Consider the following 57,671-nt stretch of genomic DNA (forward strand, 5'->3'; position numbering starts at 1 on the left):
TTATTGATACGCAAGTTAGGCACATCCTTTTCATAAAAAATTTCAAGCTCACACTGCTTCTACCGTACAATACAAAAGGGTAAGCCTCCTATTATAACTTAAATATATTAACATGAAAGGGTATATGACGTCTTCACTTAATTACATGTTTACACGAAAATAATTGGTCCTCTTTTCCTTTTCACCTCAAACTGTTTAGCAGTCAATAGATTAACCCTTGAATATAACATCATTTATTTACTTTTTTCATAGATAATATACCGATATAAGTTTGATTAATCATGCCTAAATAACTCACAATATGTGAAAAATAAAAAAGAACCCTTTTGAAAATAATCAAAATGGATCCTTCTTCAACTAAACGAATACTAGTTTTTATACAAAAGTGTTCAATAATTATAATCTTTGATAGAAAACATCATTCAACAAACAAAATAATCTCGAACTCCCCTAATTTTTTACGCTTCACTATTTTCTTCACATACTCCAAAAAGAAGCCCTTGATTATCTATACAATAAGCAAAGTAACCCATATTAGGAATAGCAGTTTTAGGTACAACTACTTGTCCACCATTTTCAATAACTTTATTTATGTACTCATCAACTGAAGGTACTTCAATCGAATTAGTTGTCCTAGTAGCACCATCAGGTGATTTCATTAATCCACCATCGATACCAGGTCTATCACTCTCACCTGTAATTATGAACCAATAGTCATGTGGCCCAGGCATTTTTTCAAACTTCCATCGAAAACTATTTGTATAAAATTGAATAGCTTCTTCAGGGTTTGGGACTTGCAATTCAAATCTTAAAACTCTACTCATTTAAATATCTCCCCTCTTATTCTTGTACAAAGTAATTGCACAAGGACTAATGTTCTGTATTGAATTTTTCGAAACTAGCTACTTTAATAAGTTCTAACTTTATTTAGAAGCGGCAACAGACCATTCTTCCTTCCGAATAACTCTCTTCCCATTTATATTTTCAACATACTCATTTACATTTGCTAACTGATATAACTCTGGGAAAATTTCTTTCATATAGAGTTCGTGTGCTATTTCATCTTGCCAATACGTTAATACTATGTAACGATTTTCAGTCTTTAAAGACTTCCCAACAACTCCACCTAACATTCCTTTTGCATTTTCCATTCCTTTATTCCAAATTGTTTCTTGCGTATGTAAAAAATACTTTTCTTTTCCTTCTTTCACATCGCAAATTGCAACTCTTACAAATGACCCTTGTGCAGTTACGTCTTTCAAAGGAGTTTCTGTTATATCATACAACGTTTGAAACATTTCAATATTACAGGAAATATATGTGCCTTCTTGATTACTATTTAAAAAAATTGTATCATGAGCATCATTCATGAATGATTGATATGCATTTCTATCTTCCCATAAAGTATATACACACGCTTCCCCTTCATTCCACCCACCAAATTGTCCATAGAATCCGTCTAAATACTGTAAATCACGCCATTTTTCTTGCGCATCAGAAAACAATTCCCTTTTCTCTTCTTCCACCTTGCAAAATATTGTTTTTAATAGCATTTCTAATCCCCCTTATGATACGGTTCATTTCCCACTTGCAATACTTTCTATTTTTCCACCAACGCAAACATTAATTTTACTCTCAATCACCTCTGCTTCTATATGTATTAGAGAATGGCGATTTATCTCATCCCCTTGTCCAACATGCATATTTATCTTTTCCGTTCCAAGATAACGATATTTTATAAGGTACGCCGCTAAACATCCATTTGAGCTTCCTGTTGCCACATCCTCTGTGATTCCATAATAATCTGCAAAATCACGGACATTAAGATCATTGATTTACTAACTAGAAAATTCCTAATTTTCCATAAATAACACAAGTTGATTACCTGAATACTTGCCTTGCAATAATACATCCACAATGTAAAAATCCCAATATCTCTCCTCTCTTCTATTCTTCAATACAATCTGTTTACATAATGAAATTATAGTTTATTAAATTTGTATATTTTTCAAAGAATCCTCTGCTTTTTCTATCAACCAATCACCAAACGTATCTAAAAATGATAAGATTTCTTCTATATCTTTTATCGGTTCAATTACATATTGTAGTGCTTTCCTCATATTTTTTTCTTGTTCGGGAAAATGCTTACTAAATAACTCATATGCTGGATATAAGTCCCTGGAATACAGCCCTTCTCTATCAATTGTTAATGCTAGACCTGCCCTGACTACAATCTTCATGATCCAACGACAACAATCCTCTATATCATCTACGTCCTTATTATGAATTAACTCTTCGTGTGTTTGTTCAATTTGTTTCCGCAAATGAATGAGATGTTCATACACTATCTCCTGACTTACTTTATATTTAGGTAAATATAATTTTACGTCTTCACCTAATATACATACACTATGTGTCTGAATCATAAATCCTATAAAAGAAAAATCCTCTGAGTTTATTACTTCTTTTTCACTATAAAAACTTAACTCCACTCCTGATATACAATTAAACTGCTGTGTAATTTGGACTTCTAGCTCCTTTCTCCAGCTTAAGTCAATTACTTGAGGACTCTTTCGAACTAATATAATCATATCTACATCTGCAACCCCTTCTATCCCAATCCCTCTTGGAATAGAACCTCTTATATAAACACTGTGCAAATCATCCCGCAAAAATTGACAACAAGTATCCTTTATTTCTTGTATTACCTCCAAAAACACAGGCTGAATTTTATTAAAATGTGCATCGTTTATAATAAATCCTTCATCATCCACAGGACAAAAACGCCCTATTTTTTTTATTCTTGGCAATTTATCAACTCATTTCCCTATAAAATATTGGTTTATTCCACACATACAACAATTATAATTCAAATAATTCAGAATTGAAAATTTGAAAGTAAGACATAAAGAATCCTACATTGTTACGTCCTATCTCTTTTATCACCATTCATTTTTCGAATATATAATAAGTAATCTCTCCTGAGATCATAAAATAGAAGATAAATTAGGAATATCAAAAAAATAAGTTTATTTACTATTTCAAAATAAAAAATGATTGCATTTCACTAATTGTATATCTATAATGTTTTTATTGATTCTATACAGAATCAATGCGTTTAAGTTTTTAATTTTATAATTCGGATGAACCATTCAGGAGAAGGTCTATTGATCTACCGACGGGGCAAAAAGTTGCTGAACCAACTTTGAAACTCTCAGGTCTTGTTTACAAGTAGAACTGCATGGGGACGAATCTCTGGAGAGACTCCCTCTCGCTTAATATAGCGCGGAGGAAAACGAGCACCGAAGGAGCAAATCCGCTAATCTAGCGGATAATCTCTCAGGTAAAAGGACAGAGACAAGCGAAAGAAAATGCCGATTTGTATCGGTTTATTTTTCTATCCCTTGTTTCTCCAGAGACCATTTCATTTCCTTGAAGTGGTTTTTATTTTTTCTAAAAAAGGAGAATACAGATGGAGACAGTAAGTAAAGTATTAGAACAAATTAATCAGTATGTGTGGGGGTTACCAACTTTGTTGCTACTCGTTGGAACTGGTATCATTCTCACAGTGCGCTTAAAAGGTTTACAATTTAGTAAACTAATATACGCTCACAAACTAGCTTTTAAAAAATCAGAGGATACATCATCTTCTGGAGATATTAGTCACTTCCAAGCACTGATGACAGCTATGGCTGCAACGATTGGTATGGGAAATATAGCAGGTGTCGCAACTGCTGTGACAATCGGTGGACCCGGCGCAATCTTTTGGATGTGGATTACTGCTTTATTTGGAATGGCAACAAAGTATGCCGAAGCAATCCTTGCGGTGAAATACCGTGTTAGTAATGAAAATGGTGAATACTCCGGTGGACCAATGTATTATTTAGAACGTGGTTTAGGGAAAAAATGGCTGGCTGTTTTATTCGCTATATTCGGCACAGCTGCTTCTTTCGGTATCGGTAATATGGTTCAATCTAATTCAGTTGCAGAGGCAATGCGAATCAATTTTTCTTTCCCTCCTGCATTAACTGGTATACTCATGTCATTCTTAATCGCTATCGTTATTTTGGGCGGTGTAAAAAAGATTGGTAGAGTTACTGGATATATCGTTCCTATTAAAGCATTCTTTTATATAATCGCTGGCCTTATTATTATTTTCTATCACTTTGATCAAATTCCAGAAGCATTTTCACTTATTTTTTCTGGTGCATTTCAAGGTACTGCAGCTGCTGGTGGTTTTATCGGAGCAACAGTTGCATCTGCAATTCAAATAGGAATGGCACGTGGTGTATTTGCGAACGAGGCTGGTTTAGGAAGTGCTCCTATTGCTGCGGCTGCTGCCAAAACAGATTCACCTGCAAAACAAGCTTTAGTTTCTATGACTGGTACTTTTCTAGATACATTTATTGTATGTACAATTACGGGGCTAGTATTAATTTCTACAGGCGCATGGAAATCAGGTAAAACTGGTGTTGAAGCTACAACATTAGCATTCCAATCCGTATTCGGTACTGCTGGTAGTATGATTCTCGGTATCGCCATTATATTATTCGCCTACTCTACTATTTTAGGTTGGTCGTATTACGGAGAGAAGTGTGTAGCTTATTTATTCGGACAAGGTGCTGTACGATATTATAAAGCAATCTTTATCGTTATGATTGCAATAGGTGCTAATTTAAAGCTAGGTGTCGTATGGACATTTGCCGATATTGCAAATGGACTTATGGCGATTCCAAACTTAATTGGTCTAATCGGATTAAGTGGTATTGTTGTCGCTGAAACGAATCGCTTTTTACAAGCAGAGAAATTGAAAGAAAGTCATAAAAAACAGGCAAGTTAATCACTAAAAAAAGGAATGGCTCATTTATAATAAGCCATTCCTTTTTTCTCTATTTCAATTCCTTTCCCTCCTGAACCATATGTAAATAAAGTACAAAATCCATCATTGTAGATGAATAACCAAGTTGACGGATCATTGCTGTTATATTCCCTCTATGATATGTACCATGATTTACGACGTGTTGCACTAACTCTAAAATGGAAGTGTCTAATGCACCTGCATATTGGTTCTCAATAACAAATACAGTATTTACGTCTTGTATTCTACTTAAAAATTCTTTATATTGATTTGCCATGTTTTCAAACATTTTTTCTAATTCATGTAACGATTTAGTTTCGATTTGTTTTCGTAATTTTTCTCGGTCTTGTATTACTTCACTCATACTTTTACCATGCAATATGTGTAACCACACTTGATCTGTAATATAAATATGTACAAAAGTATCCTTAATTGATGGGAATACACTCTGTATCTGTTCATTAAAAATTGTCTCATAGTTTGGTAACTCTTTTAGTCGGTTGAATAATCGTGTATTAGCCCAAGCATGGTAATCAAACTGTTTTAACATGTAATCTTTCAATCTAAATCTCCTCCTTATTGTATGAAACGAATGTTTTGCTTCTTCATTTCCGATTCTCTATCAGCTTTTACAATCCCTTTTTCTTTAACTTCATGTTTATTTATAGTTTTATATTTTACATATGTATAAAATTCCGTTTTAAATGGAAACGATGTAATTTGAATTGTTTCTTCATCCACCCATTCAGCTTGAATAGGCTTCTCCCCCTTACTATTAAACATTTCTGTTCCTTCAAAACCCTCTTTAAATAAATCAATCTCATCTTTCTTTTTTACACCAGGTTTATTCATACATACATATAAAGAAAGTTCATCACAAAACTTTAATAATCTATAATGTTTATCAAACATCGCATATTGTTCTTTTGTTAACGTTTTCAAAATTCTTTTTTGTCGTTCCAATTCATTTTTATAAAAAGACATCATCTCTTCATCTTCCTCATTTAATGAAAATGATAAAAAGTGCTTACTACAAAGTAGCGCCCCGTATGGATTTGACTCTTCAATTGCATTCAAACCAATCGTATAAAAAACAAAGCGTAATGAACTTGGACAATCCATAAATGTATATGGAATATTTTTAGTATCATTCAAAATTGGTACTTTATCAAGCTCTATCCATCCTCTATCATGCTCATATATAGCATCAATTGTCTCTTTTAAGTATATTTTTTCTTCAAAAAAATCTTCTATTATATGTCTTGCAATTTCACCAGCTAAAAAACCATGATCATGTTGACGAATTAATATACTTTCTTTCTCATTCTTTTCACGAAAAATCATCCGTATATTCCCCCTCATCCTCATATTACAGCTTGTTGTATGCATCAATTCTTAATTAATCCCTAAATATTAGCAGGGATTCAGTTTCTTTCAACGAAATTAACATAAATATACAGCATTCTTTCTAATCACAAAGTTAGCTTTATCTTTACTAACCATTATACTAAAACATTCATTCTAAAAAATTTTTTATGAGGTGAAAACATGAACAAAACAGAATTAGTTAAAAATGTAGCACAATCAGCTGATATTTCTCAAAAGGATGCTTCTGCAGCTGTACAATCCGTATTTGACACAATTGCTAATGCATTACAATCTGGCGATAAAGTGCAACTAATCGGCTTTGGAACTTTTGAAGTGCGTGAAAGATCTGCTCGTACAGGGCGTAATCCGCAAACTGGAGAAGAAATTCAGATTGCTGCTGGTAAAGTTCCAGCATTTAAAGCAGGAAAAGAATTAAAAGAAGCTGTTAAATAAACAAGAAACCAGCCATTTTATAGGCTGGTTTCTTGTTTATTGTTTATTGTTTATTGTTTATTTAAGCAGTTCCTTTATATTCTCTGCATGATACACTTCACAAATATAAAATACACATTTGCAGTTACTTACAATTTGATATTTTCTAGTTGGATAAACATTCGCCGCAACAGAACATCCATCAAACAATTCGATAATATTTCCAGATGGCTGATATCCTTCATATAATACGTTTCTTCTTACTTCCATCTTTTCTATAAGGTTTTCAACAGGAATATTTCCACTCTCTAATTCACTCTTTATTGTATCCGGTAAAAACGAAGTGTCTGCAAAAATTAGATTTTCAGATAACACCTTACCTTTATAACTAACATTAGATACGCGATAAAGAAATGTTCCGTTTTTATCAAAGAAATTCTTTGCTTCTTTCGGAATGTATTGTCTATCGAGCGCTTCCTGTTCAAGTACATCAAACTGAACTGTATCTTTTACAAGTTTTTCTAAAGCTAGAATAGATGACGTATTTCTAGAAAACAACATATCTTTAATTGCCTGTACATTATAAGTTAATTCAGTTTTTCTATTTTCCGCTACTAACATGAGGAACACCTCTTCTATAAGAAATTTTATTAAAAATTAACGATGATTTAATAGCAATCCCGCGTCTAACTGCGTAATTTCAGTTACTTCTTTACTAAATATTGCAATGGAAGCCATATAATCTAAACTAGGTCTTACATCTTCCATCATTGTATTTTCTGCTAACTCTTGTCTATCTTTAAAAATCAACAATTTTGGAGGGTCATTTGGAGCTGATACTGTAATTTCTACTGGTGGAATCAATAGTCCTTCACCTGTCGCTTTCAGCACTGCTTCTTTTCGAGTCCAATATGTTAAAAATCCTTCTAGTCGCTGCTCATCAGGTAATTTCATAACTTGTGCTATTTCAATGTCTGTTAATACGCCCTCTGCCATTTTCATAACATCTATATTTGGATTCATTTGCTCAACATCAACACCCACAGGTGCAGATTTAGTAAATGCAACAACAACCCACTCACCCGAATGTGAGACTGATATTTGCGGCATCCCTTCTGGTAACTGTGGTCTGCCATGTTGTAATTTACATACTGGGCACATTCGATCAATTGGCACTTGAACTGGCGACATAGAAAGTACCTTTCCAAGTACTAATCTACTAATTACACAACCTATTATAAAACGCGCACGGTCTGCCGAATGATGATATGAATTTGCTTTCTCTCGCTCTACATTATTTAGTAAATTGTAATGCCATGATTGTAAATCTGAAATTCTTGCCCACCATATTTGACAACTATTCTCATTAAGAGTTGGTACAGAATCTACAACTTTACTCTCTATCATGTAAACTCTCTCCTTTTAAATGCCAATATTACTTTATTTTAAAAGAGTATTAGCATGCTGCAACTCATTCATTTACAACTTCTTTCTCTTTTTGTAATACAGATAACGGCTTTTTATTCTTCTTTGACATTACCTCTTTATCGGAAATACGTAAAGAAAATAGTAATGCTATGAGTAAAAATATTGCTGATCCAATTAATGCTGCTTGATATGGTAAGAAATCTGACTGTACATTATTCTGTACGTTATTACTTCCAAAACCAGATAGTATACTAGCTAAAACAGCAACTCCTATTGCAGATCCTAGTCGGTTTTGTACATTGAATATAGTAGTTGCTCTACCCATAGAAGGTGGCGTGATATTGTTAAAAGCAGAAAATTGAACTGCACCGACAGACTGCCCTAAGAAAATACCTATACCAAACAATAACGCTCGTATTTGCCATGGATTCGTATCATGATTTACAAAACTTAATAAAATAAATATAACCGCGGTACTTATTAATCCAATAGAGATTACTTTTCGAGCCCCAAATTTCTTATACGTCCATGGTACAATTTGCGAAGAAATCATTAATCCAATCGCCTCTGGGAATGTCGTAAGACCTGATTCCAGCGCAGAAACTCCGATTACATTTTGATACATAAGCGGAAAAACAAATAGCATTCCAAGTAAACCAGCAGATGAAAACAAGGATATGAGACTCATTTTTCTAAAAACGGGTTCTTTTAATAAGCGTAAATCTAACATCGGTTGCTTTACTTTAAGTTCTACAATTATAAACAGTGAAATGAATACAATCCCAGCTATCCCAGTACTTATTATTTCTGGAGAAACCCAACCTTTTGACGGCCCTTGACTGAGTGCATAGATGAGCATCGCAAAACCTGGTGCTGAAAGAACAAAACCGAGAGAATCAAAACGACCAGCCGATTTTTCAATATGCTCTGCTAAAAATAGAAGTCCAAATAGCAACGCAATGATACCAAACGGCAGATTAATATAAAATGCCCAGCGCCAAGACATTTGATCTACAAAGAAACCACCAATAATTGGTCCGATCGCTGGTGCTACAGCAATTGGAAGTACAATAAATCGAGAAATTTTTGGTCTTTCCTCTGGTGAAAATGTTCGGAATAACATCGCCATCCCGACTGGTGTTAAAAGCCCGCCACCAGCACCTTGAATGATACGAAAAATGTTTAATGAAGTAATATCATTCGCAATTCCACATAATGCAGATGCAATTGTAAAAACGAAAAGGGCAGTTAAAAATACTTTTTTCGTACCAAAACGATCGCCTAACCAACCAGAAATCGGAAGAAAAACAGCTAAGCTAACTAAATACCCAACATTTACTGTCCCCATTGCAGATGGGGGTACTTGCAGTTCTTTGCTTATCGTTTGCAGTGCTACATTCACAATCGTTGCATCCATCGCAGCCATAAACATCGCTGTTATATAAACGATGCTTACAACTACTTTTGGATTTATTTTTACTTTCATTATTGTTTTCCTACTAATATTTTTTCGCTAATTTGATTTTTTTTCGGCTCTAAATCATTCCAGTTAACTTCAACGTATTCTAAGCAAACTTGTCTGCTAGCTTCTTCATGTACGACATTCCATCCAATTGGTACATCGAGAAAGGCAGGCCAGAGAGAATACTGGCCCTCCTCATTCATTAATACTTTATATGTGTAATTATCATTTTCAAATGGATTCGTCATACTTTACTTACCCCTTTCTTATTCTGCAAATATTTCGCTAGCACTTGTCCAATTTCTGTAAGTGGACCTGGCTGACATAAATCTTTATGTCTACAATCAATGTCATGCTGCACGATTTCCCCGTCTAAATAATTTAGCCACGTATTTGGAGAAATAGGATCAAACCAGTCTGGTATAACAGTAGATCTAAAGAATAAAATATCCCCGTTATAAACTTTTGGCACGTATTTCCCTAACAACCCTACTGAATTTACATATGTTTCTTTCAAGTTTAAAATAGTCTCTTCCTCAAGACTTGCTAATGCACTTCCATCTTTGCGAAGTATTGCAACCGCACTTTCCATAGTAAGTGGTTTACCATCCATGTTATCTGGATCATATCCACCTAAAGCAAGTAATGCGATTAACGCTTCTTCTTCAGTAGGTGCTTCCGTATTCGGTAAGAAGTGACCAGGATACGAATCCAGCATAACGAGTAATTCTACTTCTTCCCCTTCATTTTGAAGTTGCGCCGCCATAGCATGAACAACATTTCCTCCAAGCGACCATCCGAGTAAACGATATGGTCCGTGAGGCTGTATTTCACGAACGTGTTTTAAATAATCCGCCGCCATCTCCTCTAAGCTTTTTGGAAGTTCTTCATTTTCAGCGATACCACGTGCTTGTACACCATAGATTGGATAATCTGTTCCTAAAGATTTCATAAGTCCTGCATAGCACCAACTTAATCCACCTGCTGGATGTACACAAAATAGTGGTAATTGATCTCCGCTTGCTCGTAATGGAAGCAACACATCAAGTGCACTTTGACCATTCCCCATTTCAAGTCTTTCAGCAAGCCCTGCAACAGTAGGTGCTGCAAATAAAGTTCCGATATTTAGTTCAACTCCAAGTGCCTCTTTAATGCGACTCATCAGCTGCACTGCAAGAAGTGAATGACCACCAAGATCAAAGAATCCATCATCAATTCCAATTTGAGACACACTTAAAACTTCTGTAAACAAGTCACATAACATTTCTTCTTGCGGTGTTCTCGGTCCGCGGCTAGAAGATGATGCAATAAATTCTGGAGCTGGCAATGCCTTTCTATCTAATTTACCGTTTGGAGTTAAAGGTAACTCATTTACTACTACAAAAGCGTATGGAACCATATAATCTGGCAAACTACCTCCCACATACTGACGCATTTCATTCGTATCGATCGTTTCATTATTTGATGCGACGATATAAGAAACTAATCGTTTATCCCCTGGTTGATCTTCCCGTACAATAACAGCTACTTGTTCAACTTTAGGATGTTTCATTATTACCGCTTCTATTTCCCCTAATTCAATTCGGAATCCACGAATTTTAATTTGATGATCTGCACGTCCTATATAATCTAACGTCCCATCTTGACGCCAGCGCGCTAGGTCTCCTGTACGATACATTCTTGTACCTGGCTTACCAAATGGATCTGCGATAAAACGTTCAGCAGTTAATCCTGCTCTTCCTAAATATCCACGAGCGAGCCCTGCACCTGCAACATATATTTCTCCAACTACTCCAGGTGGCATCGGTTGTAAATAGTTATCTAATACGTATACTTTAAGATCCGGTATACTGCACCCGATTAAACTATTTGCTCGTAAAGATACGATACTTTCATCTAATTCAATATAACTAACATGTACTGTCGTCTCCGTTATTCCGTACATATTAATAAGCTTCGGTGCGTTATAAGGATGACGACTATACCAATCTTCTAATCGACTTAGTTCAAGTGCTTCTCCGCCAAAAACAACATATCGTAAAGATAATTTTTGACCAACCTCTTCATTTTCACGATCTGCTTGCATCAATTGATAGAACGCTGATGGAGTTTGGTTTAAAACAGTAACCTTTTCCTTAACAAGAAGCTGTAAAAATTCTTTCGGCGAGCGACTTACAGTATGTGGTACTACAACTAAACGCCCTCCATATAATAAAGGTCCCCAAATTTCCCAAACCGAGAAATCAAAAGCGTATGAATGGAACATCGTCCACACATCGTCTGCGTCAAATTGGAACCAATGATCAGTTGCTCCTAAAAGTCTTACTACATTTTGATGAGGTATCATAACCCCTTTCGGTCTACCTGTTGAGCCTGACGTATAAATAACGTAAGCAATATGTGAAGGAGATAATGGCTTCATGCGCTCCATTTCATCTATATTGTCTTCACTATACTTCTCAATTTCTTCTATTACGTTCACATCATCAACTAAAATCTTTAGTGCCTCATCACATTCAATTTCCACATCTGAATTTGTTAAAACACATGATGGTTTCGCATCGTGTAGCATAAATGAGATACGATCTGACGGATAATCCGGATCTAACGGAAGGTATCCCGCACCAGCTTTAAGAACAGCAAGTAAGCTTACAACCATATTTAAAGATCTCGGCATCGCTAAAGCAACAAGTTGATCAGGACCGATTCCTTTCGCTATTAACAAACGAGCTATTTTATTCGCTTTTCTATTTAACTCTTCATAAGTTAGCTTTTCATCTTCAAAGACGACAGCAATAGAATTTTGATTTACATGAGCCTGCTTTTCAAATAATTGTGGCAATGTCATTTCAGGTACAATTTGAAAACCACCATTCCACTTTTCTAAAACTGTATTTCGCTCTGCTAAAGTTAATATTTCTAATCTACCAATTGATTGATCCGGATGTTTCTCTGCATCATCTAATAATAGAATGAATCGTTCTATTAGTTTTTGAACCGTTTCACGTTTATATAAATCGGTACTAAACTCTAACAATCCGTGTAAGCCGTTTGGAGTACCATCAACTCTGTTACTCTCGCTAATTTCAAATGTTAAATCGAATTTTGCAGAACCAACACTTTGAATTTCAAGGCTCGCTTCTAAATCCGGTACATTAAACGTTGCTTCTGGCGTATTTTGGAAAGCTAACATAACTTGAAACAGCGGATGACTATTTCGAGTTCGTACTGGGTTTAACACTTCAACAAGTCGTTCAAATGGAACATCTTGATTTTCATAAGCTGCAAGGTTTACCTGTTTCACTCTATTTAATAATTCTTTAAAACTTGGATCTCCTGATGTATTTGTGCGTAACACTAATGTATTTACAAATAAACCAACTATATCCGTGAGTACATCGTCGTTTCTTCCAGCAATCGGACTACCTAATGGTATATCAGTTCCAGCACCTAATCTTGTAAATAAGGCACTTAGTCCTGCTTGCAACACCATAAACAAACTAACTCCATTTTTACGAGCGAGCTCCACTAACCTACTATGCATACCTTCATCTAAATGAAAATGAATTGTTTCCCCGCGATAACTAGTTTCAATTGGGCGCTGGTAATCTGTAGGTAACTCCATTTGATCTGGTAAACCTTTTAACTCTTCTTTCCAAAAATCTAATTGTGTTGAAATAATACTGTCTGGTTTTGTTTCATCACCTAATAGCTGTTGTTGCCATAGTGAATAATCTGCGTATTGAACTGGAAGGGTTTCTAGTTGAACACTATCACCTTGACATCGTGCTTTATAAGCCGCTGTAAAGTCTCTCGTTAACGCTTGTAATGACCATCCATCTCCTACAATATGATGCAAAAGAAATAGTAAAACATGTTCGTTTTCACTCACTTTAAAAAGTTGCAAACGAATTGCTGGTTCGATATCAAGATTAAAGCTATATCTTACAGCTTCAGACAGTGTACTTTCTAATTCATCCTTACATGTATTTGTTATAATCATTTTTAAATTCAATTTATCCATTTCTAGAATTCTTTGATATGAACTGCCAAGTGAATTCGGGAAAATCGTTCTAAGTGTTTCATGTTTCTCAACTACATCATAAAAGGCACCTTGCAGTGCTTCCTCATTCAATTTTCCAGACATACGAATGACTAACGGAATATTATAAGTAGGACTTGGACCTTCTAAACAATTTAAGAACCATAACCTGCGCTGTGCAAATGAAAGTGGAACTTCATTTGGCCTACTTACTTTCTTAATAGCTGGTCTTGCGCTTTTTGCACGATCCAACTGGTTCGCTAATTCAGCAACAGTTGGTGATTCAAATAGCTTTCCAATTCCTAATTCTACACTTAACGTTTCACGAATTCTTGCCATTAAACGAGATGCAAGAAGCGAATGGCCACCCATTTCAAAGAAATTATCATCTATACTAATTCGCGAAACACCAAGTACTTCTGCAAATAAATCACATAGTATTTCTTCTTTCGGATTTCTAGCAACTCTCTCATTGTTCATTCCATTAAAATCAGGAGCAGGTAATTTCTTTCTATCAACCTTACCATTTGGTGTTAATGGTAATTCTTCTAGCACAACAAATGCTGATGGTACCATATAATTCGCTAAACTTTCTGAAACATAAGAGCGAATTTCTGAAAGATGAATCATTTCCTTCTCTTCGGCAACGATATACGCAATGATTCGTTTATCATTTGGACGATCTTCTCGTACCATTACCACTGCTTGTTGTATATTTTCATGTCGTTGTAATACCGTTTCAATTTCAGCTAATTCAATTCGGAAACCACGAATTTTAATTTGATGATCTGCGCGACTAATGTACTCTAACACACCATCCTTACGCCACTTCACAAGATCACCTGTGCGATACATACGTGCTCCAGCTTTTCCATAAGGGTTTGCAACAAACCGTTCAGCCGTTAACGCTGGTTTTCCTAAATATCCGTTCGCAAGTCCTTCTCCTGCAATATATAATTCACCGATAACTCCAGGTGGAACAGGCTGTAACCCTGCATCCAAAACGTACACTTCTGTATTCCAAATTGGTCTTCCAATAGGAGGTATACCATTTTCACTGTCATCAATATTTATGAAAGTAGACCAAATAGTCGTTTCAGTTGGTCCATATAAGTTAGTTATAGAGCAACCTAATTCTTTTAATTTATTTGCTAAATGTGCCGGAAGAGCTTCACCGCCAACGAGTACGTTTAGCCTTTGTAACCTCTCTGGATATTCAGTTATTAACGCCTGCCAGAGCGTCGGTGTAGCTTGCATAATTGTCGCTCTTTCTTCTTGTAACAATGTCGTTAACGCAGAAGGCTCTTGGATTACCTCTTTTTGTGCAATTGTTAAACTTGCACCACTAATAAGAGGTAAATAAATTTCTAGAGCAGAAATATCAAACGCAAACGTTGTAACTGCTAATAAATGATCGTTTTCATTTAATGAAAACATATCTTTCATAGCTAATAAGAAGTTACTTAAACCTTTCATAGGAACAATTACACCTTTTGGATTTCCAGTTGATCCTGAAGTGTAAATTGTATAAGCTTGGTTTAAAAGTGATTCATCATTTTTAAATGATATATTCATATGAGAATATGTTTTTAACGCTATTTTCGTTTCTTCGCTATCTAATATGATTTTTTTAATATCATTTTCTATAACTAAAGTAGATGAAACAGATGAATGTGTTATGATACAAACTGGATTTGCATCATTTACTATATAAGTAATTCGCTCGGCTGGGTATTCTGGATCTATCGGCAAATACGTTGCACCAGCCTTTAGGACTGCTAGCATACTAACTACCATTTCTATTGATCTTGGAAATACTAAGGCAACAAACTGATTTGGTCGTATTCCTTCTTCTAATAAATAGTGTGCTAGTTCATTCGCTCGTTCATTTAGCTCTTTATACGTAAGTTTTATCCCGTTACAAGTAACTGCTATTTTATTTGGATTTTTTTGTACTTGTTTTTCAAATAATATAGGTAGATTAATTAGCTCTTCAGCTTTCTTCGTTTCATTCCATTCCAATAAAACTTTATGATTTTCTTCAGGAAGAGTAATGTTTATTTTTCCAATCGGCTCGTCTTTATGATAATTATTTATCACTAATTCTAATAGATTCATAAATCTTTCTTTATGCAATGCTAGTTCCGTATCGCTATATACTTCCGGATTCGCATCAAAATGAATCATTAACTCATTTTCATCGAAGCGCTTATATACATTAATCGATAAGTCATCGACAGGTCCTGCTGATAAATTATGTGTAATACCACGATTTCCAGCAAAGTTAAGCCCGTAATCAAAAGGCATAACATTCACTAACGGCCCAAACAACCTTTGATTTTCACCTAGTAACTTTAAGTCTCTTCTTAATTCCTCATGACGATATTTATGATGACGACGTACGTCTCGAATTTCTTTAGAAACTTGCTGTATTAATTCTGCAAAAGTTATATTTGGAGTTAACTTTAGACGAAGTGGAACTAAATTCATTACCATGCTAGGTGTATGAATAGATACAGAACCAAGACGCCCCATCATCGGTAAACCTAAAACAATATCATTTGCACCTGTTAATTTATGCATATAAATACTTGTTACAGCTACAACAAATTCGGGCCAACTCGTTAACGAAATATTAATATCTTCTAGTAAAGTTTTCGTACTAGCATTTGATAAATAAGCAGTTTCTCGTAAAAATCCATTTGATGTTCTCGGCGCTCGTTCTGCTAAACTTATAACTTCCGGTTCATCTGCAAACTTTTCTAGCCAAAAAGTACGATTTTCCTGAAATTGTTTAGATTCACGATACTCATTATCTTCTTGTACAATTTTTGCAAGAGAACCAAATGGCTTTTCATTCTTATTTGTTTCTTCTATAAGTGATGTATACTCATTCGCTACCTTTTGGCTAAGAAGTGAAAATCCATAGCCATCCATCACAATGTGATGGATGCGCTGATACCAAAAGAAACGATTATTTTCAACTTGAATAAATGCTTCAGTAAATAATTTATCTTCTTTTAAATCTATCGGTACAGATAAATCATTTTTCATCCATACTTTAGCAGCTTCTTCAGGATTTCCCTCTTTACGAACGTCAATAAAATGCATATGAAACGTTGACGATTCCTCAATAACTTGCCATGGGCCAATTTCATCCTCTTCGAAACGAACATGAAGTGCTTCTGCTTCTTTTACCACTTTACGTACAGCTAACTCGAAAATTTCATGATTAATATTTCCGTTTATTTCTATATATTCCCCAGTATTATAAATCGGATTAAGCGGATCTAATTGTTGCGCAAACCACATACCAGACTGCGCAGATGATAACGAATGACGAATCTTTTGACTATTAGGCATTCTTTACTACCCCTTTATTATGTAGTCTATTTGTTACAGCACTTGTGCTGCTTGTGAAGATAGTAAACGGTACCAATCATCAACAGTTGGACGTTCTGCTAAATCTGCAAAAGTGATTTCTTTCCCTTCGCGACGCCATTTCTCTACTAAACTCATAATTCTGACCGAATCAAGTCCTCTATTTAATAAGTCTTCATCAACTTCAATACTCTCTACTGGCTCACGGAGTAGTTGTGCAACTAGTTCATGTACTTTCTGTAAAGTGATTCCTTCACTCTCATCGCTTTTTACACTTTGTAAATCTTTTAATAGTAAGTTTGTTGATGTCGTTACTGCACATCTATTTGATGCATACTGCAATGCTTGTTTATGATGCTCTAGTGAAAAATCAGCAACTGCATCTGCTACAAAAAATGGCTCTATACCATCCATAAATGCTTCACAAGCTGTTAAAAGGCAGCCAATATGCGCATAAATACCGCAAATAATAAGTTGATCTCTTCCCTGCTCATTTAAAATTTCTAATAGATTCGTCTTTTTAAATGCACTATATCTCCATTTGGTTAGGAATATATCATCCTCATCTGGAGTAAGCTCATCGACAATTTTCTTTTTATCTGGTCCAGCAGGAATACCGTCACCCCAAAAGTCTTGTAATAACCCTCGTTGTTCTAACGTTTGTCCACCAGGTTGCGCTGTATAAACAACTGGTATACCAAGTTCCTTGCATCTTTCTCTTATCACCTTAATATTTGAAATTAGTTCTACTTTTGGCGATTCTTTATCGCTATATGCATCAAGAAAATATTCTTGCATGTCATGGATTAGAAGAACCGCACGTTTCGGATCTGGCGTCCAATTCACTTTATTTTTTGGTAGTTCTGATTCAATTGGCATTTTATATACTGAAATAGATGGGATAGCCATCTAATCACTTCCTTCCGATTTTTATTATTGTTTTACTGTAATAAGTTTTTCAGCAATGACTTTACGTAATTCTTTTTTGCTTACTTTTCCAACACCTGTTTGTGGGAATGATTCAATAAATTCAATTCGATCTGGAATCTTATAAGCTGCTATACCACGTTCTCTTAAGAACATTTTTAATTCGTTTGCAGTTAGGACTTGTCCACGAGCGATAACAAAAGCGCAAGTGCGTTCTCCTAAATAATCGTCAGGCATAGATACAATTGCTACATCATGTACTGCATCATGTGCTAATAGATGATTTTCAACCTCTTCCGCAGCAACCTTCTCCCCGCCACGATTAATTTGATCTTTATCTCTTCCTTCTACAATGATGTAACCTTGTTCATTTACTTTCACAAGATCTCCTGTACGATAAAATCCATCCTTTGTAAATGATCGTGCATTATGCTCTTCCGCTTTATAATAACCACGAATTGTATATGGCCCTCTTGTTAATAAACTTCCTACTTCACCGGGTTTTACATCGTTATCATTTTCATCAACAACCCTTACTTCATCGAATGTAGACATCGGTCTACCTTGCGTATGAATAATGATTTCTTCAGGATCATTTAATCTTGTGTAATTTACTAACCCTTCTGCCATACCGAACACTTGCTGTAACGTACATCCAAATGTAGGGCGAATACGCTTCGCAACTTCGGCACTAAATTTCGCACCTCCTACTTGAATAACTTGCAGGCTCGATAAATCGTCGTTACGGGAAGATGCTGCATCAAGCCAAATCATTGCTAATGGTGGAACGAGCGCTGTAATCGTAACTTTTTCTTTTTCTATAAGAGCAAATGCCTCATCTGGACTACCTCCAGTTGCCAATACTACTTTTCCACCCGCATAAAAAGTTCCAAATGTCCCTGGAGAACTCATCGGGTAATTGTGTGCTACTGGAAGAACTGCCATATAGACACTTTCTGCATTTAAATTACAAATGTCAGCGCTAACACGTAAACTATAAATATAGTCATCATGTGTTCTAGGAATTAATTTAGAAAGTCCTGTCGTCCCTCCTGATAATTGGAGAAACGCAACATCACTTGGCTGAACTTCTGGTAACGGAATCGGATCCATATAAAGATCAGTTATGTTCACGAATTCTTCTTCTTCCCCCACTACGATTACATGTTGTAAAGCGGGAACTTTCTCTTTCACTTCTCTTGCTAGTTTTCGGTAATCAAAGCCGAGAGCCTTATCTGAAATAATGTAAGCACTCGCCTCACCGAACTCGCAAAAATAACTAATTTCACTACTGCGATGAGAAGGTAGTGCAAAAACAGGAAGTGCTCCAATGCGAAATAGCGCAAAGCATATTTCGAAAAACTCTATAATATTAGGCAACTGGATTACAACTCGGTCCTCTTTCTTTATTCCTAAATTCAGTAAACCTGAAGCTAAGCGATCTACCTTTTTATCAAGTTCACTATACGTTATATGCGTATTACTACTTACAACCGCAATTTGATCCCCATATTTTTCAGCGCGTTCTTTTAACATCGAACCAAATGTTTCTCCAAGCCAACACCCTTCTTCTCGATAGCGATTGGCAAATTCTTTTGGCCATTCCGTATAACCTATTAACATTCTTTCTTCCCCCTATTTTTCATTCAGCGAATTATCTCTTAACCCTAAAGCCTTCAACATTGTTTGGAACTTAGCTGATGTTTCTGCTAACTCATCTTCTGGCTTTGATTCAGCAACAACTCCAGCACCTGCATATAAGCGAAGTGTATTCTCTTGCACTTCAGCACAACGAATTGTAACAATCCATTCGCCATCTCCATTTAAATCGCTCCACCCTAACATTCCTGTAAAGAATTCACGGTCAAATGGCTCAATTTTTTGAATAGCCTCTCTCGCTTCTTCCATTGGAGTTCCGCAAACTGCTGGCGTTGGATGAAGGGCAATTGCTAATTCTAAAGAAGACGTATTTGGGTCCTTTAGTTCACCTTTCACTTCCGTAGACAAATGCCACATTGCTTCACTATGAATAACTGAGGGTTTTTCTGGAACATGTAATATATGACAGTAAGGGCGAAGCGCAGCGGCAACCGATTCAACTACTACCGCATGTTCATGTAAATCTTTTGGAGAAGAAAGTAATTCTTCTGCCCTTCTTTTATCTTCTACTGGATCCTCACTTCGTGGTCTTGAGCCAGCCAACGGATTAGAAATTACTTGCATACCATGACGTGAAACAAGTAATTCAGGACTTGCTCCAATTAACGTCTTACTGTACTCGTTTTCATCTTTCGGCAAATTAACAGCAAATGTGTAGCCGTGCTTATTATGTTCCGCTAATTCACGGAGTAGTTTTTGTTGATCAATTTTCTCGGAAGACTTAACATCCAATGATCTGGATAGAACGATTTTCCTTAAATCTCCGTCCTGAATTTTTGCTATTCCTTGCTTCACACCATCCATATAAACTTCAGGAGCTGGAACCGGTGTCATTTCAAATGTCAGTTTCTCATTTCGTTTTATCTCATTTGTTGTCTCTAACTGTAAACGCTCAGTAATTCTACTATGTTCTGGTACGATAAGTTGAACTTCTTTTCTACGATCAAAAGGCAAAGCACCAACAACGATAGGATTCGGATTTCCGGCTTGTTTTGCATTACTTAATACCGCTTGTACAAGTTCTGGAAAACTTTCAATTTCATGATGTTTTACTGTAGTAAACTCTCCTTCTGTCAATATCGTTCGAGTTGGTGAAGCGAAAAAGAACGAAGATTCAGTTTTATAATCTTCTAATAATTTTTCTGACAGTTCCTTTACGGCTATAAGTTCATTCATAGTATTAAAACCTCCTGAATTTTTTATTAAACTCCTAATGTAGCTCCGCCATCGACACATAAATTGTGCATTGTAATATGACTCGCTTTATCAGAAGCTAAAAACAATACTGCTTCAGCAATTTCTGAAGGTTGTGCAATTTTTTGTAACGGAATACCGAGTCTATATGTATTTTGAGAACCAGCAATTATATTTTCAGCTCCATTCTCATCAGCCCATAGTAATCTTTGCATTTCAGTTTCAGTAGAACCAGGAGAAACTAAGTTGCAGCGAATATTGTATGCTGCAAGCTCTAATCCTAAACACTTCATAAACATTGTCGTTGCAGCTTTTGATGCAGCGTACGCAGCCATTTCCATTCTCGGAGTATTTGCCGCATTTGAACCAACTGTAACAATTGCCCCTGACCTTCTTTGCATCATATGTTTACTTACTGCTCGAGACATATAGAAAACTCCTGTAGAATTTACAGAGAAGGTTTTATTCCAATCTTCATCACTTAAAGAGTGAATTGGTCCCATACGTAATACCCCTGCAACATTTATTAATATATCTATTGGTGCTATATCATTTTCAATACCGTTTACCATATCTTCAACAGCGGTACTATCACTCACATCTAAATGAAATGTTTTCATACGTGTTTCATTTAATTCATTTTCATTTAAGAGTACGTTTAACCCCTCTTCATTTTGATCAACCGCAATAACTGTAGCTCCTCTTTCTAAAAACATTTTGGCAACAACACTGCCTATACCTTGAGCTGCACCTGTTACTAAAACCGTTTTTCCATCAAATTCCCCTAAGTTCATTTCCTCTATCCTTTCATTTGAAAATTGATCTAATTAAACAAATAGTGATAATGATAACGATTATCACTATCAATGTAAAAAATAATACACTTACTAAACTAATTGGTCAAGTGTACTTTTCATCAAAATATTATTCATTGATAATGTTTTTCATTTAATATTCTTACATAGAAATGATAATCTTTCTCAATAGACTTGTCAACCTATTTTTATTTTTCAGATAAAATATTTTAGTACTTCTCAATACAATTACATCTAAAAGCATTAATAAGTACTTACATTAAAAAATTTAATTCGTACTCCTCTTTTTAAAATTGAAGAAGATAAACTGTAGATACCTTCATTTACAAAGCCTTACCAAAAACTCAAGTATATATTTTCTCAACATTTTTCTGAAAATATCGAGAAAGTATATCTTGCAATTACCGATGCATGTCGTGTTTATAATTTAAGATTTAATAAGTATTTCGAATATAATATATCAATTTATGATATTCCAATATAATCCAAACGGATACTTTACTCATTTTTTTGCCTCTAGAAAATTCCACATGTTGTAATTCATAAAAAAGCACCCTATTAAATAGGGTGCTTTTTAGTAAACATAGTGTTAAAGAAGATTTATATACTTACGCTACACTGCGATACTCTTCTTCTTTTTCTTTTTTCTGCTTAGGCACTTGGATTAAAAGTGCGATAATAAATGATACGACACATAATACGCCGATCACCATGAAAGTTGGTTTGAATCCACCTAGAACTGCACCGATAAAGGAACCAGCGAGCGCTCCAAATCCAAATCCTTGATACACAATTCCGTAGTTCTTACTATGGTTTTTCATACCGTAGAAATCACCAACGATAGCTGGGAAAATAGTGATATTTCCACCAAAGCAAAATGCTACACTTGCTACACATACGAAGTAGATACCATAATTTAAATCTACGAAACTTAAAACCAAGACTGAAGCTGCCATAACAACAAATGTACCAGTAACGATTTTTAAACGGCCGATTTTATCTGATAACGGTCCTAGAATAATACGACCTAATGTATTGAAGATTGCAACCATAGCCACCGCATTAGCTGCTGTCGCTGCGCTAAGCCCTACAAGTTGAACACCAATGTCTTTTACCATACCAATTAAGTATAAGCCACTCATACATGATGTAAATAACATAATAAATAATAAGTATACTTGTTTTGTGCCTAACATTTCTTTCGTTGTATATTCCTGAGTTTTTGTTTCATGAACTGCTCCTTGATCTGCAGCTTGATGGATTAAACAAGCGCCAAGGACAATCATAGCTGTAACAATTAAACCCCAGTATATAAACGCTTGTGATACACCAACTGATTCAATTAACTGTGCGTTAATATATTTAAAAATTAAGCTACCCGAACCATATGCAGAGACAGAAATACCAGCAATTAAACCTTTACGCTTTGGAAACCACTTTATTAAATTGGATAATGAAGTGATATATGCTGTACCATCTGCATAACCTACAACAACCCCTGCTAGTACATAAAGCAATATTAATGAGGAAGCTTGTGAACTAAGTATTAATCCAATTCCTAATGCTAGTCCAGCTATCATAATAAGTTTACGAAGTCCCCATTTTTCTTGCAATTTACTCGCAAACAAAGTTGAAAACGCTAAAGACAGGCTAGTAATTGAGAAAGTTATAGCAACAGCGTTAAGACTCCAACCGTATTTACTCACTAAGGGCTGATTGAATAAACTCCATGTATATATCGTACCAAGCCCCATTTGTACTATGACTGTTCCAAGGACAACAAGCCATGGATTAACCGATGATTTTTTCATACCATCTCTCCTCCTCTTTCTATTTCAATGCTATTCGCTAAATATACTTTTTTTATTTTTATTTTCGCCACCTCATTCGACTTAACAACTTCATTGTATAGGATGTTTTCGCTTATGTAAGCACTTACAAGATGGAGCGTCAAAAATATGGAATCAGTTACAGAAAACGAAGGGTGAAATACAAAAAACTACTTGTTAAATACGTAGTAGTTTTTATAATGTTTTACATCAATACGACTTATGTGTGTTTTCATATCCTCTTTTATACAAAGTTATGCGCCCTGTTACACCATGGCTGGACTTCAAAATTTTGATTATCCTATACAAACAAAAAAACACCATATTCTTTTTAACTCCCCAGCTTTATAACATGTTGCGTCTATATTTCTTAATACAAATCATTTAATAGTCTTGTAATCTGGCTTCTCGTTACAATGCTTGTAATCAAAAATCCCACCATTTCCACTTCCGTATATCTTGTTTTTCTAACGAAACATACAAAATTACAACGTTTTTTACAATTTTCTACATAAAAACAGAAAATATATAATTCATATACATAATGTTGCACTTTAATTTTTACTAAACAACAAATATTTTATTGATAAATAAAACTAAACATTCACTAATATATCTATACGTGGTTTAATATATATAATAAACAAACATTTCTGACTTTTATAAGGAGGTACTATGAAAGCAAACGTAGGCGATACTATACTATTTCAACGAAATAACTTAAAGATCACAGCATCTGTACTAAAACTATACACTGAATCGGTCTTAGTTGAAGTCACAGATGTAAGCGGTGGTACTTTTGAATTTGACCGAACAATTGTAAATCATAAAAACTATAAAATTTTAAATGCAAATAAATAAAACAATACAATACAAAATAGCCCCTGCTTAACAGCGGAGGCTATTTTGTATAATAACAATTCATTAATTTACATATCCTAAAACACTAACAATCTTGCTTGCTTTTAAATTATTAATATAATAATAAATTTCTAACCCTCTTCTCTCAGCTCTTAGCACTTTACCTTTCATTTTTGATAAATGCTGCGAAACAGTCGATTGAGGAATATTCAATATTTCTGTTAATTGTGTTACATTACAAGTTTTGCGTGCACTTAATTCATTTACAATTTGTAATCGTATTGGATGCGCCATTATTTTTAAAATATCCACATCTTCTTCAGTTACTAAACTTTTTTTTATCTCGCTCGTATATGTTGTCATAAGACATTCCCCTTTTATTTGAATTCCTTTTTATTAAAATCTGCTTCTAAATAAAATATTATCTCTAAATATACAATTAAGACCCTTATATAGAAATAATAGGATTTTGATTATTTAAAAACAGCAATACTATACAATTTCATCTATTTGGTACATATACATAATACAATTTCAATTTGTGCTCTATGTGAAGTTAGCATAAATTTATAATGAAGATTTTTCAAACAATTCACATCTAACTATATACTTCCTCATAATACTATCCAGTGATTTTAACATATTTTAGGCATTTGTATATACTATTGCAAAACACATTCTTATTGAGGGGGAATTTATATGCCAACACCGTTACAAGAACAAGTTGAAGAAGCTCGTGAAACGTATGTCAGTCGTATTATTTTAGTTGGTGGTTCAGCTTTATTTTTAACAGGTGGTGTTATATCTGCAATTTCAGCCTTTAAAAGTTATAATCGTTTGGCAAATACGCCACCTTCTTCAAATGATTCATAATTGCATCATTCATTCCTTTAAATAATAAAGATGCCGCCTCTACTATAGAGACGGCTTTATATAAAAACATTATTAAATTCATTTGAACTTAATTGAAAAAACGTTATAACAATTTGGTACAATGTTCAAAGTAATGATAGATACTTTCAATTTGACAAGCTTATTTCACCACAAACCGCGTCTGACTACAACCATCCTTCTGCTTCGTTACCTCTAATACAGCTGGCATTGCGTTTTTCAGTTCTTGAACGTGTGAAATAACACCGATAAATCGGCCTGATTTTTGCAAGTCGATTAGGGCGTCAACTGCTTTCGTTAATGACTCTTCATCTAATGAGCCGAATCCTTCATCGATAAACATCGTTTCGATGGAAATACCACCCTCATACGCTTGAATTACATCTGCCATTCCAAGTGCTAAGCAAAGTGATGCGTTAAATTTCTCACCGCCAGATAATGTTTTTACATCTCGGGTTTGACCTGTATATGCATCATATACATCTAATCCTAATCCACTTTGTCGATTCCTCTTTTCAACTCGTTCGCTTCGTTTTAAATAAAATTGTCCATTTGATAATTTACGTAGTCGTTCGTTCGCAATTTGAACAATTTGTTCTAAATACTCAATTAAGATGTAACGTTCAAAGGATATACGACTATCGTTATCCCCTTTCATTACTTCATATAAATCAACAAGTTCTTGGAATGCTTTTTCTTCCTCATGAATTTGTTCATCAATTCGTTTAATATTTTCATGTAAATCCGTAATATATGATACGGCGTTTTGAGCACGTTGTCGTTTTTCTTTAATAATATCAAGGCTAATTTCCAATTCTTTCACTTGCTCATCTAATGAAGAAATGTCCATATACTCTTTATCTTTTAAGTCTGCTTTTAATTCTTCAATTTGTTTTGTAAGTACTTCTAGAGATGAGTAATAACTTTGGATTTCTTGTTGTAACTTATCCATCTCAGCATCATTTAATTTGGATTCTTTATATGTTAATTGATCTGTAAATCCGCTTTGTTCTAGCTCTTTCATAAAGCGTGTGAACGTCTCTTCTTTCTTCTCTTTTGCACTATTAAATTGATTAGAAGCATTATCATGTTCTGCTTGAATACGTATATTTTCATTTTGCCAATGTTGATATGCCTCTTGTACTTTCTCCCATTCATCTTCCATTAACCTAAGTTCTTGCAGAGCTTGGTCAAACTGTACTTTCCAAGCTTGTACCGTTTGCAAGCTTTCCGGAATATTTTGCTTATCATGTTCATATGACGTACGAAGCTGCATACACTCCATTTCAGTACGGTGCTGCACAGTTTCTACTTCACGCTTTTGTTTCTGGAGTTCTTCTACTTTTTCTTCTACGCTTTTTATATTCACAGCAATTTGCTTACGCGTTTCTTCACTTGCTTTTAACGCATTAACTTCTGCTGCTAATTGCTTCCCTTTTTGAACGAGCGCACTATATGTTTCTACTAATTCTTCTGAGCGATAGCCTCGCTTTAGCACTTCTTCTATCACTTGTTCATATTGAACTCGATAGAAATTCCACTTTTCTTCTAATTGAACATGTGATTTTTCCGCAATATTTTTCTTTTCTCTTAGCTCATTTAACTCTTTTTCATCAATTGCATTACTTTGCTCTGTAGCTTTTTTCGGGTGGTCCATACTACCACATACTGGACAAGATTCACCATCATGTAAATGAAGAGCTAATATACCAGCTTGTTCACTTAACCAGCGGCGTTCCATATTTTCATATGTACTAACTGCCTGTTGCATCTTATGAAACGCACTTTCTTTTTCTAGCTCGTATTTTTGTTTTTCTTGCCATACATCATATGCCTGCTTTAATACTTTTGCATCTTCTCGCATATTCGTTAGTTCTTCTACTTTAGCTACATATTGTTCAAGCGCTGCTTCTAATTGCTGTAATTCGCCAGACATTCTTTGTTTTTCATTTTTATGCGCTTCTAGTTGTTCATCTAACTTTTGCATACCTTCTTTTAATTTTCCTATTTGAATTTCAGCATTTTGCAAATTTAACTTTTTCTCAGCTAATGATGCAATAATTGGCTGTAACTCTTCTAGTCTTTGAACTTGTTTTTTAGCACTTTCTCGCTCGGATGCCTTATTCTTTAATGCTTCATATTTCTCCTGAGCAAGTGCAAAACTGTTCATTATATGCTCTTTTTTTGCGATTATCTGTTTTAACAAACTTTCAGACTGCTGTTCATATTGCATCGCTTCCTCATACCATTGCTCAAATGGTAATAATCGCTTCGCCTGTTCCGCATGTTTAAAAGATTTTTCTTTCATTTCGATTACGGCACGGTTTTCTTGTAAAATACTGTACTTCTCATTCTTTTGTTCTAAATCTTTGAATTTCTCATTTACAGCTTTTGCTGCATGAAAACGTGCCTCTGCTTCTTTTAATTGTTTCGTTTTGTCATTTTGTTCTAAGTGTAATTGCTCAACCTCTGCATTGTACCAAACTGTTTCTTGTTCTAATGCCTCTACTACTTGATGTGTATTTACATGCTCTTGTTCCACTAATGTCTCTAATAATGCCCCATCACGTATTGGTAATTTAAATACATTACGGAAATATAGCTCACGTTCTTTTTGTTTTTCTTGTAAGACGTCTTTCCATTGTTTACGCTTTTGATCTAATATCTCACGCATTAATTTATAACGATCTGTTTTAAAAATGCGGCGTAGTATTTCTTCTTTATTTTCCGTTTCAGATGTTAATAATTTTCGGAACTCTCCTTGCGGTAACATGACAATTTGGCTAAATTGATGTTTACTTAATCCAATTAAATCTTCAACTTTTTTATTTACATCCGTTACATGAAAACGATCGACACATGGAACTTTTTCCTCATCAATTACTTCATATAATTCGACTGCATGTCCTGTAATTGTTTTATTTCCTTGTTTTTTATGGCCCAGTTGTCGTTTAATTTCATAACTTTTTCCTTTTAATTGAAAAGTTAATTCCACACTTGTATAAACATCATCATCAGCAAATTGGCTACGAAGCATGTTTGTATCACTGCGCTCTTCTCCACTAGCCTCTCCATATAATACATAACAAATCGCATCAAAAATCGTTGTCTTTCCAGCTCCTGTATTTCCAGAAATAGCGAAAATACGATGCTCACCAAGATCTTTAAAATCGATTACTTCTTTCTGTTTATATGGACCAAACGCGGTCATTATAAGCTCAATCGGTCTCATCCTCGCTCACCTTCCCGTTCTTGCACTGTTTGCAAAACATCTAAAAATAGACGTTCTTTCTCTTCTGATAAATCTAGCCCTTTCATTTCTTTATAAAATGCTTTTAAAAGAGATAAATCATCCGTTTTATGTCTTGAAACAGTTACTTCATTTTCATCTGTGAACTCTCGTCTTTGAATAGATCTTTCAACATGCATTGCATTTGGGTATACAGAACGTATTTTTTCCATTGGCTGCAAGACAGGATTTTCATCTAATAATTTCACAAATACATAATCTTCACTCACTGGATGAAGCAATAAATCGTCTATTTTCGCTTCTACTGTACGCATTTTACGACGTGGTGTAAGTAAACGTTTTTCAATTGTTGTTTCACCTTTTTCATCCAGTTCCACAATATAATATCCTTTTTTATGCTTTTCTTCAGAAATAGAATATGCAAGTGGTGAACCTGAATAACGAATTGTCTCATTACGTACAAAATGCGCTTGATGTAAATGGCCAAGCGCCGTGTAATGAAACTTATCAAAATAATGGCTATTTACATATTCAGCACCACCAATTGAAAGTGGTCGTTCCGCATCACTCGTATTTTCCTCTGCCTCTCCTGAAGAAGTTACAAATGCATGTCCTACAAATATGTGTCTCGCTTCTTTATCCATCGTTTCAGAGAGTTCGTTCATAAAAATACGCATCGCATCATCATGAGAACGAACATCTTCATTTTTCAATATGTGTCTAACAATACTTGGATCTGCATACGGAACGAGATGGAAATGAACCTCTCCGTATTCATCATTTAAAACAACAGGATTGTATGGAAACTGGAATTGTCCAACAATATGTAATCCTTGTTTTTTCATTAAATTACTACCAAAATGTATGCGGTCCGGACTATCGTGGTTTCCTGCAACTGCGATTATTGGTGTTTGTAAATCAATAACTATCTTTTGTAATACATCATTTAATAAGTCTACTGCTTCTGTAGGTGGAATTGCTCGGTCATATAAATCTCCTGCAATAATTACAGCATCCGGTTTTTCCTCTTCAACAGCTTGTACAAACTGATCTAACACAATTTTTTGATCTTCAGTCATATATACACCATGAACAAGCTTACCTAAATGCCAATCCGCTGTATGAAAAAACTTCATATTACCCTTCTCCTTTTAGTTTACTGATTGTAGTGAAACAAGCTGATAGTTTAGTGTAGTTTTTCCGTTCTCCCATTCTAACTTTTGGACAATTGCACTACCGATTCTTTCTTCGTTTGATTTATATAAAGGCAATATTTCTTGAATAGTAAATAGATGATAACCATCTAAAATTAATTGAAATAAATTATCTTCTATATGTAATCTTACTTCTTTTTCATTTGAAATAATTTTTGTATGCATCTCAAATTTCATGCTAGATACAACCCCTTTTTTCTAATCTCTACATTTTAATAGTATAGTGGTCATGCAAGATTGACAAGTAAATACACCGTGATGTACATACTTTTTTAATTATAAATATTTTATGTTTTTTTATATGAAATACGGTATGTGAAATTATTAATCTACAAAAATAAAAATGCCCTTTCAGGCATCCTTATTTTTGTAAGTACTCTTTCATAACGTAGTACAATACAGTTATTAAGACAATCGCTACAAAAAACGCAAATACGGCCACAACATACCCATCTTTATTTAATAAAAAGCATATGGAAATAGATATTATAAAAATCGGAAACACGAGACGTACCTTAGCCTTCACTTCTTCTGTCGTATCTGTATGATGAAAATACTGTGTAATTCCTACCATAAGAGATGACAAAATAATAACCGACAATAGTAAAGGTCCTGGCATTCCGATCTCTCCTTTCTCTATTTCTAATTATATACAAACCCCGCGCTCTTTAAAAGTTAGATAATTCAGCCTTTTAATTTTTTCTACATCAACTCTTTAATTTACGCCACGTATACTAACTCAATATAAGTTATACATATAATAGCGCCTTCAACACGACATTTTCAAATAATAGCACTTACAGTAATGTTGTAATATTCCTCTTCATTCTCTGAAATCCTGCAAATATAACTCGTCAAAATATGCGATAAATACTAACACTAAGCACCTAATTTAGACAAAAATTATAGAGGACATTTCAGTATGTATCAAGAAATAAGAATAGAAAGATAAGTAAGGGAGGATTTATAATGACTGAACACGTTTTATTTTCTGTTAGCGAAAACGGCGTTGCATCTATTACTTTAAACCGTCCAAAAGCACTTAATTCTTTATCCTATGACATGTTACAACCAATTGGGAAAAAACTTAAAGAATGGGAGCAAGATGAGCGTATTGAACTCATCGTTTTAAAAGGAGCTGGGACGAAAGGTTTTTGTGCAGGTGGTGATATTAAAACGCTATACGAAGCACGTTCTAACGAAGTTGCATTACAACATGCAGAGCAGTTTTTTGAAGAAGAATATGAAATTGATACATTTATTTATCAATACAAAAAACCAATTATCGCTTGTTTAGATGGAATTGTAATGGGCGGTGGTGTCGGTCTGACAAATGGAGCGACGTATCGAATTGTAACAGAGCGTACGAAGTGGGCAATGCCTGAAATGAACATCGGTTTCTTCCCTGATGTCGGTGCTGCTTATTTCTTAAATAAAGCGCCTGGATATACTGGTCGATATGTTGCTTTAACGGCATCTATTTTAAAAGCTCCTGATGTATTATATATTAACGCTGCTGATTACTTTATGACATCAGATTCATTACCAAATTTCCTTACCGCACTTGAAAATGTAAATTGGAAAAAAGAAGATGTACATACTCATTTAAAAGAAGTTATTCGTACATTTGCAACTGCTCCAAACTTAGATGGCAATCTTTCTTCTTCAGTAGAAGAAATTAATTCGCATTTTGCATTCGATACAATTGAGGGAATCATTCAATCGTTAGAGAAAGATCAAAGTCCATTTGCCCAAACAACGAAAGAAAAGCTATTATCCAAATCCCCTGTTTCATTAAAGGTAACATTAAAACAGTTTATTGATGGCCAAGAAAAGTCAGTTGAAGAATGTTTCGCGACAGATCTTATACTCGCTAAAAACTTCATGCGACATGAAGATTTCTTTGAAGGAGTACGCTCCGTTGTAGTTGATAAAGACCAAAATCCAAATTATAAATATAAACAATTAAGTGATGTTTCAGAAGAAGATGTAAATCGATTCTTTAACTTACTTAACGCTTAAACAAAGAGGCCATATATTGTAGCACACTCTCAGCTACTCTATACGGCCTCTTCTTTTTAGTTAAATAATTTTAAATATAATTTAATTTTATTTAACTAAAATGTATGTTAAACTAACGTTAATCGAATTTTCTAAAAACAAAAAAGGAAGGCGGATAACATTATGGAAAATTTTTTTCTGTTTATTATTATGTCTATATGTCTTATTATTCTACCCGGTCCTGATACAGCAATGGCTACGAAAAACACATTGATTGCCGGCAAAATCGGCGGCGTTAAAACTGTTTTTGGTACTTGTGTTGCGCTTTTAATTCACACTTTAGCTGCTGTAATTGGTCTTTCAGCACTTATTGTAAAGTCTGCTCTTTTATTTTCTATTTTTAAATATGTTGGTGCTGTATATTTAGTCTATATTGGTATTAAAGCCCTTTTAGCAGTAAGAAACACAGAAGACTTAAATACAAATGACGTTCCAATAAATAATGACAATAAACATACTTCTTGCTTTCGCCAAGGGTTTCTTACAAATTTACTAAACCCTAAGATTGCAGTCTTCTTTTTAACTTTTTTACCACAGTTTTTAAATCCAAATCATAATACATTTATACAACTTCTCGTTATGGGACTTACTTATCTCATTTTAACCGTCATTTGGTTTGCTTTTTATATATTTTTAATTGATAAAATTAGTGCTTTTATGAAAAAACCGAAGACACAGCGTTATATTCAAGGGATTACAGGAATCGTCTTAATTGGGTTTGGTATTAAATTAGCCTTTGAAAGAAATAGTTAACACAATACAAACGAAAATACACTNNGTAGTGTATTTTCGTTTGTATTATTTTTATAATGAGTGGGAATGCACCCCACTCATTATCATTTCACTTTATTAAAACCAGCGCTCAGTTACAACTTTTTTACGTGTATAAAATTGAACGCCATCCGTACCATTTGTACCAAGATCTCCAAAGAATGAAGCTTTGTTTCCTGCAAATGCGAAGAATGCCATTGGTGCTGGAACATTAACGTTTACACCAATCATACCAGCATCAATATTGTCTCGGAATGTTTGTGCATGTTTTCCATTTGATGTATAAATAACAGCACCATTCGCAAATTTCGATTGATTTGTCAGCTTAATACCTTCTTCTAAATCTTTTACTCTTACAATACTTAATACTGGAGCGAAAATTTCATCTTGCCAAATTTTCATTTCTTGATTTACACCATCAAAGATTGTTGCACCAACAAAGTAACCTTCTCCAACTTCTTCATTGATTTTACGGCCATCTACTAGTAAAGTTGCTCCATCTGCTACACCACTATTAATATAGCCTAAAACACGTTCTTTATGAGATTCACGGATTAATGGTCCAACATAATTATCTTCGTTGAAACCGTCACCTACTTTTAACTTCTTCGTTTCCGCTACTAATACATCAATGAATTCATCAGCAATTTCATCAACTACTGCTACTACTGAACATGCCATGCAGCGCTCTCCACTACTTGCAAACGCAGAACCAATTACACCTTGTACTGTTTTCTCAAGGTTGCAATCTGGCATAACAACTGCATGGTTTTTCGCACCTGCTAACGCTTGTACACGTTTACCATTTTTTGTACCAGTTTCATATACGTAGCGTGCCACTGGCTCAGAGCCAACAAACGAAACTGCTTGAATATCTTTATTTTCTAAAATACTATTTACAACATCTTTTCCGCCTTGTACTAAATTTAATACCCCTTTTGGAAAACCAGCTTCATAGAATAACTCTACAAGTCGCTCAGCTAAAAGTGGCGTTCTTTCAGATGTTTTTAATACGAATGTATTACCGCAAGCAATTGCAAGTGGGAACATCCATAATGGAATCATCATCGGGAAGTTAAACGGTGTAATACCAGCAACAACTCCGATTGGGTAGCGCCAAATCGATCCATCAATTCCACTAGCAATATTCGGAAGAGCTTGTCCCATCATTAAATTTGGTGCTGATGTTGCAAGTTCTACCGCTTCAATACCACGCTGTACTTCACCAGTTGCATCCGTTAGCGTTTTACCGTTTTCTAGCGTAATGATTTTTGCAAGCTCATCTTTATTTTCTTGTAACAGTTGTAGATATTTGTATAGTTGTCTTGAACGATTTGGAACTGGAACTTTAGACCATGTTTTGTATGCCGCTTTTGCCGCTTCAACAGCTTTTTCAACATCTTCTTTTGGAGAAAGTGGAACATAAGCGATGATTTTTCCAGTTGCTGGATTCGGAACCGCTTCTACTTCCGTACCAGTAGATTCTACCCATTCGCCATTAATATGATTTTTCACTCGTTTAATTTCAGTTGTAATCATTATATTCTCTCCTTTTTTATCATGGTTTTTATAAGTGCACTATTTTTGATTAGAAATTAATTGTTCGCTAACTTTCTTATATAAAGCAGCCATATCGTTTTCACCATATCCTGCCTCACTCGCTTCTTCATATACGTTTAATAGCATCTCACTTACTGGTAAGTGAAGTTCACTTTCTTTAGCTAACTCTATCGCAAATTCCAAATCTTTCTTTAATAAATTTACAGTAAAGCCTGGCTCATAATTTTCTGATGCAATGAAACTTTTATAATTACGCTCATAAATTCTACTTTGACCGTAACTTACATTTAAAATATCAAACATTTTATCTAAATCCATATTGTTCTTTTTCGCTAATGTTAAAGCTTCACTCACACCAGCTGTATAAAAACCAATTAATAGATTATTAATTAATTTAACAGTTGTACCACTATCAATCTGCTCACTAACATGGAAAACATTCGCTCCAAGTACTTCCATGACAGATTCAGTTTTTTCATATACTTCTTTCGATCCACCAACCATAAACGTTAATGTACGGTTTTCTGCACCAATTACCCCACCGCTAACAGGTGCTGCTAAAAAGTCTACTTTCTTTTCCTTCGCCGATTCCTCTAATTGTTTGTTTAATTGTGGAGATACTGTACTTGTATCAATTAAAGCTACATTCGAGTGGCTATTTTCAAATAATCCTTCTTCCCCAAAATATACCGCTTCCACAGCACGAGGTGAAGGCAAACTTGTAAAAATCACATCGCATGTCTCTGCTAGTTTTGAGATTGATAGGCCGATAATTCCTCCTTCTTTTTCAAAGGAAGCTTCCGCCTCTTTATTCAAGTCCACTCCATATACTGTGTAGCTAGATTTAACTAAATTTTTAGACATTGGAAGACCCATGTTACCTAAACCGATAAAACCAATCTTTTTCATATCGCTTTCCTCCTATTTACACAATATATTTCCCGCGATTTATAATAACTTTCGCAATATCTCTCTTTTTCGTAAATAAGTTTGAGTATAAAGGCACTAATAATTGACGGATTTCAGCTAATATTTCTTGTCTATTTTGTTCTTCTGTGACAGCTGCTGAAAGAATGGAAATCGCAGCTTCTTCTACTTTACGATATCCTTCTTCACAAATAACACCTGTTATCATTTGCTTCGTACGCTCTTTTTCCTCACCATTTTTACTAACTGCTTTCCTCGTACGTAAAAATGCTGATTCCATGACGTACACGTCCGTCAACATATTTGATAATACGCGTGAATATTCTTGCTCTTGCTCAATTTTTATTCCTGGAGTTTTAGAGAGCGTTTTCAAAGATTGTTTCAACAATTTTTTCGCTAATAAAATGTAACGATGGTTTCTTTCTACATTTGCTACATCAATTTCTACTTCAGCATCTTCTATTTGCTCGATTTGCTTCATTAACATTTTTGCAACTGTTAATCTATTAATTTCATTCGTTCCTTCAAAAATACGACTAATTCTAGCATCACGATATAATCGTTCTACTTCGTATTCTTGCATATAACCGTAACCACCATGAATTTGTACAGCTTCATCTACGATATAAGCAAGTGTTTCAGAAGCGTTTACTTTATTCAGTGCACATTCAATTGCAAATTGGGACATTTTTTTCATAAGATCTTCATCACTCTCATGAATTGCTTCATCAATTACACCCGCTGTACGGTAAGCTGCACTTTCTGCTCCATATGTAGAAATAATCATATTGGCAATTTTCTCTTGAATCATCGTAAAATCTACTAATTCCGTTTGGAACTGTTTTCGCTCTTTTCCATATTGAACTGACAAACCGATTGCTTGTTTTGCTGTTCCAATATTTCCAAAAGCAAGTTTTAGTCTAGCGAAGTTAAGAATATTAAGAGCTACGTGATGCCCTTTCCCAACTTCCCCTAAAATATTTTCAGCGGGGATGACAACATCTTCTAAAATAAGCGTCGCTGTTGAAGATCCTTTAATCCCCATCTTCTTTTCTTCTAATCCTATTGATACACCTTCACATGTTCTTTCGACAATAAACGCTGTCATTCCTTTATTTGTCTTCGCAAAAACAACGTATACATCTGCCATATGAGCATTTGTAATCCACTGCTTCTCACCATTCAACTTCCAAGCAGTACCATCTTCATTCAATACTGCACTCGTTTTTGCACTTAATGCATCAGAACCAGCATTTGGCTCAGTTAAAGCATAAGCCCCAATCCATTCTCCCGATGCGATTTTCGGTAAATATTTTTCTTTCTGTTCTTTCGTTCCATAATATATGTAAGGCAATGTACCTACACCGGCGTGTATATTAAAAGAAACGCTAAATGCACCAGCGTAACCCATTTTCTCTGCTACAAGACCTGAGACAGCCTTTCCTAACTCGAATCCGCCATAATCTTCTGGTACCTCAATGCCTAATAATCCAAGTTCCCCAGCTTTCTCAAATAATTGGCGAGAAACTTTATAGTTATGTTGTTCAATATTCTCAATTTGCGGGACAATTTCTTGTTTAACGAATTGTTCTGTCGTTTTTGCAATTAAATCTTCATCCCCTGAAAAATCTTCTGGTGTAAAGAAAGTATTATTCACATCTTTATTGAGTGAAAAAAATTCATCCCATGGTAACTTCGTTTTCTCCATCTGAATCCCCCTATCATTTCGGCCTTCATTGCTTTTTGCATATGCTCGTCTACGATGAGTGGAATATCTTATTATTGAAAACAGAAGGCGATGAATTTTCACATCAAGCAGTTCATTTTGCCAAAGATGTATTCTCATCGCCCTAGTTGTTTTATCTATTGATCTTCTGATAATACTGTTTTTGCAATACCAGTATCTAATTCTTCAAAGTCATGATATGAAATTGTTTCATATAATTCACTTCTCGTTTGCATATTAGAAAGTGCATCTTTTTGAGAACCTGTTTCCTTAATTAAAGTAAACACATTCTCATACGCTTTCGCGGCAACTCGAAGTGAAGTTACAGGGTAAATAACCATTTGGAAGCCCATATTCGCAAATTCCTCTGCACTATAATATGGCGTTTTCCCAAATTCGGTCATATTCGCTAATAAAGGTGCATTTACTTTACTATTAAATAGACGGAATTCCTCTTCTGATTGAAGCGCTTCAGGGAATATTGCATCTGCCCCTGCTTTTACATATGCGTTCGTTCTTTCAATCGCGGCATCTAAGCCTTCTACACTGCGAGCATCTGTGCGTGCTACAATATATAAGCTTGGTGCAACTTCTTTAATCGCTTTAATTTTTTGAACTAATTCTTCTGTAGTAACAAGTTTCTTACCATTTAAATGTCCACATTTCTTTGGTAATTGTTGATCTTCAATTTGAACAGCAGCTACTTTCGCTTCTACCATTTCTACAGCTGTTCTCGCTACGTTTAGTACTCCACCAAATCCTGTATCAATGTCCACAAGAACTGGTAAATCTGTAGCTCTTACTAGATCCCTTGCTCTCTCTGCTACTTCAGTAGACGTCACGATGCCTAAATCTGGTAGCCCTTTACTTGCAGTGTAAGCAGCTCCCGATAAATATAGAGCTGAAAAACCTGTATTTTTCGCAACAAGAGCCGCCATTGCATCATGAGTACCTGGAATTTGCAAAATATCATTTGCTTCTACTAAAGCTCGGAAGCCATTCGCAAGCTCCTCTTGTGTTGACTGTTTATTCACAACCCAAGCCATTCTAAATTCCCCCTATTATTAAATTAAGAATAGATCTACAAATTCGTTTACATTCATATTTTCTAGTTTTTCTTCATTTAAGCAAACTTCATGAATTTGTTCTTGTTGCTTACTAGAATAATGACCTGCCATATTTGCAGTGAATTTTTGAACAACTTTTGGAATCGCTTCGTCTCTACGGAAACGGTGACCAAGTGGGTATTCACATTCCACATTTTCTGTTACAGTACCATCTTTAAAATGAACTTGAACAGCGTTGGCGATTGAGCGCTTGTTCGGGTCAAGATAATCTAAACTGTACTGTTTGTTTTCAACAACAACCATCTTATTTCGTAATTCATCTACACGTGGATCATTTGCTACTACATCCTCATAATCGTCCGCAACGATATCTCCTTTTAATAAACCAATTGCTGTAATGTATTGTAAACAATGATCACGATCAGCTGGGTTATTTAATGGACCTTCTTTATCGATAATACGAATTGCTGATTCATGAGTTGTAATTGTAATACGATCAATTTCATCTAATCTTTCTTTAATTTCCGGATGTAATTTCACTGCACATTCTGCAGCTGTTTGTGCATGGAATTCTGCTGGGAATGACACTTTGAATAATACATTTTCCATTACATAAGATTCTAGCGGTCTTGCTAATTTTAATTCTTGCTTGTTAAATAACACATCTTGGAATCCCCATCCTGGTGCAGATAAAGCTGTTGGATAACCCATTTCACCTTTTAAAGCAGTCATTGCAAGATGAACACCGCGGCTCGTCGCATCTCCTGCTGCCCATGATTTACGTGAACCAGTATTTGGAGCATGACGATATGTACGAAGACTAGAATTATCAATCCACGCATGTGATAATGCATTAAAGATTTCTTCACGCGTTCCACCAAGCATTTTCGCAACTACTGCAGTTGTTGCTACTTTTACATATAATACATGGTCAAGACCAACACGATTTAAGCTATTTTCTAACGCAAGCACGCCTTGAATTTCATGTGCTTTAATCATCATTTCTAATACTTCACGTACTTTTAATGTTTCTTTTCCTTCTGAAATACGAACACGGCTAATATAATCTGCTACTGCTAAAATTCCGCCTAAGTTATCAGATGGATGTCCCCACTCTGCTGCAAGCCAAGTATCGTTATAGTCTAACCAACGGATCATACATCCGATATTAAATGCGCCTTTTACTGGATCTAGCACATAAGATGTTCCTGGTACACGTGTACCATTTGGCACGATTGTTCCTGGTACAACTGGTCCTAATAATTTCGTACACTCTGGGTATTGTAGTGCTAAAATTCCACATCCAAGTGTATCAAGTAATACGTAGCGGGCCGTACTGAATGCTTCTGCACTTGTAACCTCTTTATTTAATACATAGTCCGTAATTTCTTCTAATAATGCATCTTTTTGTTTAATTTCATTAGTTTTAATCATGCTATTCTTCCCTTTCTGTCGAAAATTCGTTATTATTAATGATGGGTGTCGGTCAAACACCCATCTGGCGGGCGGCGCTAACAACTCCCCAGTTGTTCTTATTTACTAAGTACATGTCGCTCGCCAATATAATTTACACGTGGACGGAACAAGCGATTATTTGCATGTTGCTCAATAACGTGCGCACATAGTCCTACTGTTCTAGAACTAAAGAAGATTGGTGTGTACAGTTGAATTGGGATACCAAGCATCCAATATACTGGTGCTGCATAATAATCAAGATTCGGATAAATGCCTTTTTCCTTCTCCATGATTTTCTCTCCAGCTTCACACATTTCATATAGTGTATAATCACCTTTTACATCACATAGCTGTTTTAAAGCTTCCTTCATCATAAGTGCTCTTGGATCCATTTTCTTCATATAAACACGGTGTCCAAAGCCCATAATTTTTTCTTTGTTATATAGTTTTTTCTGTAATAACTCTTCAAACTTCTCAACATTGCCAGCCTCTAAAAGCATGTACATAACAGCTTCATTTGCACCGCCATGTAAGCTTCCCTTTAAAGATGCAACCGCACCTGTTAGAGCACCGTATAAATCTGATTGTGTTGACGCAATTACACGCGCTGTAAATGTAGAGTTTGGCATTTCATGTTCACTATATAAAACAAGGGAACGATCAAAGATCTTCTCCTCAAGTTCAGTCGGTTTCTTACCAGTTAACATATAGAAGAAATTCGCACTATATGACAATTCCTCAAGGGGCTGAATTGGCTCCTCATTATTTAAAATATGATAGCTATTCGCTACAATATTTGGCACTTTACTTAAAAGCTTGTACCCTCGAATTTTATTCACTTCTAACGAGCGGTTTTCGATATCACTATCGTAACCAGCTAATGCAGACACACCTGTACGTAACCCATCCATAGGATGTGTTTCTTTAGGCAATGCCTTTAGCACATTAAATACACCTTCTGGCACTGCATATTCTTCTTTTAATTTCTTTTCAATTGTTGCTTTTTCATCCTCATTCGGTAGATGTTCTTCTAATAAAAGGTGCACAATGTCTAAATACTCTTTTGTTTTTGAGAGTTCGATTAAATCATACCCTTGAATTACAATTTCACCTTTTACTGTGTCAAGAAACGAAATTTTCGTCTCCGCTGCTACTACACCATCTAATCCCGGGGAAAATTTTCCTTCAGCTTTCATCATTATTTCCTCCAATCCTAATAGATCTTCGTGCACATAACTGTAAGCCTTTACAATACTGTGAAACTACATTTCTATTTCAATGTATCAGAGTTTTTAGAAGATTTCAATTTATTTTATAATGATAAGTTTCCTATACTTTTACCGATGTAATAATACAATTTTTCAAAAATAACTTTCATCTTTTATAAAGAAAGGACAGACATCCTTTTATAATTTTCTAAAACGAAATATAACAATTATCCATATAATCCCACTAAATATACCTTTAATCTCTTTTTCTTTAACAAACATAAAAAACGAGCTGCACTCATGCACAGCTCGTTTTCTATAATATTTATTTCATATTCCCATAAATATAATTCTTATATAAAATTTATTTATTTTTAATAAAATTATTATTTTACATAATTAAATTAAATTTCTTCCGTTTCTTTACGATAGCTTACAACTAAATCATAGTTTTGAAAGTACGAAAGATTATCAAAATCTATAAAAAATAAAATACCGTCTTTCCCAACTGACACTATTTCCCGAACTGGTTTCTCAGAAACAATTCCTAAAGAATATCCTAGATGAATTGCACTATTTCCTCCGCACATTACAATAAAGTGAAACTTTAATCAGTGGGGGGTTTTGTTCATCATTAGCCCACACCAATCGGGCGTTTACGGGCAGCAGGGCTTCCGCCTAACTTCTTTGCTCTAGCCGAATTTTGAGATGGGAGTCTTACTGCCCACAAATAGCGGGATAAATCAAATCGATTCATCATACTTTATACGCAATTCTTCCTTAAACCATCGTAGAGCATCATGTTCAATTGAAATTTTCACCTTCGTTCTTCCTGTTTACGCAAAATCCTTTTTTCCTAATCGTTGTTTTACAAAAACGACGAAAAGAATTAAAGCTATTAATCCAGAAATTGCACTACCAACAAATAAAATACGGTAACCAAACATTTGTGAAACAACTCCAAGTAAAATCGCACCTAATCCAATCCCTAAATCAAATGCGGTAAAGAATGAAGCGTTAGCAACTCCTCTTTTACTAGGATCAACAATTGTCAGCATCGTTGCTTGCAAAGCGGGCTGTGCTGAACCGAATCCAACACCATATAATGCCGCTGCAATCATTACACCTATCAAACCATTTGAAATCGTTAGTACAACTATCGCTAAAATAGTAATACATAGTGCCGGAAGTATGATAAAAACTTCTCCATACTTATCTAATAGTTTTCCTGAAATAGGTCGTACAATTGTTAAAACAATTGCATATACAAGAAAGAATGTCCCAGGATTCACATCAATTGATGACGCGAATAACGGTAAAAATGTTGTTATTCCTCCATATGCAAATGATAAAAAGAAAACAACAACCGTTATTGATAAAACGGATTTTTCAAACAGCTGAATTTTCCCTTTTTCTTTTTGTGGCGTGAATGGCATTTTCGTTATTAACGATAATACGACTGCCATAAAGGATAAAAGAGTTGCTAACAAGAATAGACCATGAAATGAATAATTTTGTACAACCCATAATCCAATCATCGGGCCAATTGCCATCGCGATTGTCATCGCCATGCCATACCAGCCCATCCCTTCACCACGACGTGAATCTGGAATAATATCAGTTATCGCTGTTCCAACTGCTGTTGTAGAAACAGCCCACGTCACTCCGTGAATAACGCGCAAAACGGCTAAAAGGACAATAGTCGATGCTAAATTATACGAATACATCGTTATCCCAAAAAATATGAGTCCGAAAATAATAAAAGATCTTCTACCATATTGATCTAACATACCTCCAATAATCGGTCGTATTACAACTGCCGCTATTGTAAACATTCCCATCATCAGTCCAACTTGCGATTCATTTCCACCAATCTCTTTAATAAAGAGCGGGAGCGTTGGAACAAGTAAATAAAACCCCGTAAATAAAAATAACATCGCGATAGTCATTTTTATAAATGATTTCGTCCATAATCGTTCCATTAAAATCCCTCCATAAACACGTAAAATATTACGATTAACACATCCATTGTATATGTTTCATATTCCTTTTCCCTCCGCTAATAGGCGTATCTTTTCGTAATAAATGGTCCACCATCAATTCACATTGGTCTTACGACTTTGTACGTATGTTTTAACCGAAAATCCTATCTATATGTACCTTTATAAGCATTAAAAGAATATACTACTTTATCATTGAAACTTAGGAGTGATCGTTTTCATGTGGGTATCACCAAGAATAACCGCCGTTGTCCCAGCAGCTCCCTCAATACATGTTCCTGCCGTTCATACAGCTAGTTCTGATGTTGGTATCGAACTTCCTGCCGCTTGGCAACAATATCAATCGACTGACCAAGTCACCCCTTCATTTTGGCATCATGGTACACACCCGAGTAGTACTACTTTTTATGGCCCTAGTTATCCAATACCGCCAACTCAAATTTTTTATCATTTCCCATCAATTTACTTTCAAAATTTCTATGGTACTTTTAACATTTAAAAATAATATTACTCTTTATAATACAAAAAGCACCAAAGAAACCGTTTTTCCCGGTACCTTTGGTGCTTTTAAAATGCATTATTTATTGTCCATTATTGGAAAGAGCCTCTCCTATGTTCCCACCAGTAGTTGGTGGGGTTGGAGTTTCTTGGCCACCTCCAGTGGTTGGTGGATTTGGAGTTCCTTGGCCACCTCCAGTGGTTGGCGGATTTGGAGTTCCTTGACCACCTCCAGTGGTTGGTGGATTTGGAGTTCCTTGACCATTTCCGTTGTTCGGTGGATTTGGAGTTCCTTGACCATTTCCATTGTTTTGTTCATTTTGCTTATTCTGTTCCTCTTGTTTCTTTTGCTCTTCTTGCTTCTTAAGTTCATCTTGCTTCTTTTGCTCTTCTTGTTTCTTTTGCTCTTCCTGTTTCTTTAATTCCTCTTGATTTTTCTCTTCATCAGTTTTTTGCTGTTGGTCTTGTTTTGGTTGTTCAGTTTTATCCGGTACGCTCGTATTTGGAGATGAATCACGTTTTTCACCTTTTATACGTAACTCACTACCTTCTTGAATAACACTACTTGGCATTTTAAAGCGTGATTTATCTGTAGCCATATCGCTCATCATTTCTTTAAAGATCAACTGTGCAATTTTCGTATTTTTACTACTAATATACTCGTCTTTACCATCTTTCATATATCCAGTCCATACTGCCATCGTATATTGCGGTGTATATCCTGCAAACCAACTATCACGAGTTGCACTTTCTGGAATTCCATATTGTGCTAGTTGTTTTGAAGAATAGTTAGTTGTACCTGTTTTACCAGCTACATCTAAAGAGGCCACATTTGCCGATGTACCAGTACCTGATGTAACTACAGAACGAAGCATATCAGTAATCATATATGCTGTAGAATCGGCCATAACTTGTTTTGGTTTTTGACCAAAACTTTGTGACTTGCCATCTGGATAAACTACTTTCTTAACAAAATGCGGCTTCGTATACTTACCGTCATTCCCAAATGCCGCATATGCACCTGCAATTTCAGTTGGTGACGCTTCATTTGTACCGATCGCTGTTGATTCTGTCGGTGCTACATTAAATGTAATCCCTAATTTCTCAGAGAACTCTTTCGATTTACTAATACCTACCTCTTTAGCTGTTTTAATAGCTGGGATATTACGTGACTTTGTTAGTGCTTCACGCATTGAGATTGGCCCTAAATGACTTCTATCTGCATTTCTCACTTCTTGGCCAGTTGAATACTTAAATGGAGAGTCATCAATTTGATGGTACGTAGCCCATTTTAAATATTCAATTGCAGGAGCATAGTCAAAAATTGGCTTCATCGTTGAACCAGCTGCACGATCTAATTCAATCGCCATATTATGTCCTTTAAATACTGCTTTATTTTCACCGCGCCCACTACCTATAGCGCGAACTTCTCCAGTTTTTGTATCCATAAATGTGAAAGCACCTTGGAACTTATCATTTGGATAATTAATAATATTATCATTTAATATCCTGTCGGCAGCATCCTGAGCTTTTGTGTCTAAAGTTGTATAAATTTCTAAACCGTCAGATCCAATATTAACATCTGGTATTTCTTTTTCTACTTCTTTCACTACTGCATCCATAAATGCAGTATATGGCATTGTTTGTACAGTTGCAGTCTTAATCCCATCTGTTACTTTAACCTTTGAGGCTTCTTCCATTTCTGCCTTTGTAATATAACCATGTCGATTCATTAAGTTTAGTACAGTATTTCTTCTTTCTGTTGCCCTTTGAACATTTTCTGTTTTCGTTGGATCATAGTTATTCGGTGCTTTCGGTAAACCGGCAAGCATCGCAACTTCTGGTAAAGTTAAATCTTTTAATTCCTTACCGTAGTAGTTTTGTGCTGCTGTTGCGATTCCATATGAACGGTTACCTAAATTAATTTTATTTAAATACATCTCTAATATTTCATGTTTTGAATATTGTTGTTCTAGCTTGTACGCTAAATATATTTCCTGAACCTTACGCTTTGACGTTTTTTCCATCGATAAGAAGTAATTTTTAATAACTTGCTGCGTTATCGTACTACCACCTTGAGAGCCATAATCTCCCTTAAGACTAACTAAAACTGCACGAGCAGTACCTTTAAAATCTACTCCGCTATGCTCATAAAAACGCGAATCTTCTGTTGCTAAAAATGCATTTTCTACCAATTTAGGGATTTGATCATACGTAACATTCGTCCGCTTTTCTTTCCCATATTCATATACCAAATTCCCGTCTTTATCATAGATTTTTGAGGATAACGGATTAACAAGTTTTGCTTTCTCAAGTTTTGGTGCATCCTTAATCATTACGAAAAAGGTAGCAACCCCTGCCACTAAACCTACAATACCAAGTAGTAAACAACTGATTAAAAATTTACGGAAAAACGATGTTTTACCTTTTGGTTTTGTTTTTTTAGAAGCTGGCTGTTTTTTCTTTTGAACTTGTCGTCGCTCCTCTCGAGAACGATAATTTTCTGACATGTTACTTTCTCCTGCCTTTCAATTCTCCCGTTGATTTACTTGAAAATATTGAGGTCACTTTCCCAAATACATTTAATCAAGAAAGTATATTGACCTGGAGCATTCAATATTTTCCCAATTCACAGATTATACATTTTAGAATACTTCTTATACAAACTATTTTCACTTCTATTTTTTCTAATAATACTGCCCCTTAAAGCATAGAATGTAAGAAGTGAATTTTTAATACCTCGTATAAATAATATACCTTTTTTTCAAATGGTCAATATTTTCTTATTTATAAATCAAAGGTGAAATAAAAATAGCACAACGATATGTACTTCGTGTGAACTTCCTTATAATTACGTATAACAAACATTTAATATATTGCATATAAGTATAATACTCCTTTAATTATTAGGATTTCAACACGACAATCCCCTTCTCTACAAGAAACCATCTAAAATGAAAAATAAGGAGTTGCGTAATGATGAAGCTATCTCCCGTTATTTCAAAAAAATTAGTTGCTGTTGGCTATAATCCTTTTTCTATGATTTTACGTATTCAACTAAAGAATGGTATGTATGATTTCTTTAATGTGCCAGAAAGCATTTACACCGGTTTATTAAACGCCCACTCTAAAAGTTATTATCATAATACTTATATTAAAAATTCTTACCGCTATACTAAAATTTAAACTTGATTGACATACAAAAAAGAAAGNNCTTTCTTTTTTGTATGTCAATCGCAATTTACCTTCTATTTCTTTTATTAATTTCATCATACGCTTGAACTTGTTTTTTAAGTCGCCTGTCGGCTTTTTTATCATGTACGACAAGAACTGCGTGTATCGCTCCTGGAACCCAAAAAATTAAGGTTAAAATGAAATTAATAATCGCTTGAAACGGCTTTCCGCAAAATAAAACAGCTACCGGCGGAAGTAAAATTGCTAATAAGTACATCATGTCTAAAAAACTCCTTAATGTTTATTTTTCGCTTCTTCCCCATCCATCTCCTACACTATCAAACCTATGAAATCATGTTATTTCTAAAAGCGTATATAAGAACTCATCATTACAAAAATCACATATAATAGTATAACTAAATGAGGAGCCTCTCACTAACGTTAACAAGCTATTCTCACCTGTTCGTTTATATGTATATTCTACGCCTATATGAAAAAGCCTACAAAAACAATTAACACATTCATCTTGTCCTACTTCTAAAATTGAAATACTCCAAACTTCATTGAAATGAGTATTTCATCACCTTTTCTTAGATTCCAATCGTTGTTCCTCTACTATTTCGGTTAATCCAATTGCTGAAATTACAGTACCTATTGCCTGTATCCAAATACCTATTAGCCCTATTATACGTTGATCTTCTTTATCTATATTACTGTCTTCTTTTCCCTTTTCTTCTTTTGGTATATTTTTAATACCTTCATATGCTTGTAATCCCGCACCTAAACTTTGCATTGAATTCCCTAATACGATAATCCACTGTATTCCATTTATCTCATTCAATGCTACTTCTACTCCTAAAAAAGCGCCAATTGATTGCAAACTATTTCCAGTAATTATAAGGAAATCATTTTCTTTCATTTGTTCATTGAGATTAAAATACGTTCCTATTACATTTGAAATATTACCTAAAGCTAATAACTCAATCCCCGTTTTCGCTAGCGCTTTATTTTTATTATCTATAGTTACCTCTTGCTTCTCACATTTATCTTCATCTTTCGCATCATTAGTTGCTATAATTTGTAATATATATCCGAGAGCTTGTAATGAACTCCCTACAATAACGAGATCCGACTCAATCTTTCCTTCCCCTGCAAACCCTCTAGTTGTTCCAATTGCTGCTATAAGATTTCCTCCTACTTGAAACCAGGCACCTGTCAATTCTAAATCGCGTAGGTTCATTTCCCATCACCTATATTTAAATTTTCTAGTACATTCAAAACAAACAAATATCACCTTTAATTCATTATTCTATTTTTCATATGTAATTTTGTGCATCACATAATGTACTAATAATACAAAAGAGCACCTTTCAGGCGCTCTTTTTGACAAGGAGTTTCTCAATGAATGTATGCCGGACATGTCAATGACTCACCGTTTTTATCTATTGATATATTTAATATATAATGAATTGCTTTATGTGACCACATTTCAGGTGTAGGAGATTCTTTTACATATTGAGGTGCACATAAGTGAAGCATTGGAGTGCTAATACTGCCACCTGGATCTAAAGCAACTACTGCGATACCATTTGGTAGTTCCATTGCCATTGACTGCGTGATACCTTCAACAGCAAACTTCGAGGCACAATATGGCGCAAGTTCAGCCTCGCCTTCTCTTCCCCAACTAGAGCTCATGTTAATAATAATTCCTTCTTTCCTAGCTATCATCGCCGGGACGAACGCCCTAATGACATTTACTACCCCGTTCACATTTACACTCATTACACTTTCAAATTCTTGTGCGGTAACTTTCCATAGAGGTGCATTTTGATTAACAATCGATGCATTATTTATTAACATATCGGGAGCCCTATACTTATTAAGAATACGACTTGCCCATTTACTAACTTGGTGATGATTTGAAACATCAATTATTTGAAAATCATGTGAAGCACCGTAATATTTATTAAGCTCTTCAATTTTATTTTTTGAGCGTCCACACCCTGCTATGTTCCACCCCAATTCATGAAACCTATCAACCATTGCACGTCCTAACCCTTGCGTTACTCCAGTAATAATTACAAGTTTCCCAATGTCGTTTCGCTCCAACTTCATCTCCTCCTTTCCATTAATATTACTCTTTTAATTCGTATTCAACTTCTCACTTAAGTATCAATTCATTTCATACTTTAGAAGTATTTTTGATATTACATATTACAAACAAAAAGAGTAACCATCATAGTTACTCTTTTTGTTTGTATCGTTATTATTTTTAAATTGTATCTTCTATTCCCTACATTTCTCACATCGATAAATATAGGTTACACCTTAATGAAAGTATATTTATGTTTACGGTTCGATTTATCCAAATACTTTTCAATCCACTTTTTCAACTTAACAGAGCCCACCTCTATCAATAAATTTCCACCTAGTCTTATAACATACTTTTATTTAAATTCTCAATCTCATTTTGCAACTTTTTAAATTGCTCAAAATGCATTGTTATAGATTGAATACTATTCCTTTCAACATTTTGCTTTACTAATAAAACGCCTGTATCGTGAAAATTTGCTTCAAGTTCTTTCCTTATAGATACTTTCGTAATATATGCGGTTTTAATTGCCGATAAAATTGCTATTTCATTAAACTTTAATTTTATTTCATTAGGACAAAATGCTTTTTCGATCAATGTGACATCATTACTATAAATATAAGCAACAAGTTTACTTGATTCTGCATCTGTTAAATCCACTGTTTTTATAACATTATCCATTACATTTTGCCTCCTTTAATTCCATATATATTAATTATTCAAATTTATTCTTTTTAAAATTCAGCTCTTCATTAATTTTAACATACTTTTTGCTCGATTGATTAAACAAAGCTTCAAACATTTTTCTATTCCGGAATATTTGTCAAATGAACCAATTAGACTATACCTTCATATAGTAATGCAAACAATTACTTATAAAGTAGGTGAAAATTATGCCCTCAGTTGTTGGGAATTTAGTTGTACAAAATAGTAACGGATCTTTCAACTTAGGTGATTTCTACAATGTTTCTCCAAAAGAGAATACGAAAGCTTATAACGGCTCTGGCGCATCTAACGTTGGTTTCGTAGTGAACACTTTTAGTGGGGTTAGCGCGACTAATACATTTGATTCTGATCTAGCAGATCAAAACCAAGTTGGTACGGCCTAACCAGATCTGTAATCATTTTTGTATAACATTTTAAAATTTGTCTATACTATACTCAGGCTGATACACAGCTATCATTGATTTTTTGAGTGCCAATCTTTTTCTCCCTTTCCCTGGGACTAAGCAGCTAGCTTGCAGCTAGCTGCTTTTTCATTTAGTTCTTCACCTCTTCAAAAAATTAGGTTTTAACAGGTAGCCTGACTCACAGCCGAATTTTGAGGTGTGAATCTGCCTGTCCGTAAATAGCTAGATAAATTAAAGAAGCTAAACTTCAAAATTCAGCTTCTTTTAGGTTACATCAATTATGTCCATTGCAGAAAATATATATGTTTTATAAAATGCATCTGTACATTTTACAATTTGTTGAATTGGATTTATATGAACCACTGTCAAATAACTCGTAAGTATGTATCCTTCTTCAAAATATGTCACTAACATCTCTTCTTCAGACAATAATGAAGTTAATAATTTGTCTGAAATGCTGTCTTTCGCTTCATTTGTTATTAGCGGTCTTTGGACTTTTAATTTCTCTCCAATAATTTTTTTCATACTTAATAATTGTTCCGACATTACTGTAAACGGAACCCACTCTCTTCCTTTTTCCTGTATCTTTACATAATTCATTTTCTTTACTCCTCAATTTTCTATATCTATCCATTCTTGAACTACCCCACTTTCACTTCGTTTAGAAGTGGGGGATTCCTAAGTAAAGAGTTCTATCGAACTCTAATTTATTAGGCTATCTCCGCAGTCCTTGCGGTTAGAAGCCTTATCGCTTCATTCTTTAGATTGATACTTGCGTTAATATCCCTATCATGATGTGTACTACAAGAAGGGCAGTCCCATTTACGTAGGTTTAGATTTTTAACGTCTTTGTTTTGATATCTACAACAAGAACATAATTGGCTTGAAGCAAATGTTTTCGATACGACAATGACTTGTTTGCCGTATCATTTTGCTTTATATTCCAACATGGTTCGAAACTGTGACCAATGATACCTCACTAATTTCACTTCTAAATACACTTTATCCATCTCTTATTTATATGTAGCGTAGCTTTCCAATTCAAAACTATTTATGAATTTGTAGAAATCTCCACTCCGAAAGAACATTCGTTCTAATTATACACGAACGAACGTTCTTTCGGAAGTGCAACATGTAAATTTTTCAAACAAAATGCAACTTTAATATATGAAGTTTATTCATACTCATTTATTACTCCCTTTTATTAATCAAATTTCTTTGCACTTCCTATCGCATCATAGAATACGTGTAGCAACAATAAAAGCGACTCCACCTAATGTGAAGTCGCTTTTATTGAACTAATTATATTTCTAATTTTACTTTTCTATCCTAACTAACGTTCTTTCTGGAATACAAATTTCAGCTATATCTCATTAACCATCCTTCAACAAAAGCATACACTTTTATTATGAACGAACTCACAAAGCTTTAGAAACTTATGATGTAAAACAATTCATTCCTCATAAGTTTCATACATATCGACAATTACTACCATTTATCCTGCTATTTGCAGGCAGTAAGATTCACACTCATTAATTTTCACTTTCTTTATTGAATATGCTTGGGTTGCATTATAATATGTAATTCTCTCTCTGTTTCTGTTTTTTTCGGATTCCGATAATATTCCAGTTTATATTCTAACACTTCATACTCAACCATCCCAATCTTTATCCCTTTTGTTTCTTTTAATACAGCTAATAGAACGCTTATATTTTCATTAGATGATTCAAAAATTTTCCCTCCGCCTTCTCTCTTAAAAATAACTTTCATATATTCTCCCCCAAATTAATTTAATAATCTAGTAAATATAAAAATATTCATCCTATTTTAATAAAGTGAAGGCTAATAATCAGTGGGGGTTTTGTCCATCACCCACTGATTATTAGCCTTCACCAATCGGGCTTTTACGATCAGTAAGACTCCCACCTAATTCCCTCGCATTCGCCGAATTTTGAGGTGGGAGTCTTACTGCCCACAAATAGCGGGATAAATAATTCTTATTATCATTAAGAACATCCTTTTGTACTAAATGTTCAACATGTCACTTCCTATAAAGTTAATTTATACTCCAATAAATATGATATGTACCATTCTTTAAATTATGTCCTCAATTCACTCTCCACGAAAATATATTTAGTTTATATTTAACAAAATTAATTAACTAAAACATTATCATTTCAACATTTTGCGAATTTAATTGCTTATTCCTTTTATCTACATCCAAATTTTCCTATTGTAATTCTTAATATTTAAATGTAATATTGTATTGTCTTACTATCTATTTATAACTCACACACTAACGCGAAAAGGGAACTCTATATGAGTTCCCTTTTCTATTGAAAACAAAAAAACAGAAATATAGCATTATGCTAAATCTCTGTTTTTCTTCTAAACCTTATTTCTCATCTAAGAATTTAAATGTATCTTTAAATTCTTTATCTGTTACTTTAATATCTGCTTCTTTCAATAGATCATTGATTACTTGTTGTTTCCATTTACCTGTCGCATCTTGCAGTCTTTGTTGTTCTAAATCTTTTCGAATCGTATCTTTTACTTCATCAAATGGTTTCAATTCTTTTTTATCCGTCACTTTTATTATATGATAACCATAAGATGTTTTTATTGGCTCACTTACTTGTCCTGCATCTAATTTATACGCAGCTTCCTCAAACTCTTTCACAGTTTGACCAGGAGCAAAACCAGCGATTTCTCCGCCCTGTTCCTTTGAACCAGTATCTTCCGAATACTGTTTCGCTAAAGCAGTAAAATCTTCACCATTATTTATTTTCTCTTTTACTTCTTTCGCAGTTTTTTCATCTTTCACTAAAATGTGACTTACCTTCATTTCAGGTTTATGGTTATCTTTCACATCTTTATCTGTGACAGTCGCTCTAATCGCTTTCTCAAGTGCAATTTCTGGCTTCATTCTCTCTTTTAATTCATCTTCATTCTTTAATCCTACTTGCTCTAAAGCAACTTTAAACTTGTCACCCATTTGTTCCTTCGCTGCTTCTACTTGTTTTTTAGCTTCTTCATCTGAAACTTTATATTTATCTAGCAATGCCTTATTTAACATCATTTGAGATAAAGTACTTTTTCCATATGTTTGCCTTAATTCTTTACTTAACTCTTTCTCTGTCACGTTTCCTACTTTTGATGTTGCAACATTTTCTGAGGAACCACACGCAGACAATGTTAGCGCCACACATGCAATAATAGTTCCCATAAATAGCTTTTTCTTTTTCAATTCAAATACCTCACTTTGATAAATGTATATTAGGAACTATACAGCGCTATTGTGAAATCAATGTGTTTTCTGCAAGTATTTCTCTTCATGCCAGAGACAAGCTTTATTAAATAAAAAAGCCGGCATAAAGCCGACTTTTTTATTTAATCTGCACATGTTCTTCTTTGATCCATTTGTTCCCACCTATATCTATATATCCATCTTGACAATTCCAAATACGATAAGGGACCTTCCCATCGACCGCACCTGTATCATTCCCGTTTGGCCCATCGTACGTTCTAATTTCATATCCAGGTGTGTACTTTGAATATGCATAAAACCATTGTACATTAAAATGTTCTAACTTAGCCCACTGTTGTTCACCACCTAAACAAATCATATCTTTTTCGCCACCTCCCCAATAACCTTTATAGATTAAATATGGGATTTTTTTCGTAAGTCTTCCTATAAATTGCGGATTCGCAGGATTTTCATATAAATTAATGCCGTATCCATCATCATATTTTGAAACTGCAATACCAATTCCACTTGGTTGCTTACTGTCTCCAATACTAGATTGATTTGTTTGATTTGAACCTATAAACCAAGAAAGATTTTTATTCCCAATTAATTGATTCAAATCACATTTTCCAATACCAGGAACATTTCCTGAATCAGTATATTGCCAAATATCACAAGGATATGCTGGTTTATTCCCTCCATAACGAGGAATCCAAATAAAATCAGCATCAATATTGCGAGCTCCAAATGATACATACGTGTGATGTCCTACATATAAACCAATTTTTTTTGCACCTAATCGGCGTAATTCATCAATAAATGCTTGAGTCCCGCCTTGCATATCTACCATTGTTTGAACTTCTACATCTGCCACCCAAAATTTAGCGTTTTTATCGCCGCGATTCCAAAAATCTTGCGCTTCTTTTTTTGCATCTGAAATAGATATAAAACGGCAAAATGCATAATTCCCAAATGGGATACTACGTTTCTTCATTTCTTTCACATAACCTTGATACATAAAATCGACCGTATTCGAACCATCTTGAACTCTAGCAATAACTAAATCTAGCTGAGACGCTGCAATATCCCAATTAATATTTCCATTCCATTTCGAAATATCTACAATATACCCCATTACTAATCAACTCCTTTTTATTATCTTATTCAAAGCTTGTTTTATTGCTAGACCCATACGCCTAATAGCAAGCTTCTATAAGACAAATAAATATATTTTCATCATTCTTTAAAACTAAATAATTTCTTTTTATCCATAATAAATAAGTCCTTCTTTTTTTTCATTTGTAAACGATAAACTTGCGTTTATTTCATACTAAATATTGGGATAAAACTATAAATAATGTACATACTACATATAAGCAATTTTTGCTTATACTCATGAATGACCTCCAAGATTTTTCAATCTCCCTGTAAAAAGGCAGCTAAAAAAAGCTGCCTTTTTACAATTTATTATATAGAGACAAGTTAATTAACGCTTATTCCCTCATATTAGTCTGTTTTTAAGCTTTTTATAAACATGATATATATTTTTTCACAACACTATTTTGATACGTAATAGAAATTACATCAACTCATACAGTATATGTAATAATCAACTACAATAAAAATTACATATTATATTAATATGTCTTCCTAATTAAAAGGAAATAAACATATAACCTCTGTTATGTAAGGAGTTTATTTAATGAAAAAAATCCCTATCGTATTCAAAGTTCCCCCGAATTCAAAGCTAAAAGTTACATTCTATGGTCCTTGTAACGAAGTAATTACAAATGTATCTTTAATTAATCAACTACTCACCCCTACCTGCCAAACTGTATCTCAATATCCAGACTTCAAGAAATATATAACTGAAGTCCGATCATTATCAAATTGTTAATCGTATAATTTTATGATTTATCATTTCGAACAGTACGATAACAAAATAATAAAAAGAGCCGCATCTTTCAAAAGAAACGGCTCTTTTTCATTTCACAAAACATGACTTCATTAAAAAACTAAAATAACTCATTAATTGATATTCTGTTGATATTTTATTGATATTTTACACATATTAATGAAATGCGCATATATTATCGTATGGAGATTCTCCACTCATAAAACCTATCTTTTTTTGAGCATACTTTATTTGTATGCTCCTTTTTTATTCTTTACTTAACGGCTTACCCTGTTAATATTTCCAAATATCATCTGAACGAACATTGAATATTTCAATTCTTTCTTATTATGTGCTATGAATATAAGTTTAATAATTTATCTGTAGCTACATTTTCAGTATCACTTAAATCGACAAAATAATGAAGTTGCCACAATTGACTCTTCTTAGCTTGATTACTAATAGGTTTATCCCAAATAGGGTAAACCCTCATAGCCATTTTCCCTTTTTGATTTTGAGTTTTTAATATTTTTTCTTTTAGAAGAATCTCTTTTGGAAAAATAAATTGTCCTAGTTTATTATCCGCTATACAAGTGATAACTAAAAGGTTAGGAGCTGAATCATAAGAAAATGCCTGATTGCTCATGGAGGCATTCTTCTCCCAAAAAGAAACAAATTGTCCAATCTTATTAGGCGTAATTTTTGATACCCTAAATCGGATGCTTCTATTATTTAGCTGGAATACCCCTCCTGCATATTCTGAATTTTGCTTTTCTTCTTTTCGTTTAGTAATTAATAGATTATTAGGTTTGTAAATCATTTCATCTAGTTTTTCAATTACATTACTAAAATTTATCATGTAAACGCACCTTTTTTATTTTCCAGTATACCAAGAACATTCGTTCTTGTATATTAAACTTAAACAAATGTTGGCTTTGAATAGTCTTTCAAAGATTATTTTATCTACTCCATCCATAACTTCAAATTTACTTTTATAGTATTTATTACATTACTCTTCCAATTCCTTGTATTCTTCATTATTTCATTAATATATTAATAAAAAACGAGGTACATATTACATGAATCCATCCAAAATTGACTTCGGCTCCATAGAGCAACCTTTATTCCTATTAATTTTATATCTTATCGCAATTCTTTTAACACTCGGCATTACATTTAGTATATGTCATTCCCTTTTACTAAATTTAAATGCACCGAGATGGGTAGCAAAACTGTTAGCTATCGTATTAACTCTAGGTGTTGCTTATCAAGTGTTTATGGACTTATTTTAATATATTACCAATTTAACACCTTTAACTAAAAGGCCCTACCATAAGGTAGAGCCTTTTTCAAAAAAATAGTCCATAAATCACAAACATGTCTTTTATTTTATTGGAGATGGGAATCTTGCAGCCTCAAAATGAGAACCGTCTTCTGTACTACTAATAACCCCATCTATACTACTTTGTGCAAAAATCTCGACAATATCACCTGCATGTAATTGAAGTATTGTTGAAACACTTACGACATTACCGAAATTTATTGGACCAAAAAAGTCGTTATCTATAGCAATTGCCGCATTTCCATTCACTCGAACTTCTACACGCGCTCTATAATTTAAATTTGTATCGTTCGGAAAGAAACCAATCGTCCCAATTACGGAATAAACTCCTCTAGTCTTCGGAGTAAAGTCTGATGTTGCTGGGTTATATTCGTTCGCTAAATCAAATTGTTCATTTTGAAATAATACTTTAACAAAAGTATTAGCTGGAAGGTTTTGATTAACTGTATTTACAGCTCTAAAAGCAGATGCTCTTACAAGGTTATTCTCCTTATGATCGCAAGAACAGTCATCACATCTTTTACCGCACTTATTATAATAATCACTTCTTTTTTTACAGCAATCATGATTTTTCTTTTGGTAACTCTCACAATTCTTACAGTAGTAATAACAAGACATATATAGTGCTCCTTTCTAATCTACTACTGCATAATATGTATGCTAGACTTGGAAAGTTTGGACAGGTTATTGCGATTACAAAAATAAAAATGCTCCACCATAAGGCAGAGCGAAGAGAAAGTATAACTTTTAAAAACAAAGCACTCATGTAATATTATGGTTAAATCAGTAATACAAATTATCTAGTTTCATCAACTCGGATTTTCAGAAAAAACTCCTCTGTACGATTTTATTATTATTGAATAGATTATATTGTTAAGTGAGATATGCAATATTTCATATTTTATTATTTCAATATTCCTTTATTATCGTTGAGTTGTAAACATTCTCTTTAAAACACTTTAAAATCAACACTTACTCTATAACAAATACTTTTTCATCCTTTAGAATTACCTGTAAGCATTATATTCAAATATTATTATTGTAAATTATTGACCTGTACAAACGTATAATTTTTGTGTATTCTATGGACAAGGAGTAAGGTAAGAGTTACTCTTTGCCATTTTAGGAAAGGCCCTGTTGGAGACAACAGGGCCTTTTTTCATATTTTTTTATAGTAAAACACCCAAAATTTATAGACGGTTGGCAATAGCTTTTGCCAACTTCCTCTCTCATCACTCTTATCGTCACCTTTCATTTTGGAAAAATAATATCCCCCACTTAAGAATCCTTGCGTTGCATATAACTCATGAGGTTGTAACATTCTCATTCCAATATCTAAAATTTTATAATTGTTCCCTAGATACGAATCATTTCTTATAAGGGCGCTCTGTACTTGCGCTCTTATATAAATACTTAAATTTATTCCCCCGCATATTTTTATAAATTGTATACAGTTCCATATGGAATTGTTGAAACAGAAATTCCGTATGGTGTAATATGATGCATTGGGTAATAATACTCCATAGATGGATAGTACGGTTGTATGCCTTGCTGTATTTGTTGCATTTGCTGCTGTGCTTGTAACGCTTGTTGAACAGCTTGAATTGTAGTTTGTGCTCCGCTATACGTAATACCCGCCGTACCATACGGACGCATTCTATCTCGGGTATCAAAATATGAATAAAACATTATTATTCAACTCACTTCCATATAAGTTATTACAAAGTATGTTATGATTCTTAATTTCAGTGAGTGTTAAAAACTAGTCCACTAGCTTTTATTCAAATAGCGTTTTTGTTCACCTTCCTTCTTTTGACCCTCACTCTTTCCCGAAATATTCCGGCGATTTTTCGCATTCAAGGCTAATCTTTTCACCGACAATCAATCGGTCTACATTTGCAAGCATCC

The 57,671-nt window shown here is 34.3% G+C and carries 51 protein-coding genes, 3 pseudogenes and 1 riboswitch (2 of these 55 cut by a window edge); of the genes and pseudogenes, 11 read left to right on the forward strand and 43 right to left on the reverse strand.

The window, feature by feature from the left end; all coding sequences use genetic code 11:
* The 5 genes from B5P42_RS14360 to B5P42_RS14385 all read right to left on the reverse strand — a co-directional run.
* A protein-coding gene (locus B5P42_RS14360; RefSeq protein ID WP_113734492.1) for a pseudouridine synthase crosses the window boundary here: on the reverse strand, nucleotides 1-14 show its start. The gene continues 694 nt to the left of window position 1, outside the view; 14 of the gene's 708 nt are visible here — the first part of the coding sequence; the start codon lies at nucleotides 12-14; its stop codon lies beyond the left edge, outside the window.
* Nucleotides 15-458: 444 nt separating this feature from the next.
* A complete protein-coding gene (locus B5P42_RS14370; protein WP_113734493.1) occupies nucleotides 459-824 on the reverse strand; it encodes a VOC family protein in 366 nt (121 codons plus the stop codon).
* A 99-nt stretch (nucleotides 825-923) separates the two neighbouring features.
* Nucleotides 924-1,553: a YdbC family protein gene (locus tag B5P42_RS14375; RefSeq protein ID WP_061674684.1), complete on the reverse strand. Its 630-nt coding sequence runs from the start codon at nucleotides 1,551-1,553 to the stop codon at nucleotides 924-926.
* 24 nt (nucleotides 1,554-1,577) lie between these two features.
* Nucleotides 1,578-1,835, reverse strand: coding sequence for a PhzF family phenazine biosynthesis protein (locus B5P42_RS14380; RefSeq protein WP_080448095.1), 258 nt, complete (start codon nucleotides 1,833-1,835; stop codon nucleotides 1,578-1,580).
* A 156-nt stretch (nucleotides 1,836-1,991) separates the two neighbouring features.
* The gene (locus B5P42_RS14385) at nucleotides 1,992-2,810 is read right to left on the reverse strand and encodes a nucleotidyltransferase (protein ID WP_113734494.1); all 819 of its coding nucleotides are present in this window, start codon (nucleotides 2,808-2,810) and stop codon (nucleotides 1,992-1,994) included.
* Nucleotides 2,811-3,245: 435 nt separating this feature from the next.
* Nucleotides 3,246-3,365, forward strand: a riboswitch (glycine riboswitch).
* Nucleotides 3,366-3,472: 107 nt separating this feature from the next.
* Here B5P42_RS14385 and B5P42_RS14390 point away from each other — a divergent pair.
* A complete protein-coding gene (locus B5P42_RS14390) occupies nucleotides 3,473-4,840 on the forward strand; it encodes an alanine/glycine:cation symporter family protein (RefSeq protein WP_113734495.1) in 1,368 nt (455 codons plus the stop codon).
* Nucleotides 4,841-4,889: 49 nt separating this feature from the next.
* On the opposite strand, the gene B5P42_RS14395 is transcribed toward B5P42_RS14390, so the two are convergent.
* Nucleotides 4,890-5,420 (reverse strand): DinB family protein, encoded by a 531-nt coding sequence (locus tag B5P42_RS14395; protein ID WP_113734496.1) that lies wholly within the window; start codon nucleotides 5,418-5,420, stop codon nucleotides 4,890-4,892.
* A gap of 14 nt (nucleotides 5,421-5,434) precedes the next feature.
* Nucleotides 5,435-6,202 (reverse strand): DUF3891 family protein, encoded by a 768-nt coding sequence (locus tag B5P42_RS14400; RefSeq protein ID WP_113734497.1) that lies wholly within the window; start codon nucleotides 6,200-6,202, stop codon nucleotides 5,435-5,437.
* A gap of 204 nt (nucleotides 6,203-6,406) precedes the next feature.
* Between B5P42_RS14400 and B5P42_RS14405 the strand changes: the two genes are divergently transcribed.
* Nucleotides 6,407-6,679: an HU family DNA-binding protein gene (locus B5P42_RS14405; protein WP_002012780.1), complete on the forward strand. Its 273-nt coding sequence runs from the start codon at nucleotides 6,407-6,409 to the stop codon at nucleotides 6,677-6,679.
* A 57-nt stretch (nucleotides 6,680-6,736) separates the two neighbouring features.
* Here B5P42_RS14405 and B5P42_RS14410 read toward each other — a convergent pair whose 3' ends face one another.
* The 10 genes from B5P42_RS14410 to B5P42_RS14455 form a co-directional block, all read right to left on the reverse strand.
* Nucleotides 6,737-7,279 carry a hypothetical protein gene (locus B5P42_RS14410; RefSeq protein ID WP_002012778.1) on the reverse strand — a complete coding sequence of 181 codons (543 nt, stop codon included), beginning with the start codon at nucleotides 7,277-7,279 and terminating at the stop codon, nucleotides 6,737-6,739.
* A 36-nt stretch (nucleotides 7,280-7,315) separates the two neighbouring features.
* On the reverse strand, nucleotides 7,316-8,065 hold the full coding sequence (gene sfp / locus B5P42_RS14415; RefSeq protein WP_113734498.1) for a 4'-phosphopantetheinyl transferase Sfp: 750 nt from the start codon (nucleotides 8,063-8,065) through the stop codon (nucleotides 7,316-7,318).
* Between the two features lie 64 nt (nucleotides 8,066-8,129).
* The gene (locus tag B5P42_RS14420; protein ID WP_113734499.1) at nucleotides 8,130-9,572 is read right to left on the reverse strand and encodes an MDR family MFS transporter; all 1,443 of its coding nucleotides are present in this window, start codon (nucleotides 9,570-9,572) and stop codon (nucleotides 8,130-8,132) included.
* Nucleotides 9,572-9,796, reverse strand: coding sequence for an MbtH family protein (locus B5P42_RS14425; protein WP_000184075.1), 225 nt, complete (start codon nucleotides 9,794-9,796; stop codon nucleotides 9,572-9,574). The genes B5P42_RS14420 and B5P42_RS14425 overlap by 1 nt, the downstream gene beginning before the upstream one ends.
* On the reverse strand, nucleotides 9,793-16,953 hold the full coding sequence (locus tag B5P42_RS14430; RefSeq protein ID WP_113734500.1) for an amino acid adenylation domain-containing protein: 7,161 nt from the start codon (nucleotides 16,951-16,953) through the stop codon (nucleotides 9,793-9,795). Before B5P42_RS14430 ends, B5P42_RS14425 begins: the two co-directional genes overlap by 4 nt.
* Before the next feature lie 33 nt (nucleotides 16,954-16,986).
* Nucleotides 16,987-17,880, reverse strand: coding sequence for an isochorismatase family protein (locus tag B5P42_RS14435; RefSeq protein WP_002012770.1), 894 nt, complete (start codon nucleotides 17,878-17,880; stop codon nucleotides 16,987-16,989).
* Between the two features lie 24 nt (nucleotides 17,881-17,904).
* Entirely contained in the window at nucleotides 17,905-19,521 is a 1,617-nt protein-coding gene (locus B5P42_RS14440) for a (2,3-dihydroxybenzoyl)adenylate synthase (RefSeq protein WP_002192926.1), read from the reverse strand.
* 12 nt (nucleotides 19,522-19,533) lie between these two features.
* Nucleotides 19,534-20,733: an isochorismate synthase DhbC gene (gene dhbC / locus B5P42_RS14445; protein WP_016094091.1), complete on the reverse strand. Its 1,200-nt coding sequence runs from the start codon at nucleotides 20,731-20,733 to the stop codon at nucleotides 19,534-19,536.
* A gap of 26 nt (nucleotides 20,734-20,759) precedes the next feature.
* Complete coding sequence (dhbA, locus tag B5P42_RS14450; RefSeq protein ID WP_002012767.1) at nucleotides 20,760-21,545, reverse strand: 2,3-dihydro-2,3-dihydroxybenzoate dehydrogenase; 786 nt, start codon at nucleotides 21,543-21,545, stop codon at nucleotides 20,760-20,762.
* A gap of 629 nt (nucleotides 21,546-22,174) precedes the next feature.
* Nucleotides 22,175-23,377 (reverse strand): L-lactate MFS transporter, encoded by a 1,203-nt coding sequence (locus B5P42_RS14455; RefSeq protein WP_002085734.1) that lies wholly within the window; start codon nucleotides 23,375-23,377, stop codon nucleotides 22,175-22,177.
* Nucleotides 23,378-24,070: 693 nt separating this feature from the next.
* On the opposite strand from B5P42_RS14455, the gene B5P42_RS14460 reads away from it, so the two are divergent.
* Entirely contained in the window at nucleotides 24,071-24,256 is a 186-nt protein-coding gene (locus B5P42_RS14460) for a YkvS family protein (RefSeq protein ID WP_002012762.1), read from the forward strand.
* Nucleotides 24,257-24,319: 63 nt separating this feature from the next.
* On the opposite strand, the gene B5P42_RS14465 is transcribed toward B5P42_RS14460, so the two are convergent.
* A complete protein-coding gene (locus B5P42_RS14465) occupies nucleotides 24,320-24,619 on the reverse strand; it encodes an ArsR/SmtB family transcription factor (protein ID WP_002012759.1) in 300 nt (99 codons plus the stop codon).
* Between the two features lie 336 nt (nucleotides 24,620-24,955).
* Between B5P42_RS14465 and B5P42_RS32005 the strand changes: the two genes are divergently transcribed.
* A complete protein-coding gene (locus B5P42_RS32005; RefSeq protein ID WP_002031929.1) occupies nucleotides 24,956-25,129 on the forward strand; it encodes a hypothetical protein in 174 nt (57 codons plus the stop codon).
* Nucleotides 25,130-25,289: 160 nt separating this feature from the next.
* Here the strand turns inward: B5P42_RS32005 and B5P42_RS14470 are convergent, their stop codons facing one another.
* The 4 genes from B5P42_RS14470 to B5P42_RS14485 form a co-directional block, all read right to left on the reverse strand.
* The gene (locus B5P42_RS14470; protein ID WP_113734501.1) at nucleotides 25,290-28,379 is read right to left on the reverse strand and encodes an AAA family ATPase; all 3,090 of its coding nucleotides are present in this window, start codon (nucleotides 28,377-28,379) and stop codon (nucleotides 25,290-25,292) included.
* A complete protein-coding gene (locus B5P42_RS14475) occupies nucleotides 28,376-29,533 on the reverse strand; it encodes an exonuclease SbcCD subunit D (protein WP_002012752.1) in 1,158 nt (385 codons plus the stop codon). Before B5P42_RS14475 ends, B5P42_RS14470 begins: the two co-directional genes overlap by 4 nt.
* Before the next feature lie 15 nt (nucleotides 29,534-29,548).
* Nucleotides 29,549-29,788 carry a DUF2584 family protein gene (locus tag B5P42_RS14480; RefSeq protein ID WP_002085739.1) on the reverse strand — a complete coding sequence of 80 codons (240 nt, stop codon included), beginning with the start codon at nucleotides 29,786-29,788 and terminating at the stop codon, nucleotides 29,549-29,551.
* A gap of 184 nt (nucleotides 29,789-29,972) precedes the next feature.
* Nucleotides 29,973-30,230 carry a hypothetical protein gene (locus B5P42_RS14485; protein ID WP_002012747.1) on the reverse strand — a complete coding sequence of 86 codons (258 nt, stop codon included), beginning with the start codon at nucleotides 30,228-30,230 and terminating at the stop codon, nucleotides 29,973-29,975.
* A gap of 350 nt (nucleotides 30,231-30,580) precedes the next feature.
* On the opposite strand from B5P42_RS14485, the gene B5P42_RS14490 reads away from it, so the two are divergent.
* Together B5P42_RS14490 and B5P42_RS14495 are read left to right on the forward strand one after the other, a co-directional pair.
* Nucleotides 30,581-31,633, forward strand: coding sequence for an enoyl-CoA hydratase/isomerase family protein (locus B5P42_RS14490; protein WP_113734502.1), 1,053 nt, complete (start codon nucleotides 30,581-30,583; stop codon nucleotides 31,631-31,633).
* Between the two features lie 159 nt (nucleotides 31,634-31,792).
* The gene (locus B5P42_RS14495; protein ID WP_085960726.1) at nucleotides 31,793-32,425 is read left to right on the forward strand and encodes a LysE family translocator; all 633 of its coding nucleotides are present in this window, start codon (nucleotides 31,793-31,795) and stop codon (nucleotides 32,423-32,425) included.
* Between the two features lie 96 nt (nucleotides 32,426-32,521).
* Here B5P42_RS14495 and B5P42_RS14500 read toward each other — a convergent pair whose 3' ends face one another.
* From B5P42_RS14500 to B5P42_RS14535, 7 genes are all read right to left on the reverse strand, one after another.
* Complete coding sequence (locus B5P42_RS14500) at nucleotides 32,522-33,982, reverse strand: CoA-acylating methylmalonate-semialdehyde dehydrogenase (RefSeq protein ID WP_002127280.1); 1,461 nt, start codon at nucleotides 33,980-33,982, stop codon at nucleotides 32,522-32,524.
* Between the two features lie 39 nt (nucleotides 33,983-34,021).
* Nucleotides 34,022-34,912: an NAD(P)-dependent oxidoreductase gene (locus B5P42_RS14505; protein WP_113734503.1), complete on the reverse strand. Its 891-nt coding sequence runs from the start codon at nucleotides 34,910-34,912 to the stop codon at nucleotides 34,022-34,024.
* 16 nt (nucleotides 34,913-34,928) lie between these two features.
* Entirely contained in the window at nucleotides 34,929-36,638 is a 1,710-nt protein-coding gene (locus tag B5P42_RS14510; protein WP_033713290.1) for an acyl-CoA dehydrogenase family protein, read from the reverse strand.
* 155 nt (nucleotides 36,639-36,793) lie between these two features.
* On the reverse strand, nucleotides 36,794-37,702 hold the full coding sequence (gene prpB, locus B5P42_RS14515) for a methylisocitrate lyase (protein WP_113734504.1): 909 nt from the start codon (nucleotides 37,700-37,702) through the stop codon (nucleotides 36,794-36,796).
* 18 nt (nucleotides 37,703-37,720) lie between these two features.
* Nucleotides 37,721-39,157 (reverse strand): 2-methylcitrate dehydratase, encoded by a 1,437-nt coding sequence (gene prpD, locus B5P42_RS14520; RefSeq protein WP_113734505.1) that lies wholly within the window; start codon nucleotides 39,155-39,157, stop codon nucleotides 37,721-37,723.
* 98 nt (nucleotides 39,158-39,255) lie between these two features.
* Nucleotides 39,256-40,377, reverse strand: coding sequence for a citrate synthase (gene mmgD / locus B5P42_RS14525; protein WP_113734506.1), 1,122 nt, complete (start codon nucleotides 40,375-40,377; stop codon nucleotides 39,256-39,258).
* Between the two features lie 845 nt (nucleotides 40,378-41,222).
* Nucleotides 41,223-42,368, reverse strand: a complete 1,146-nt coding sequence (locus B5P42_RS14535) for an MFS transporter (RefSeq protein ID WP_113734507.1) — start codon at nucleotides 42,366-42,368, stop codon at nucleotides 41,223-41,225.
* 238 nt (nucleotides 42,369-42,606) lie between these two features.
* On the opposite strand from B5P42_RS14535, the gene B5P42_RS14540 reads away from it, so the two are divergent.
* Nucleotides 42,607-42,885, forward strand: coding sequence for a hypothetical protein (locus B5P42_RS14540; protein WP_002136183.1), 279 nt, complete (start codon nucleotides 42,607-42,609; stop codon nucleotides 42,883-42,885).
* 82 nt (nucleotides 42,886-42,967) lie between these two features.
* Here B5P42_RS14540 and B5P42_RS14545 read toward each other — a convergent pair whose 3' ends face one another.
* Nucleotides 42,968-45,394, reverse strand: coding sequence for a PBP1A family penicillin-binding protein (locus tag B5P42_RS14545; protein WP_113734508.1), 2,427 nt, complete (start codon nucleotides 45,392-45,394; stop codon nucleotides 42,968-42,970).
* 466 nt (nucleotides 45,395-45,860) lie between these two features.
* On the opposite strand from B5P42_RS14545, the gene B5P42_RS14550 reads away from it, so the two are divergent.
* Nucleotides 45,861-46,070, forward strand: a complete 210-nt coding sequence (locus B5P42_RS14550; RefSeq protein WP_002085762.1) for a KTSC domain-containing protein — start codon at nucleotides 45,861-45,863, stop codon at nucleotides 46,068-46,070.
* A gap of 55 nt (nucleotides 46,071-46,125) precedes the next feature.
* Here B5P42_RS14550 and B5P42_RS14555 read toward each other — a convergent pair whose 3' ends face one another.
* From B5P42_RS14555 to B5P42_RS14570, 4 genes are all read right to left on the reverse strand, one after another.
* Complete coding sequence (locus B5P42_RS14555; protein ID WP_002085763.1) at nucleotides 46,126-46,338, reverse strand: YqaE/Pmp3 family membrane protein; 213 nt, start codon at nucleotides 46,336-46,338, stop codon at nucleotides 46,126-46,128.
* Nucleotides 46,339-46,638: 300 nt separating this feature from the next.
* Nucleotides 46,639-47,298: a DUF6944 family repetitive protein gene (locus B5P42_RS14560; RefSeq protein ID WP_113734509.1), complete on the reverse strand. Its 660-nt coding sequence runs from the start codon at nucleotides 47,296-47,298 to the stop codon at nucleotides 46,639-46,641.
* A gap of 158 nt (nucleotides 47,299-47,456) precedes the next feature.
* On the reverse strand, nucleotides 47,457-48,167 hold the full coding sequence (locus tag B5P42_RS14565; protein ID WP_113734510.1) for an SDR family oxidoreductase: 711 nt from the start codon (nucleotides 48,165-48,167) through the stop codon (nucleotides 47,457-47,459).
* A 325-nt stretch (nucleotides 48,168-48,492) separates the two neighbouring features.
* Nucleotides 48,493-48,831: a hypothetical protein gene (locus B5P42_RS14570; RefSeq protein ID WP_113734511.1), complete on the reverse strand. Its 339-nt coding sequence runs from the start codon at nucleotides 48,829-48,831 to the stop codon at nucleotides 48,493-48,495.
* A gap of 212 nt (nucleotides 48,832-49,043) precedes the next feature.
* Here B5P42_RS14570 and gerPF point away from each other — a divergent pair, with 212 nt between their 5' ends.
* On the forward strand, nucleotides 49,044-49,259 hold the full coding sequence (gene gerPF, locus B5P42_RS14575) for a spore germination protein GerPF (RefSeq protein ID WP_001141569.1): 216 nt from the start codon (nucleotides 49,044-49,046) through the stop codon (nucleotides 49,257-49,259).
* Nucleotides 49,260-49,544: 285 nt separating this feature from the next.
* On the opposite strand, the gene B5P42_RS14580 is transcribed toward gerPF, so the two are convergent.
* The 5 genes and pseudogenes from B5P42_RS14580 to B5P42_RS14600 all read right to left on the reverse strand — a co-directional run.
* A complete protein-coding gene (locus B5P42_RS14580) occupies nucleotides 49,545-49,880 on the reverse strand; it encodes a YolD-like family protein (protein WP_113734512.1) in 336 nt (111 codons plus the stop codon).
* A gap of 110 nt (nucleotides 49,881-49,990) precedes the next feature.
* Nucleotides 49,991-50,248, reverse strand: a pseudogene (locus tag B5P42_RS14585) (zinc ribbon domain-containing protein); the annotation flags it as partial.
* Between the two features lie 580 nt (nucleotides 50,249-50,828).
* The gene (locus B5P42_RS14590; protein WP_002012623.1) at nucleotides 50,829-51,050 is read right to left on the reverse strand and encodes a hypothetical protein; all 222 of its coding nucleotides are present in this window, start codon (nucleotides 51,048-51,050) and stop codon (nucleotides 50,829-50,831) included.
* A gap of 625 nt (nucleotides 51,051-51,675) precedes the next feature.
* Nucleotides 51,676-52,527 carry a peptidylprolyl isomerase PrsA gene (locus tag B5P42_RS14595; RefSeq protein WP_002031835.1) on the reverse strand — a complete coding sequence of 284 codons (852 nt, stop codon included), beginning with the start codon at nucleotides 52,525-52,527 and terminating at the stop codon, nucleotides 51,676-51,678.
* 285 nt (nucleotides 52,528-52,812) lie between these two features.
* Nucleotides 52,813-53,662 (reverse strand): annotated as a pseudogene (locus B5P42_RS14600) (glycoside hydrolase family 25 protein); the annotation flags it as partial.
* A gap of 567 nt (nucleotides 53,663-54,229) precedes the next feature.
* On the opposite strand from B5P42_RS14600, the gene B5P42_RS14605 reads away from it, so the two are divergent.
* The gene (locus B5P42_RS14605) at nucleotides 54,230-54,424 is read left to right on the forward strand and encodes a hypothetical protein (protein ID WP_002085768.1); all 195 of its coding nucleotides are present in this window, start codon (nucleotides 54,230-54,232) and stop codon (nucleotides 54,422-54,424) included.
* A 352-nt stretch (nucleotides 54,425-54,776) separates the two neighbouring features.
* Here the strand turns inward: B5P42_RS14605 and B5P42_RS14610 are convergent, their stop codons facing one another.
* Complete coding sequence (locus B5P42_RS14610) at nucleotides 54,777-55,280, reverse strand: MepB family protein (protein WP_113734514.1); 504 nt, start codon at nucleotides 55,278-55,280, stop codon at nucleotides 54,777-54,779.
* Between the two features lie 220 nt (nucleotides 55,281-55,500).
* Between B5P42_RS14610 and B5P42_RS14615 the strand changes: the two genes are divergently transcribed.
* Complete coding sequence (locus B5P42_RS14615; RefSeq protein WP_113734515.1) at nucleotides 55,501-55,713, forward strand: hypothetical protein; 213 nt, start codon at nucleotides 55,501-55,503, stop codon at nucleotides 55,711-55,713.
* A 92-nt stretch (nucleotides 55,714-55,805) separates the two neighbouring features.
* Here the strand turns inward: B5P42_RS14615 and B5P42_RS14620 are convergent, their stop codons facing one another.
* The 3 genes and pseudogenes from B5P42_RS14620 to B5P42_RS33250 all read right to left on the reverse strand — a co-directional run.
* Entirely contained in the window at nucleotides 55,806-56,381 is a 576-nt protein-coding gene (locus tag B5P42_RS14620) for a C1q-like domain-containing protein (protein ID WP_002127263.1), read from the reverse strand.
* 819 nt (nucleotides 56,382-57,200) lie between these two features.
* On the reverse strand, nucleotides 57,201-57,452 hold the full coding sequence (locus tag B5P42_RS14625; protein WP_002127261.1) for a DUF3947 family protein: 252 nt from the start codon (nucleotides 57,450-57,452) through the stop codon (nucleotides 57,201-57,203).
* A gap of 133 nt (nucleotides 57,453-57,585) precedes the next feature.
* Nucleotides 57,586-57,671: pseudogene (locus B5P42_RS33250) on the reverse strand (YqaJ viral recombinase family protein); its annotated part runs 49 nt beyond the window's last position; the annotation flags it as partial.

Source organism: Bacillus sp. SRB_331 (assembly GCF_003264175.1).
Lineage (GTDB): Bacteria > Bacillota > Bacilli > Bacillales > Bacillaceae_G > Bacillus_A > Bacillus_A mycoides.

What these genes read in the sequence shown, in the direction of transcription:
- B5P42_RS14625 (WP_002127261.1), bottom strand. Translation starts at nt 57,452, where the DNA reads ATGTTTTATTCATATTTTGATACCCGAGATAGAATGCGTCCGTATGGT.
- B5P42_RS14400 (WP_113734497.1), bottom strand. Translation starts at nt 6,202, where the DNA reads ATGATTTTTCGTGAAAAGAATGAGAAAGAAAGTATATTAATTCGTCAA.
- B5P42_RS14390 (WP_113734495.1), top strand. Translation starts at nt 3,473, where the DNA reads ATGGAGACAGTAAGTAAAGTATTAGAACAAATTAATCAGTATGTGTGG.
- B5P42_RS14405 (WP_002012780.1), top strand. Translation starts at nt 6,407, where the DNA reads ATGAACAAAACAGAATTAGTTAAAAATGTAGCACAATCAGCTGATATT.
- B5P42_RS14605 (WP_002085768.1), top strand. Translation starts at nt 54,230, where the DNA reads ATGAAAAAAATCCCTATCGTATTCAAAGTTCCCCCGAATTCAAAGCTA.
- B5P42_RS14440 (WP_002192926.1), bottom strand. Translation starts at nt 19,521, where the DNA reads ATGTTAATAGGTTATACGGAATGGCCAAAAGAATTTGCCAATCGCTAT.
- B5P42_RS14485 (WP_002012747.1), bottom strand. Translation starts at nt 30,230, where the DNA reads ATGCCAGGACCTTTACTATTGTCGGTTATTATTTTGTCATCTCTTATG.
- B5P42_RS14480 (WP_002085739.1), bottom strand. Translation starts at nt 29,788, where the DNA reads ATGAAATTTGAGATGCATACAAAAATTATTTCAAATGAAAAAGAAGTA.
- B5P42_RS14470 (WP_113734501.1), bottom strand. Translation starts at nt 28,379, where the DNA reads ATGAGACCGATTGAGCTTATAATGACCGCGTTTGGTCCATATAAACAG.
- B5P42_RS14590 (WP_002012623.1), bottom strand. Translation starts at nt 51,050, where the DNA reads ATGAAAGTTATTTTTAAGAGAGAAGGCGGAGGGAAAATTTTTGAATCA.
- mmgD (WP_113734506.1), bottom strand. Translation starts at nt 40,377, where the DNA reads ATGATGAAAGCTGAAGGAAAATTTTCCCCGGGATTAGATGGTGTAGTA.
- B5P42_RS14540 (WP_002136183.1), top strand. Translation starts at nt 42,607, where the DNA reads ATGTGGGTATCACCAAGAATAACCGCCGTTGTCCCAGCAGCTCCCTCA.
- B5P42_RS14425 (WP_000184075.1), bottom strand. Translation starts at nt 9,796, where the DNA reads ATGACGAATCCATTTGAAAATGATAATTACACATATAAAGTATTAATG.
- B5P42_RS14435 (WP_002012770.1), bottom strand. Translation starts at nt 17,880, where the DNA reads ATGGCTATCCCATCTATTTCAGTATATAAAATGCCAATTGAATCAGAA.
- B5P42_RS14490 (WP_113734502.1), top strand. Translation starts at nt 30,581, where the DNA reads ATGACTGAACACGTTTTATTTTCTGTTAGCGAAAACGGCGTTGCATCT.
- gerPF (WP_001141569.1), top strand. Translation starts at nt 49,044, where the DNA reads ATGCCCTCAGTTGTTGGGAATTTAGTTGTACAAAATAGTAACGGATCT.
- B5P42_RS14375 (WP_061674684.1), bottom strand. Translation starts at nt 1,553, where the DNA reads ATGCTATTAAAAACAATATTTTGCAAGGTGGAAGAAGAGAAAAGGGAA.
- prpB (WP_113734504.1), bottom strand. Translation starts at nt 37,702, where the DNA reads ATGGCTTGGGTTGTGAATAAACAGTCAACACAAGAGGAGCTTGCGAAT.
- prpD (WP_113734505.1), bottom strand. Translation starts at nt 39,157, where the DNA reads ATGATTAAAACTAATGAAATTAAACAAAAAGATGCATTATTAGAAGAA.
- B5P42_RS14615 (WP_113734515.1), top strand. Translation starts at nt 55,501, where the DNA reads ATGAATCCATCCAAAATTGACTTCGGCTCCATAGAGCAACCTTTATTC.
- B5P42_RS14455 (WP_002085734.1), bottom strand. Translation starts at nt 23,377, where the DNA reads ATGAAAAAATCATCGGTTAATCCATGGCTTGTTGTCCTTGGAACAGTC.
- B5P42_RS14560 (WP_113734509.1), bottom strand. Translation starts at nt 47,298, where the DNA reads ATGAACCTACGCGATTTAGAATTGACAGGTGCCTGGTTTCAAGTAGGA.
- B5P42_RS14620 (WP_002127263.1), bottom strand. Translation starts at nt 56,381, where the DNA reads ATGTCTTGTTATTACTACTGTAAGAATTGTGAGAGTTACCAAAAGAAA.
- dhbC (WP_016094091.1), bottom strand. Translation starts at nt 20,733, where the DNA reads ATGAATGAACTTATAGCCGTAAAGGAACTGTCAGAAAAATTATTAGAA.
- B5P42_RS14555 (WP_002085763.1), bottom strand. Translation starts at nt 46,338, where the DNA reads ATGATGTACTTATTAGCAATTTTACTTCCGCCGGTAGCTGTTTTATTT.
- dhbA (WP_002012767.1), bottom strand. Translation starts at nt 21,545, where the DNA reads ATGAACTTAGGGGAATTTGATGGAAAAACGGTTTTAGTAACAGGTGCA.
- B5P42_RS14545 (WP_113734508.1), bottom strand. Translation starts at nt 45,394, where the DNA reads ATGTCAGAAAATTATCGTTCTCGAGAGGAGCGACGACAAGTTCAAAAG.
- B5P42_RS14430 (WP_113734500.1), bottom strand. Translation starts at nt 16,953, where the DNA reads ATGCCTAATAGTCAAAAGATTCGTCATTCGTTATCATCTGCGCAGTCT.
- B5P42_RS32005 (WP_002031929.1), top strand. Translation starts at nt 24,956, where the DNA reads ATGCCAACACCGTTACAAGAACAAGTTGAAGAAGCTCGTGAAACGTAT.
- B5P42_RS14370 (WP_113734493.1), bottom strand. Translation starts at nt 824, where the DNA reads ATGAGTAGAGTTTTAAGATTTGAATTGCAAGTCCCAAACCCTGAAGAA.
- B5P42_RS14465 (WP_002012759.1), bottom strand. Translation starts at nt 24,619, where the DNA reads ATGACAACATATACGAGCGAGATAAAAAAAAGTTTAGTAACTGAAGAA.
- B5P42_RS14475 (WP_002012752.1), bottom strand. Translation starts at nt 29,533, where the DNA reads ATGAAGTTTTTTCATACAGCGGATTGGCATTTAGGTAAGCTTGTTCAT.
- B5P42_RS14500 (WP_002127280.1), bottom strand. Translation starts at nt 33,982, where the DNA reads ATGATTACAACTGAAATTAAACGAGTGAAAAATCATATTAATGGCGAA.
- B5P42_RS14535 (WP_113734507.1), bottom strand. Translation starts at nt 42,368, where the DNA reads ATGGAACGATTATGGACGAAATCATTTATAAAAATGACTATCGCGATG.
- B5P42_RS14580 (WP_113734512.1), bottom strand. Translation starts at nt 49,880, where the DNA reads ATGAATTATGTAAAGATACAGGAAAAAGGAAGAGAGTGGGTTCCGTTT.
- B5P42_RS14610 (WP_113734514.1), bottom strand. Translation starts at nt 55,280, where the DNA reads ATGATAAATTTTAGTAATGTAATTGAAAAACTAGATGAAATGATTTAC.
- B5P42_RS14420 (WP_113734499.1), bottom strand. Translation starts at nt 9,572, where the DNA reads ATGAAAGTAAAAATAAATCCAAAAGTAGTTGTAAGCATCGTTTATATA.
- B5P42_RS14505 (WP_113734503.1), bottom strand. Translation starts at nt 34,912, where the DNA reads ATGAAAAAGATTGGTTTTATCGGTTTAGGTAACATGGGTCTTCCAATG.
- B5P42_RS14570 (WP_113734511.1), bottom strand. Translation starts at nt 48,831, where the DNA reads ATGGATAATGTTATAAAAACAGTGGATTTAACAGATGCAGAATCAAGT.
- B5P42_RS14510 (WP_033713290.1), bottom strand. Translation starts at nt 36,638, where the DNA reads ATGGAGAAAACGAAGTTACCATGGGATGAATTTTTTTCACTCAATAAA.
- B5P42_RS14550 (WP_002085762.1), top strand. Translation starts at nt 45,861, where the DNA reads ATGATGAAGCTATCTCCCGTTATTTCAAAAAAATTAGTTGCTGTTGGC.
- B5P42_RS14460 (WP_002012762.1), top strand. Translation starts at nt 24,071, where the DNA reads ATGAAAGCAAACGTAGGCGATACTATACTATTTCAACGAAATAACTTA.
- B5P42_RS14410 (WP_002012778.1), bottom strand. Translation starts at nt 7,279, where the DNA reads ATGTTAGTAGCGGAAAATAGAAAAACTGAATTAACTTATAATGTACAG.
- sfp (WP_113734498.1), bottom strand. Translation starts at nt 8,065, where the DNA reads ATGATAGAGAGTAAAGTTGTAGATTCTGTACCAACTCTTAATGAGAAT.